The sequence below is a fragment of the Vibrio sp. HM8-C genome, assembly GCF_058630515.1.
Genome location: NZ_JBMMKS010000008.1, coordinates 114,806 through 172,476, shown reverse-complemented (window position 1 = coordinate 172,476; position 57,671 = coordinate 114,806). Strand labels below are relative to the sequence as shown.

Sequence of the window (57,671 nt, the reverse complement as noted above, 5' to 3'; positions counted from 1 at the left end):
TCTTTTAACGCCTGAATAATCCGTCCAAATTGTTGGTCTACACCGCTGACATTAGCAAAGTAATATCGAGCGCTAGCCGCTTTATCCATATCGATATTAGCGTTGTCTCGCACCAGCAACTGCTCGTCGATGAAATTCTCATAGAGCTTTAGGTCTTGTTCACGGCAGTCATCGAGACTTTGATAGGGACTGTGTGGTGGGTTCATGGAGACAAATAAAGCGAAGGGTTTGTCTGACGCTCGTTCTCCATTTTGATTATTCAAATAGGCAATCGCTTTATCGGCTTCGTGTTCAGCAGACCAAGTGCGCGGTTCATGCCTTACACAGTGTGTATCGTAGTAATGGGGATTGCGATGCTCATCAAACGTACCATATCCATACCAATAATGAATTCCGTGTCTGCGATTTGGCTCTGTATAGGAATCCCATGCAGGAGTCGATGGGGATACATATTCACCCGGTCTATCTGGTGCATTTGGTGTGGGTAAATCAAGATGCCATTTGCCAATGTAGCCGACGTGATAACCAGATAGAGCAAGGATATCGGTAAAGCATGTCTCATCTTTCGGTAGGTCGGAAATAATACGGTCAGAATTGCAGTTTAATGGCACACCACTTTTATTTGGATACTGACCGGTAAATAGACTTCCGCGGTGTGGACTACAAACGGGACAATTACTGACAGCATTCGGTAATACGTAAGCTTGTTGGGAAAATTTATCAAGGTTTGGTGTATATACTGGGTCTGATTTACCAGAACAGTACTCCTTAAATAATAATTCATTCCATAAGCTCATTGACATTTGCCTGAACTGGTCTGGGAAAATATATAACAGGTTAGGATTATTCATAATTAATACTTCTGTATGAAAAATACTGGCAATTTTATAACTGTTTAAAATCTCCATTTAATGGTATTTCTTTAACTCGGTCGCAAACAAAAAATTATTTTTTTAATCGAGCGTTTATCCTCAACAGCTTTTATTTATTGCTTTAATATTTTCATTTTAAAAATCCATAGAAGTTATCAATATGTATATCACGACGGTGAAACCTTCCGCTCGCAATCCTTTCCATGTGTTGATTAAACCCATTGGTCCTCTGTGTAATCTTGATTGCGATTACTGTTTTTATCTTGATAAGACAGATCTTTTCCCAAATCAAAATCGTTTCGATATGAGCGACGAAGTATTAGAAGCACACATAAAGGGCTATATCGAAAGCCAACCTCGCGGAACAAGAGAAGTCACCTTCGGCTGGCAGGGCGGAGAGCCGACATTACGGGGTATTGATTTTTACCAAAGAGCACTGGCTTTTCAGAAGCTGCATAAGCGCGAAGAGATGACGGTGGTAAACACATTTCAAACTAATGGCGTTTTAATCGATGAAGAATGGGCGGTGTTTTTTAAAAAGCATCGCTTTTTGGTCGGGATAAGTATTGATGGCGATGAAGAACTTCACAACTACTACCGTAAGCATCGAAATGGCAAAGGCTCCTATCAGCAAGTTTTGAGAGGTCTTAAACTGCTTCAAAAACACCAAGTGGAATATAACGTTCTGACGGTTGTGCAATCACACAACGGCAGCTATGGGAGGCGTGTATATCAACATTTAACGTCATTGGGTGTTCAGTTCATTCAATTTATTCCGGTTGTGGAGGCGGTGAAAGGTTCTGGAGTTTCTGAGCGCAGTGTTGTGGCTGAACAATTTGGTAAATTTATGATAGATGTGTTTGATGCATGGCGTGAAAAGGATATTGGTAAGGTATTTGTCAGCCATTTTGATAATGCATTAGGTATGACTTTAGGAATGCCGTCTTCTATTTGTGTTCATTCACCGAAATGTGGTGATAACTTGGTGATAGAGCACAACGGTGATGTCTACAGTTGTGATCACTTTGTTTTTCCTGAATTTAAACTTGGCAATATCAAGCGCAGTGAATATCCAGACCTAATCGAGACTCCAATTCAGCAGAGCTTTGGGCAAGGAAAACAAGCGGCGAGCGCTCTCCACTGTGTTACTTGCTCCCAGCGTCATTTGTGTCATGGTGCCTGCCCAGCACAGAGGATAAATGCCAATGGTGAGATATCGTTTAAAGAAAAACATTATCTCTGCGAAGGTTACTTCATGTTCTATTCGCATATCCAACCCTATTTAAAAGCGATGAGTGATTGTTTAAGACAGCAATTACCGGTTGTTTATTACTCACATTTTCTTCATAAGTACGAATAAACAACATTCAATCTGGTAATTAATTTCATCCATTATTGCGATGTGTTTAATAAAAATATCACTTCAAATTTTAAATTTATTCGTTCTGTTAAATTTTATTATTTTACTTGTGTGAAATGTTGAATTTAATTTCCGTTAAAAATTGCGATGCAATCGAAAAATAATTGAGGTGAATGGATGGAGTTATGACTCAGATATCGAAAATATAAAAAGTCGTTTTAATATTAATATCCCGTGATATTTAATTATTTACAACAAAACAGCTTATTTAACTGAGTGAATATTTATAATGTCTGTCTGCTGGAAAGATTTAACTGAAAAAGAAAATTTATTTGCCACTCGCCAGAGTGTTGCAGAATTAGCCAAAAACGTGTTGCACAAGCACGTCATGATTATTTCTGATCAAGTTAAATTAGATGTACAAGCGAATAGCGCGGCACATTACACCCGCCAGACGGCGGATATTGAATATGTGTGTCGCTTACTATGGTTAGCGGTTCCTTCTAAACACATACACTCAGAAATCAATCACTTATTGAGCCAGAGAATCATTGATGGTACTACGCCAGAGTCGAGCAATTTCTGGCAGCACGCGAAGGACTACGATCAGCGTGTGGTTGAAATGTCTGCCATTGCGATGGCATTAGTAGAAGCGCCCGAAATTTATTGGCAACCACTAGACGAGGAGCAAAAAGCGAACCTCGCAGAGTGGTTGCTATCGTCAACTTACATCGCCCTTCCACCGAATAACTGGTATTGGTTCCGTGTCCTCATTTTGGAATCGCTTTCTGGTTTGGGTATTGAAATTGATACCCTGAACTTGGAGTTCGACTTGCAGGCTATTGATGAAATGCAGCTGCAGCAAGGCTGGTATCAAGATGGTGCGACAGGGGTAATGGACTATTACAACCCTATGGCGTTTCAGCTCTATGCGTTGATGTATTGCAGATGGAATCCAGAATCACCGCGTAAAGATACGCTGCTTAATAATGCGTTAGAGTTCTCGAAAACCTACAGCACTTGGTTTGATTCCGAAGGTCGACAGCTAGCCTATGGTCGTTCTCTTAATTATCGGTTCGCTTCGTTAGCGTTTTGGGCAGAGCTTGCAAGAGTAAATCCTGAACATGCGGATGTGGCGTTATGGCGCACTTTGTGGACTCAGGGAATGAACTGGTGGGCAAACCAACCGATCACCGACAGTAACGGTATGTTACTTCCAGGTTTCGCTTATCCGAATTTACTGATGAGTGAGTTCTATACCAGCTCTGTCTCTCCACTATTGGCGTTTAAGGCATTCAATGCGCTAGCAATGGAAGAGTCTCATCCATTTTGGCAATCCGATGCACAATTATTGGCGGATATAACTGAACCTAAATGGAATAACGACAGACATCTCCAATGGAGAAATGACGGCAGTTATCTACTGACCAACGCTTCAGGTAGCAATGAACTAAGAGAGTGTGTCGATAAGTACTACAAGTTTGCCTATAGCTCGGCGCATGGGTTTTGTATCGACAGTGTTCGATGGATAAACCAAGGCTGGGCGGGCGATAACATTCTGGCATTTCAGCATCCTGATACGATGCAGTGGTACAGCAGACCTCGTCACATTGAAGCTTTTAGAGAAGGAGACACTTTAGTCTCTATCTGGTCTCCATTTATCGGTTGTAAGGTCACTACCTATCAACGATTAGAGGGTGATCGTGAAGTTCGTCAGCACCTTATTTCTAGCGACCGAGAGCTCTCTTTCCTGATGACAGGATATTGTGTCGATGAATGGCGAAGCTGGTTTAGCCACGCGGCTGCAGCGCCATCTCGTATTGAATCAAAAAAACTATTTAGTGAACTGCGGTTAGTGAAAGGTCAGGGACAAGCTTGTTGTTATCCATGTGCCCCCAACACCAACGTTTTATACCCGCATTCCAGTGTTCCCGCTATTTCTGGCGTTATTCAAGCTGGAGATTCAGACATCGAAGTACATGTACTGGCAGGAAGTTTGTGAGCGTTACGTGCGTAATGCACTAGGTACGTATGCATTAGGTATCTAGGACAATCAAATTGACATTAAAAATCTTAAAAACATAAACCTTGAAACATTAGATCATCTTATGGAGTTAAATATGAAAAAACACAATAAGATACCTCATCTTGGAAAAGCAGCGATTGCCGTTACCGCAGCACTGTCTTTTTCTAGTTGGGCAGGCTCTTATAATGAAGCGCCTCAACTGGCTGAATTGGTGAAATCTGGCAAATTGCCGAAAGTTGAGCAGCGCCTGCCTGAAAACCCATTAATTGTTGAGCCCAATGAGTCAATTGGTCAATATGGCGGTACGTTAAACTTGGTCGGTAAAGTAGTGGATAACGGGCATCGTACTCGTACTATTGCTTACGACAACCTGTTTAACTTCGATACAACGTATTCGAAAGTCATCCCTAACTTAGCGACCAGCTTTACTTCAAACGAAGAAAATACAGAGTTCACCATCCATCTGCGTAAAGGTGTGAAGTGGTCTGATGGTACACCGTTTACTGCTGAAGATATTGCTTTCTATATCAATGATATCGTAGGCGACCCAGAGCATTCTGGTAACCGTCCTCTAGTTCTTCCTAACCATGATTCTGCAAAAGCTGAAGTGGTAGATACACACAGAGTAAAAATCACGTTGGCGCAACCTAATGGTTTGTTCATCCGCAGCCTAGCGACAGTGGACAGTGAAAGCTATACCGCATTCCCTAAACACTACTGTTCTCAATTCTTGCCTAAGTTTAATGATAAAGCGGTAGAGAATGCGAAAGCGGCTGGCTTTGACTCATGGCGCCAATACGCTTCAACTAAGTGTGAAGCGCACTACTTCATTGAACACTACGCAAACGTTGATCGTCCTGTTCTAACAGCGTGGAAAGTGACAACGCCTCCTGGACCAAATGCGAGTTACGCAGTATTTGAACGTAACCCTTACTACTGGCAAGTGGATACTGAAGGCAACCAGCTACCGTACTTAGATGCTGTTCGCTGGCGTTACAGTGAAGACCAAGAAGAGATGGTACTTCGTGCTGCAAATGGTGAAGCAGATTATCAACATCGCCACATTGGACAAACGTCTTACCGTTCTTTGTTGATTGAGAATGAAGAAAAAGGCGGCTACAGCTATGAGTTCCGTCCAAATACGCAAAGCACTGAGCTGGCAATCGCACTGAACCAAACAGTGAAAGACCCACTTAAGCGTGAACTGTTCCAAAACAAAGATTTCCGTATCGCACTTTCACACGCTATTGACCGTGAAGAGATCAGTGAGACAGTTTATTCAGGTGCTGTAGAAGCGTATCAAGCTGCACCACTAAGCATTTCACCGTTCTTCGATGAAGAAATGGCGAAACAATACACTGAGTTTGATCTTAAAAAGGCGAATGAGATTCTTGATTCCCTTGGTCTGACCAAGCGTGACAGCGAAGGTTACCGTTTATTGAAGAATGGTGAGCGTCTGCGTATTGAAGCGTTGTCAAAAGTTTCAAATAAGGGCGTATTAGCTGACTCTCTAGAGCTTGTGAAGAACCAATGGAAAGCGGCTGGCATTTTCTTGGATATTCGTGTGCTTGAAATTAACCATGTGATCAACTTACGTTTGACCAATGATTTCGACCTCATCCCAATTATCGGTGATGGCGGTGTGGGTATCATCGATGAAGCGCGTTTCTACTTACCATTTAGCCCGGAATCAACTTGGGGTCTAGGTTATTACTTATGGGCGAGCGAGCCTGAAAATGAGTATGCAGTAGAGCCGCCAAAGCATATCAAGCATCAAATTGACTTGTGGAACAAACTGAAGCAGACCTCTTCTCAAGAAGATCAGCAGAAGTACATGAAAGAAATTATCCAAATCGCTAAGGACAATTTCTATGTCATGGGTACTGTTGAAGCTATGCCTGCGGGTGTTGTTGTGAACAATAAGCTGCACAACGTTCCTGAAAACATGCCGCAAAACTACAACTTCCCAACTCCGGGACCAATGCGCATGAGTCAGCTTTGGAAAAGCCAATAACGATTAGTATCGCTTAGTTTTTAGCTTTGCATAGATTTTGCCCCACAAGGCAGTGGGGCATTTCTATGGCTTTTCATAGCAATTATTAAATTTGTCAGTGGTGCGTTTTATGAAGCGTTTCCTAAGCACTTATTCGTTTAACGCATCCTTAAACACTATTTAGAGTTTGATGTCATTATCTTTGGTATCAAGATAAGGAACAGTAATGAGCAGTTTTTTTCTGTTTGCAGGTAAGCGGCTGGTGTCGATTCTCGTCACACTGTTAGCTGTATCTATTGTCGTTTTCGCTGTCATTGATCTTCCTCCTGGTGATTTTGCTTCTGCCAAAATTGCTGAGCTTCAGTCTATGGGGCAAACGGTGGATCCACAGATGATATTCACCATGCGCGAAATGTATGGGTTGGATAAACCACTATGGGAGCGTTATCTGAATTGGATTTCCGGACTGTTAGTTGGTGATCTGGGTATCTCATTAACCACAAACCAATCGGTATGGACCACAATTGAACCGCGAATTTGGCCAACGGTGTCGTTAGCAGCAGCTGTCTTCTTCTTTCAATTTTTAGTCGCTATCCCAATTGGTATGTACTCAGCTTTGCGTCAGTACTCCTGGGGCGATTATGTTGCGACGATTTTCGGTTTCATTGGTATGGCGACCCCGAACTTTGTTATCGCGATTGTTGCGTTACTTATCGGGTATTACAGCTTTGATACCGTCGTTTCTGGCTTGTATTCCGATGAATATCTCGACCAGCCAATGTCTTGGGCAAAACTGATGGATGCCGCATCGAGAAGTTGGATTTACATCTTAGTGGTAGGCACTGCGGGTATGGCGGGCATCATCCGCATTATGCGAGCAAACCTGCTTGATGAACTTAAAAAGCCTTATGTGAAAACAGCCCGAGCGAAAGGTCAGACTGAGGCGAAACTAATTCTGAAATATCCAGTGCGTATTGCCGTGCTTCCGATTGTGTCAACGATTGGTTGGATGCTTCCCGCTCTTCTAGGTGCAGACATTATCGTCAGCCAAGTTATGAACATTCCAACTTTAGGTCCATTGATGCTTGCTTCATTGCGTTCTCAAGACATGTATGTAGCAGGGGACGTTCTTTTGATTATGTCCATTCTTACCATTATCGGTACTTTGATTTCTGACCTTTTACTGTACTGGATTGATCCTCGAGTACGTGTTGGCGTTGCGAAGGAGTTTTAATTATGACTACGTCTGCTATTCGAAATCTTGGGCATCTGTTTAAGCGCCGCAAGAAAACTATTGATTTAAGTACTGCAACTCAGTGGCAACTGATTGGTTTGAAAATGCGTCAACACAAACTGGCTTGGTACAGTTTGAAGTTTTTGGTGATTGTTTACGTTATTGCAGCATTCGCTGAGTTCTTTGCTCCTTTCGACCCTAGTGAAAACTGGCGTCGTTATACCTACGCACCACCGCAGTCAGTTAGCTTATTTGAAAACACGAACGAAGGTTGGCGTTGGGCACCACACCTAGAGTTTTACCAAAGTAATACTGACAAACGCACCTTAAAAAGGCATTACGAGTTAGATCCAGATAAAAAAGTGTACTTTTCGTTTTTTGGAAAAACAGAATCGTATGAGCTTATGGGCTTTATTCCTATGAGTTACAAATTCATTGTTCCTCATGACACAAAGCAACCATTCTTTATCTTGGGCTCTGACCGTATGGGTCGAGATATGTTGTCACGCTTAATCTATGGTGCGCGTATTTCTTTGTCTGTAGGTCTGATGGGGGTATTCACCACTTTTGTTTTGGGCATCTTGATTGGTGGCGTGTCTGGTTACTTTGGCGGAACGATAGATAACGTTATCCAACGTATCATTGAATTCATTAAATCTATTCCGACTCTTCCCTTATGGATGGCGCTTTCCGCTTCTTTGCCAGCGGAATGGAGCTCTTTAACGAAATATTTCTTAATCACCATCATTTTGGGGCTTGTTTCATGGCCAGATATGGCGCGAGTAGTGCGAAGCCGCTTTATGTCTTTGCGTGGAGAGGAGTATGTCGCCGCTGCATGGTTGGATGGTAACAGCCCGTTCGAAATTATTCGTCGCTATATGGTGCCGAATTTCATGAGCCACATTATTGCGGTTGTGACTCTTGCCATTCCTATGATGATCCTTGGCGAAACAGCATTAAGTTTCCTCGGTTTAGGTCTGCAAGCGCCAATGGTGAGTTGGGGAGTTCTACTTCAAGAAGCACAAAACATCCGAGCTTTGGCGGAAGCAACGTGGTTGTTGATTCCAGCTGTGGCGGTCATCGTCGTTATTCTGGCAATGAATTTCGTTGGCGATGGCCTGCGTGATGCGTGTGACCCATACCATGATCAAGGTGCGAAATAATGAGCGATAAAATTCTACAAGTAAAAAATCTTCACGTGAGTTTCCCAACCAGCATGGAGCATTTCCATGCAGTTAAGGATGTCTCATTCGATCTTTATCGTGGCGAAACATTGTCTGTCATTGGTGAGTCGGGCTCGGGTAAGTCGGTCACGTCATCGGCAATTATGCAGCTATTGGATAAGCCGGGGCGTATCGACTCTGGCGAAATTCTGTATACCACAGAAACCGGTGATGTCATTGACATCGCGCAGATGGACCCTAGAAGCAAAAGTATGCGTTCTTTACGCTGCTTTAATTTCTCTTTGGTATCACAAGAACCGATGGCTGCATTGAGCCCTGTTCATACTGTAGGTGATCAAATCAAAGAAGTACTTTGTTTAGTGGAACCAAGCATTACTAAGCAAGAAGCACACTTACGTGCGATAGAGCTTCTTGAACAGGTTCAGATGCCAGAACCTGCTAGCTTGATTAACAAGTACTCATTCGAATTGTCTGGTGGACAGAGACAACGTGTGGTGATTGCTATGGCAATTGCCTCTCGCCCAGACATATTAATTGCCGATGAGCCTACAACGGCACTGGACGTGACGACGCAAGCTGAAATTTTGCTGCTGTTTAAAAAACTCCAAGATGAAATTGGCATGGCGATACTGTTCATCACTCATGATCTAGGTGTTGTCGCGCAGATTTCAGACCGAGTAGTGGTGATGGAAAAGGGCGAGTTGGTCGAGTGCGGAAGCGTACGACAAGTATTTGAACGTCCAGAGCATCCATACACTAAGAAGCTCATGGAAGCGACGAGATCGTTAGAAAAGCCTTCAAAAGTTAAGGTTCCGTACCGTTTACAAGAAGCATCTCGTTTGCAAGAAGGTAGGGAAATCCGTCCTATTTTAGATTTGAGTGGAGTTACCAAAGTTTTCCATAAGCCTGCAAAAATGTTTGAGAAAAAAAGCACCATGACCGCGGTCGATAACGCTTGTCTCAAACTGTATCCGGGAGAATCGTTGGGTATTGTGGGTGAATCAGGGTCAGGTAAGAGTACATTGGGACGAGCAATATTGGGTATGTCACCGGCGACATCTGGCACGATTCAATATGTCGATGAAAAAGGCGATGTGGAAATTGAGCTCTCTAATTATAAGCGCGCCGTACGTGACCCGCTGTTTGCCGATCTGCGACTCATTTTCCAAGACCCTTGGTCATCATTAAATCCACGTATGACAGTATTCGATATCATCGAAGAACCGCTTCTAAAGCTTCGCACTGAAATGAACAAAGCAGAACGTGAAGAGCGAGTACGTAACATCATGAAGTGGGTTGGGCTGCCTCCTCAGTTCTCAAGTCGCTACCCTCATGCGTTTTCCGGTGGTCAGAGGCAAAGGATAGTGATTGCACGAGCTTTGGTGACGATCCCTAAAGTTGTGATTGCAGATGAAGCAACAGCTGCACTAGATGTTTCTCTGCGTTCACAAGTGCTCGATTTACTGATTGAGTTCCAAAATGTCTATGGAACAGCATTCATTTTAATCACCCATGATATTGCCACAGTGAAATACTTCTGCGATCGAGTGTTAGTGCTACAACACGGAAAAATCGTTGAGCAAGGCTCAGTCGATCAAGTGATTTATCACCCTGAGCAAGCGTATACACAGCAGCTAATTGCAGCAGTCCCCATAGCTGAATTGGCTCCGGAAATATCAGCAGAGTTAGTTTAATTCTATTAATTGAAGCCTTCTCATTAGGGATATTGAGAAGGCTTGTTTCGTTGGAGGTCTTGCATGAATATTTGGCACAAAATGTCTATCGTTAGTCGCTTCTATTTTGTCACTAGCTTTTTGCTGGTGGTTATCGCAATGATTGGTGGTATCGGTTTTTGGCAAAGTCAAAAATTAACCAATCAATTGGATTACATAGGAAAGTATTCAATGGATGAGCTTGCTCTTTTATCTATAGTCGAAAAAGAGTTGGTTGAGTTGGAATCGGATATTGCTCATTTTAATGCGGAGACTTGGAAGGAAATAAGCGAACACGTCTTAAAACATGTCCATTATTCCAAGCAAGCCATTGCCAAGATAGATAAACAACATGAAGGTACAAGCCTGAAATGGATAGTGGAAGAGAGCTTTGACCAAGATTTTCAACGTTTGACTGATATGATGCAAACGCACGATGAATTGCGTATATCTCAAGAAAAATATACTCGAGAATATCGCTTACTCTCTGCCCAAGTTAAACGTTTTATTTATACCTTGAGCGCAACTGAATCCAACATTAATAACGCAATGTTGGCTGAAAATCTGAGTAGCCGCCTCGACTCTTTAATGTTTAATACAGATAAGGCTCTTGATTCGGTTAAAATTGAGGAAGTCGAAGCCTTTTACGAGAAGAATAAGGCCATTGGTCAAGATATCACTGTCATGGTGTCTGACTTAGCATCGCGCACGAGCAATGTTTCAAAACGTAATATAACTCTGATAGAGGCATTGATTGCGCATAGCGTAAGCGAAGATGGTGTGGCCGGTAACCATTTGCAGATGATTAGATTGTCTCAGCAAGAAAAGAATATGACAGAAGGGATGTCGCACAACGTTAGAGAACAAATAAACGCGTTAGAATCATTTAGGGATTTGGTTATCGTTGAAGCGCAAAACAAGGTGTTGGAAGTAAAAGAGCAACAAAGCCGCTATATATTACAATTAGTTGCTTTCATCATCGCTGTAGGCTTTCTTTCGCTAGGGCTTGTAATTGCAACATCTCGAAATATCCAAACAGGCTTGAAAGCGCTGAGGTTGGTTCTAAATGCGATGGCCAATCGAGATCTTACTCATAAAACAACCTACAGCAAAAGCCGTGAAATGGCTTGGCTGGCGAAGCATGTTGAATCTGTTCGAGAACTACAGTGTGGTTTGCTTGGGCAGTTACAACAATCGTCTCATTCACTTAATGAAGTGGTTGAACACAATAGTGTCCACGCACGCCAAACTCAGCTAGCAGTTCAACAGCAAGTTGAATTGACCGATGAAGTCGCTTCTCTAACGGAAGAGATGGAAGGTGTTATCAAACATGTAGCTCAGCAGGCAAAAGCGACCAATGACAGGATGGCTTTGGCTGTAGAAGAGTCTCAAAAGGGCTATGAGCACATCAAGTTAAACGATAGATGCATCAGCTCGACATCGGCTTTATTAGACCAAGCTGTAGCCACGATTGATCATCTTGTGAAGGATGCGAAGCAAATCGAATCTGCGCTTGCCATGATTGAAGAAATTGCAGATCAAACAAATTTGTTGGCTCTAAATGCAGCAATAGAAGCAGCGAGAGCGGGGCAACACGGTCGAGGTTTTGCTGTTGTAGCGGATGAAGTTCGTCAGCTTGCAACGAACACGACTGAATCGACCAATGGTATTCTTGGTAATATCCAGTCACTACAACAAAGTGTTTCACAATCCGTTAAACTCATACAGCAGTGTAAAACTAGCATGGTAGAGGCGACACACAGTTCACAGATCTCCTACGATGCGGTTAAAGAAGTGAAGTTGTGTATTGATACTGCGGCTGAAATGTCTCATGCAATATCAGTAGCAACCGCGCAACAATTGACGACAAGCCACATAATGGTAGAAAAGTTGTCGGCTATAAAAATCAGTGCACAGAGTAACAGTAAGAGTGTTGAAGCACTGTCCGGCAGTGTCGAAGAGATCAAGCAAGTTTCCACTAAACAGCGAGCTCTAGTGAGTGATTTTGTGATCTAAACAGCATGAAGATAATGTTTATAGATTGATATGTAATTGTTTGACTATTTGCCTTTTTTTGTGTGAAAGGCAATAAAAGTCACTAAATCTGTTAATTTCAGCGATTAATTACGAAAAAAGATAACTGAACCCTATTTTTTTATAGCGCATTATTTTAAATTAACGGGTGGACGTTTGATCGTTTGGAAACGTGTTTTAGTTTTTTTGAATGCTGCTCTGGGCGGCATTCTACTTGAATCGAACTCATGCCAACTGTCTATTGGGCGATATAGAGTGTGTCGATAAAAATGAATATTAAAAATAGGTAAGACAAGATGACAGCTGACAAGCAACCCGAATCGGTTTCATCCGTATTAAAAACATTCGGAATTTTACAGGCGCTTGCTACGCAAAAAGATATTGGCATTAGCGAGTTAGCCCAACGATTAATGATGTCGAAAAGTACGGTATATCGTTTTCTACAAACGATGAAGTCTCTTGGTTATGTCTCTCAAGAAGGCGAAACCGAGAACTATTCGCTAACTCTAAAGCTATTCGAACTGGGTGCTGCTGCACTTGAATACGTTGATTTAGTGGAATTAGCGAATGGCGAAATGCGACGAATCTCTGATTTGACTATGGAAGCACTGCACTTAGGTGCGCTTGATGGCGACAGTATTATTTATGTACACAAGTTGGACTCTAAGTATAACTTGCGTATGCAATCGCGTATCGGCCGTCGAAACCCTCTATATTCAACTGCAATCGGTAAAGTACTGCTTTGTGTTCGTCCAGAACAAGAAGTTCGCGATATTCTTGCTGAAGTTGAATTCGTTCAAACGACAGAGCGTACTCACAAAGATGTAGACTCGCTACTGGTTGAGCTTGCACTAGTGAAAGAGCAAGGTTTTGCGGAAGACGTTGAAGAACAGGAAATCGGTTTAAGATGTATTGCTGTTCCTGTTTACGATCGTTTCAACCAAGTTATTGCAGGTTTAAGTATTTCTCTTCCAACTATTCGTTTTACTGAAGAGAAAAAAGCTGAGTACATTTGTGAGCTTCACGCAGCAGCTCGCCGTATTTCACAAAAATTAGGCTGTACAGATTACCCTTACGCAGACTAATTTTTAGATGCTTTAACAAGAAGCCGTATGTAGTTTAACTATGTACGGCTTTTTTCTTTTATTGGTTGAATTCTAACCAATACTTTTCCCCTTACTGTTCTAAGTCCTTTTTAATGCTTCGAAAGGAGATTTTTTGCAAAAACCTTGGACAGAAACTCACTCAGTACTGACATTTTTCATATAATGATTTGGCATTGTACCCATATAAATGAGTGATGAGTTAAGGGAAGTCGCATGGAGTTTTGCCAAGAGGATCGCAAAGCCTTATATGATGTATGGATGTCGCAAAAAGCGAAAATGCATCTAACCCAAATGGAGATAACTAAACGTCTTGGAGTAAGCCAAGTCGAGTTTTCCAATCTATTACGTGGTACTGAGCCACTATCTATGTCGTTTGTGACGAAATTCTGTAAGCATTTACATGTTGAACCTGAGAATGTTTTACCTACGTTGAAATATCAATATGGGAGAGGGGAGTCAGCGGTCTATTTACAAAATAGAATCAGTGTCGATGGTGAGATTCAGAAAGTACATGTAGAAGGCAACCAAGTTATTATTGAGTACATGCATATCGCCAAATAATTGCTGCTTTGCGAATTGCCAATAGATAACAAAATAGAGGTAATAAAAAACCGAGGTACTAAGCCTCGGTTTTTTCGTCTAAAGCCTAATTTAAGCTTTGAATGACTCTGGTAGGTCTGCAATGTAAACAGCAGGTACGCCTTCGAAGTCACTGGTAAACAGAACGCCATCATCACCAGGAGTGAATGATGGGTGTGGGTGCGTAATCTGACGGTCACCGTTTAGTACATCCCATGATGTGCTGTGTTTACAAAGTTTAGTCGCAGTTTTTGCTTTAGTGTTTAGGACATATAAGAACGGGTCGTTTTCAATGTCGTAGCTTTCTGCATCTGCAACGTCTACTGGAGCATCACAACCATCACCCACCATTAGAGAACCGTCAAAGTTACTCATTAGGTGTGAACATGGTGGCATTACCATGACTTCTTCGTTTTCTAAAGTCTCAGGGTTCGCTTTGTAGATAACGCGATCTGATTGGCCTTTGAAGTAAGATACGTATGCCATTGCACTACCATCTGGGATCCAGAATTCGTGCGTGCAAGACTCGCCAGGAGCATGTTCTTTGATCTTACGAACGTTGCTACCGTCTTCGTTTACTAGCCACATACGAGCGTCAACTAAGTCGTGTGGACCTTCGTGACAGAAGCCAACAGTTGAGTCGTCGAATGGACGGTAGATAGGGTGGCCTAACCATGCTTTATCTTGGTGAACAACTTCTAGCTCGCCAGTCGCGATGTCTACTTTGATTAGACGACACGTTGGGTTTGTATGGTAAAACTCAGCGAATTTTTCCCAAGAAGTGAGGGGAGCCCAATCTGCTCTAAGAATTTCGATACCTACTAGCTTAGTACAGTCAGAGTTTGCAACCCAAGTGCCGTAGCCTTTCCATTCTGGATCAACCGTGTAAACCACGCGCTCTTCAAGGGTCTCAAGATCAACCTGCATTAGGTTGAGTTCGCTTTTCACATAGAAGAATGACTTGTCATCGGTAGAAATGAAACCACCAAATGTGTTGTCGCCTTTACCTTCGGTAAGCTGAGTTGCTTTTTGAGTTTTAAGATCAACAAGGTAATAGTTACGGTTACCGTCAAAATCACCAGCAAGAAGCAGCTTTTCACCGTTGTTAGTGAAACACTTCTGGTAGAAGTAGTTACGATGACAGATTACGTCTTTAGGGGTAATACGCGTTACTTTTACGTTAGTGTCACTATCAGTAAAAGTTTCGAATTCAAGGTTTAGGATGTCACCTTTAGCCACGATAAATCTCCTAATATAAATGAAGTAGGCAGCCAAACGCTGCCTACTTAAGATTGATTAACGAACAGAAATTGTGTTGTTCAAATCGTCAATTTTTGCACTCTTCTTCAGACCGTAGCCAACAGCGAATACTGATGCTGCACATGCCAAGAACAGTAGGCGTCCCCATAGTGGGTTTGGAATCAGAACCATGGTTGTTAGACCTGCCGCCATGTAGATAACTAGAGTACCTAGTTTAGCGCGTTGCATACGGTCAACCACGTCTTGTCCTTCTTCTTCAACACATTCAGTGTCAACGTCTTTGAAGAATTCAACCGCCACTTCTTTATGAGTGTCTTTCTCTTCTTTGTAGAATAGAGTTGTTAGACAGAAGAAACCAGCAGTTAGGAATAGGTGAGCTGCGATTGTGATCATGGTCTTCATTTCGCCAGTCTCACGACGAGTCAGCTCTTCAATACCGAACCAGCTTGCCACGTAGCTAGGAGTAAATACGTTTACTACTAACCAAGATACAAACATACCGAAGATAACAGTTACCCAAGGAGCCCATTTTGGCGTCTTACGGATAAGGATACCTAGGAATAGTGGTACTAGGATTGGCGATTGAAGTAGCGTCGCAACTTGCATCATTAGATCGAATAGGCTTAGGTGTTTCAGTGAGCTGAAGAACTGAGCCATTAGAATTACTAAGATACCGTTGATAGTACAAGCGATTTGACCTGCACGTAGAAGTTCTTTGTCGTTTGCTTTGCCTTTACGCACGATAGTTGCGTAGAAGCTACGTACGAAGATACCTGAGTTACGGTTCAGTGCTGAGTCCATAGAAGACATGGTTGCAGCGAACAGACCAGCCATTAGTAGACCAACAGTACCAAGAGGCATTGTCTCACGAGCAAACACTAGGTAAACCGCATCGCTAGCTTTAGCGCCTAGGTTAGGGTATGCCGCAGCTGCATCAGGATACATGATTGCAGAAGCCCATGGTGGGATGAACCAAATGATTGCACCAAACACCATCATCACTAGAGCCATAAGAGCCGCTTTGCTTGCGTTCTTAGAGTCTTTAGCGTTTAGGAAACGGTAAGATTCCTGCATGTTGTTGATACTTTGAAGCTGCTTCACGATGAAGAAGAAGAAAGAACCAACAAGCAGTAATGGGTAGTTCATGTCTGGACCCATTACGAAACCACCAGGGAAGTTATTGATGATTTCAGAAGGACCGCCAACGAAGTATAAAGCAACAGCCGCACAAGCAATTGAAATAACAGCAACGATCAGAGTTTGAATAAAGTCTGATGCTACAACACCCCAAGCACCACTCAGAAGAGAGATGATTAGAACCGCTGCACCTGTTACATAAATTGTTGTTGTGATGTCTGCATTAAATACTGCTGAAGCAAATACACCTAGACCGTTCAACCAAACACCAGCGTTGATTACGCTAAGTGGAATGATAACCCAAGTGAAGAATTGCTCGTTCGTATCACCGAAACGACGTTTAACAGCTTCAGTAGGAGTGTCAACGCGCATTTGACGGAAACGACGTGCAAAGTAGAAGTATGCAAATACATATGCAACCATGTTACCAACGAACACGGCTAGAATTGCAAAGCCATCACTGAAGGCTTTACCTGCTGCACCTGTAAAGGTCCAAGCAGAGAATTGAGTCATGAATGCTGTTGCACCAACCATCCACCAGAGCATTTTACCGCCCCCACGGAAGTAGTCACTGGTGCTATTGCTAGCCATTTTTTTGAATAGCAGACTGATCGCAACCATCAGTGCGAAGTAGCCAGCTATTACAATGTAATCATATTGCATAGTGATATCTCATAAGTTTTACATCAAAAAAAATTTTCAGGTATTTTCTACCAAAAAATTAGAAAAGTATGTGATTAAAATCAAAACGTCGGTTTATTTTAAATAGATTAGCATTTTCAAAATGTTTATTGCAATCAGAAAACATTACATTTTGTGTGACTTTGTTTGTCTATGAATTCATCTATTTCCTATGCTGCATAAGGCTTAATAGCGTTTTGTCAGAATTGGAATTTATATAAACGTTTGCTTTGTTTCGTGATACTTACCATTACGGGTATCAATGTCTGGGTGTTATTTGTACAGTTTGATTTTAGGCGATAGTCGCCAGTGGCGGGTGTCAGATTTGGATTAATTCTCACTATTAGTTCATTCTAACAGTGAGAATCTGTTGCGGAGTATCTTGTCGTTAACGAATGGATTGGACGCGCAACATGCGATGCATACGGGCTAGAGAATCAAATTTCTCATCAGACTAGGTTGCCAATGTGGGAAAATAGCTTTCATTGTGTATGTACTGAACTGATCTTGGTTCATCTCAAAGTCATTCGGCACTACGTGTGTTGATGTTGCTTGGTTTTTAAATGTATGAAATCTCGAATCTTCGGCATAAAACCAAATTTGCGATCCTTCTTTCGACTTACCATGCATTTTGTCCCAGCCGTGAATATGGTTGTCAAACGTGCACTCTATGTATGCGCAATGTCCAATTGCATTTGGGTTGGCATAGCTGCCATCGGTAAACTCAGTAGTGGGGTGCCATGGTCGGCCAAGTCGATAACTTTTATTAGGAACTCTTTCGTTCTCTTTCATTAAATTGCAGCGATAGAAAACCAACCCATACTCTTGTTCGATTAGCGTACTAGGGGCACTGACGTAACCTAATGGATCGTTTTCAACTGTGTCTTCTCGCCATCGGCATATCAATTCGCAGTGATTAAATACAGCTGTGCCACCTCCGAAAATAAAGTCAACAGTTCCCCAAATATCTGTGGATTCGAAATAGCTTCTTCCAGAACTTACATACAGAGTGTCTTGAAAGCTTTTGAGTGTGCAATCTCTACACTGAACTTGGTCTCCTTTGTGCCCAACCAGCAGTGCGACAGCTTGAGTTGCAGAAATTTTAGATGAGTCGGTGTTGTCTTTTCGTTGGTTACCAATGAAATCGAAAGTGTTTTCAATGGTTAATGATTGGAAAGTGATATCAGTGGCATCGGCATTCACAACATAGCTGTTGTAGGTAGCCCATATCTTGCCATCTTTAGCCAATAATCCGTTAGCATCGGTATAGCTAATGATAGTGCTTGATTTAGATGTTCCGATTAAATGGATGTTGGGACGAGTAATATGCAATTTCTCTTCGTACCGTCCCGGTTTGATGAAAATCGTAAATGGGGTATCGCCATTCGGTGCCAAATTTAATGCTTGCTGAATTGTGGTGACGTCTCCATGTCCAGACGAATCCACAATTATGTCGTGTTCACTATTCATAGCTAAGCCTGTTTAATTAACTTATTGATTTGTTTTGCTTCGTTCTACTACGTTTTAAAACTGCGTTCAAATGAAAAAGGCTCAGATTGACTGAGCCTTTTAATGATGGAAATAATTAGTTCACTAGCGAACGTAGTTTTTCCACTTGCATGCGCATTGACTCTTCGTCAGCAGAAGTGACATCGCTTGCATTCTTAAGTGCACTGACATCTTCCTTCGCGGCTTTTCCGTTTTGGTCAACAGTATGACCGTCTACATAGAACTGGTTGTTAACCAAGGTTTCGCCGTTTACAACATCACTATATTGGCTTTCAACAAAGAAACGGTATGAACGGTTGTCTTCAAAATGACCTTGTTTAACTTGACCTGCGTATGGGCTCTTGCGGAATAAGAAATTGAAACGTTTGTTATCGATAGAAACGTTATTTTCAAGTACAAGAGAACCAGGGTTGAAGTTGTCAGTAAAGCCATCCATGTTGTTTTGGAAAGCTAGGCTGTTTTTCACGACGTGAGCAACAGGTAAACCCTCACCTCCGAGCTTAAATCCGTTACCTCTACTTCCGCCTTTCCCTGCAACTGTTAATGTTTGTCCGTTTCTGTAAGAAACAGAATCAATAATAGTCACAACGCCATTTGCACCGTCTTCTACTTTGTTGAATAAGTCCCAACCGTCATCAATATTATGGTGAGAAACACATCGGATGAATGTATTGCCATCACCAATTCGCATTTTGGCCGCGAAACCATCTGCGTTGATTTGAGAATCATCCATGTTGTTGTAACTTTCGCTGTCGCTGACGATGTTGTGACTCGCCCATAAAGCTCGGCCTAACTTGTCGGGAGAAGTTATCTGGAAGCCAGTATCGGGAGCGCTGTGCGTTACAATATAATCAAAGTTGTTATGGCTACCCCACACAATATAGCGAGCTCCTGAAACTTCAATGTCTGAAACGTTCCAGTAACTAGCATTGTGTTGAATGTCACCAAGGAAGCGAACGTGCTCACCTTTTGCCAAAAGCGTTTTTGGCAATTCAGCCGTACCGCTCGCTGAAACTGGAATGGTGATGCCTTGGTAGTCACCATCTTCTAAAGTGATAATGCCACCTGGCGCAAGAAGTTCGATAGCGGTAGCAAGATCCAAATGCCCATTACTACCATCTGGATTTACAGATATATTCATTGGGTCGACTAAGTTGACCATGTCTACTTTCTGTTCATAAGTCTTAGGTGTGAAATCTGGACCTTCGGTTGGAGTGTATGTAACTGTAAACGCTGTGCTAGGCGAGGTAAGTGTTGCATCAAAACGGAAGAAATCACCCGCTGGAACATCTTGCTTTTCTACAACCACTTTACCTTGTTGGCTAACACTGAAAGTACCAGAGTAGTTTGCTCGTGATTGCAGGCTGTAGTTTTCAACTGCACTTTTATCAGGTGATGCCTGTTGCAAGACAACATCCGTCAATTTCGCTGAATATTTTGGTGCATCAAGGGTATGCGCATCGCTAAGTTCGATTTGAACGTCACTGACTGAAATCTTTGCGTTACGGGATGCAAAGAAACCGACATATTGGTTGTCTGGGTCTTGCATGTTAACGATATTGGCATTTGCACCCTTGATTTCACGTGATTCACTGATTGTGCCATTATCATAGGTAACAACGTAACCTGCATCGCTACGGCTTAGTGACATTTTAAATGGAGTACCATCAGTGAATGGAATACCTTTTAGGAACTCATCACGAGCCATTTTGTTTCCGCCAGTTCCCCAAGGCTGATAAATGCCTTCACGATAGTTCGCATTGACGTCAACCAAACCATTATTTTCTTTTTTGTTCGCTCTTAGCAGGTTCATCACCATGTTTGAAGCTGCTGGGAATTCTTCTAATCCTTCAGGTTGCGGATCTAGTCGAGGTTCGCCAATGATGTCGCGAACCATAATACCTGCGCCTTCCTGACGGTTAGGCGTAGAACCAGTTTCTGGGCCTAATTGCTCTAGGACGATAGAAGCTGATAGGGTGAAGTTCTTATTGGTAGGAATCTTAGTGTAATAAAACGTAACGCCTTCGTGGGAATTGGCCAATTTTCCGCCACGGCTTTCAATAGTGAACGTTTCTGCAAGTTTGCCTGCTTTAACTGGTTTGCCATTTACTAATACTTCATTGGTTCCCACTTTTTCTGGCAGTATTGTGGAACCAAAGTTCAAATCTGTAGATTGACCGAACGTAATAGCTTGCCAGGTTAAACTCTCTGGTGTGACTTCGGTTTGCATCATAGAGCAGGCACTAAGTGCCAAAGCACCACTAATCGCTAGGGTAATTCTTGATAGTTTCATAGCTCACCTTATTAAAGCATTAAAAAAGGCTGACTTAGTGGATGTTAAGTCAGCCTTGAAAAGACAGTTAGGATTTACTTTCAGGTCAAATTAGAAGCTGTACTTCACACCAACACGGAAACGTGGCTCGTAGCTATCTTTACCCACAGCATTTTCAGAAGTATCTGTATTTTGTGCAACCATACCGAACTCACCAAACGGGCGCCAACCACTTTCAAAACCAGAGTATTCTGCAGATAGGTTTACTAAGCTTAGGTATTGGTTATCACCTTTGTAGCCAGCTTCAGCAGACTGATCAAATTTGTACTCGATATCAAGTCCATACTTGAAGTCACCCATTTTGTAACCACTGGTTAGGTTTAATTGGTTGTAGTGGCTGTCTACGCTTGTAGAAGCATTGTTTTTGTAACCGTAACGGTAACGTAGATCAACGCTCCAATCGTCAGAAAGCTTTTGAGTTGCTTTTAGATCAAGCTTATGCGTGACAGCTGTAGAGCTTGAATCTAGAGCATAAGCTGGTTGTAGAGTGAAAGTGTCAGTCAACTTGTAGTTGTAACTAACTTTAGTTTCATGGCCACTACTCTTCATGTTGTCAAAGTCTAGACCATCACTGTTATAGCCCCATTTTACTTCGGCACTGATACCAATACCGTTAGCGAAGCGGTGATCCAGCAGTAAGCGGTCTTTATGAGCGCTCTTCATATCACCAGCTTCAGGTACAAACTCGTGACGTACGTTAAGAGAAGCAGCGTTAGCAGCAGTAGCAGTAAGAGCCAGTAGAATGGCAGAAGTAAGTACTTTTTTCATATTAAAACACCGTTTTTGTAATTGTGGTTCGGTGTTTAATTTAACTAAAAAAACTTTTTTTAAAATGTGAATATCTAAAATGTGTGATCATTGAAACAGTGTTTTATATATAAACTCATTTTATGCGTGATCAAGTTGGCATTATTAGTTGGCTTGAAATTCATTCTGGTCAGATGAGGTGATTTTATTTATTCAAAAAAATAATAATTGCCAATTATTTATTATCACTATTTAAGTGTTTCCTTAAATAAAGGTCAATTATGAAAGGGGGAGGCGTCTTTGTCGTACGCATTACCTCGATTTTTCTGCCGTGTGAACTCTAGTGATATAAATAGTCTTTTCTGAGATTTTGCGAATGATGTTCACTTAAGTTGCTGAAATAATGTAGTTATTAATGGTTAAGGCTAAAGCCCTCTGTGTCTGGAACAGGGGGGGAGTTAAAATCGTTACCGGTTGGCCATGAGAACTGTAGTTGGAAGTAATGTGTGCACATCCAGTTATGACTTTGGCTATGTTAAGTTACGAAGAACCTTTCATTACCTAATTTATATACTCAAATACTTAGCTATATAAAATAAGGTTGACCATTTTGTGCGAATTTTCTTAGCGATTAATTGGATTGCAAATCTAACGTAAATATAAGAAACGGTGTTGAACATCAGTTTTGGTTATTGAACATTCTATTAACCAAAAATTAATCTATTGAATACACAAACTTTTAAGGTGATATTGTTTTCTTATCGTAATTGATAGCTAACTAATTGAACAAAATGCAATTGTCTTGGTTGTTTCATACTTTAGTTTATTTATAGAGCTCCTCATTTCGAACGATAAACGTGTTTTTAATATATTTTTCATCGTGAAATAAATATTTATTGACCAAGATCAAGTAACCATTTTGAGGTATGTAATAGCACGGAGATTTTGTGTCAGATTGGCCCTACAGGCTAGTTATGTATTGTTGATTGCTTTACTAACTATCTAATTATTATGGATATATTTTTTAATTTGTTCTGGTATGACCTGTAAATAAAAAACGTCAAATTTCAAGTTAAATCTACTTTTAGAAACACGCAACCTTCAAAATAGGAACTGTGTTTCACTTTTTTATAATTTCCCATCAAAAATAATATCCAAGATCACAAATTATAAGTTTCCGCATGGTAATCGTTATAAATTCGCGTTTAATAGATAACAGAAGTCGATGGGTGTCTTAGGAAAGAACTTATCTAACCCACCGGCAGTTAAACTTAACGAGGACGAGAAAATGTATGAAAATCGTAAGCTAGGATTAGCGTACCTATCTCCCTACATTATAGGGTTGATAGTGTTTACCGCTTTTCCATTCATTTCATCATTCGTGATGAGCTTTACCGATTATGACATGATGACTTCACCAGAATTCATCGGTATTGAAAACTATCGGTATATGCTCACTGAAGATGATACTTTTTGGAAATCAATGAGCGTTACATTCTTGTACGTTTTCTTGACCATTCCAGTAAAACTAGCGTTTGCACTTGGTATCGCGTTTATCCTTAACTTCAAGCTAAAAGGTATTGGCTTCTTCCGTACTGCTTACTACATCCCTTCTATTCTAGGTAGTAGTATTGCAATCGCGGTTCTTTGGCGTGCTCTTTTTGCTATCGATGGTGTACTTAACGGTGCTTTAGGTTTCATCGGCGTCGATCCAATCAACTGGTTGGGTGAACCGGCTTTCGCGCTATTCTCTATTACATTATTGCGTGCGTGGCAATTCGGTTCTGCTATGGTTATCTTCCTTGCAGCCCTACAAAACGTTCCACAATCTCAGTATGAAGCTGCGATGATCGACGGTGCGAGTAAATGGCAGATGTTTCTTAAAGTAACTGTGCCACTGATTACTCCAGTTATCTTCTTCAACTTCATCATGCAAACAACGCAAGCGTTCCAAGAATTTACGGCTCCTTACGTTATCACTGGCGGCGGCCCAATGAAGTCAACTTACCTGATCTCTCTATACATCTATGAGACAGCGTTTAAGTTCTTTGATATGGGTTACGGTTCTGCATTGGCATGGGCACTGTTCATCGTAGTTGCAATCTTTACGTCAATCACATTCCGTTCGTCGAAGTACTGGGTGTTCTACTCAGGTGATAAGGGAGGCAGATCATAATGACTACTGCAATTTCAGACACTGCTGTTTCTAACGTAGAAAATGAGCGCACGATTCGTCGTGAAAAGATTAACGCAGCAATCCGTTACATCGTATTGATTGCTGTTGGTTTCCTGATGCTTTACCCACTATTGTGGATGTTTACTGCAGCAATGAAACCAAACCATGAAATCTTCTCTTCAATGAGCTTGATCCCAAGCGAATGGAGTATGGAAGGCTTCATCAACGGTTGGAAAACCGGTACTGAATTTACATTTGGTCACTACATCCTGAATACATTCTACTATGTATTACCAAAAGTATTCTTTACTGTTGTTTCTTCAACAATCGTAGCTTACGCGTTCGCGCGTTTTGAAATCCCGTTTAAGAAGTTCTGGTTTGCTACGCTAATCGCAAGCATCCTGCTTCCACAATCTGTACTACTTATTCCGCAATACATCATGTTCCGCGAAATGGGTTTACTTGATAGCTATCTACCTTTGTACTTGCCACTGGCATTTGCAACACAAGGCTTCTTCGTATTCATGCTGGTTCAGTTCCTACGTGGCGTACCAACAGACATGGAAGAAGCAGCAATGATTGATGGTTGTAACTCGTTCCAAGTGCTATGGCACGTAGTGGTTCCAGTTATCCGCCCAGCAATTATCTCTGTTGCACTGTTCCAGTTCATGTGGTCAGTAAACGATTTCTTAGGTCCACTTATCTACGTATCGAGTGTAGAGAAGTACCCAATTGCACTTGCTCTAAAAATGTCTATCGACGTTACAGAAGGCGCGAAGTGGAATGAAATCCTAGCAATGGCATCTATCGCTATCATCCCGTCAATCGTCGTGTTCTTCATGTCTCAGAAGTACTTTATTGAAGGCGCAGCTAGCAGCGGTATTAAAGGTTAATTTTTTGGAGTAAGTAAAATGGCAGAAGTTAAATTTAATAAACTAGAGAAAGTTTATTCAAACGGTTTCAAAGCAGTACACGGTATCGACCTAACAATTAAAGATGGTGAGTTCCTAGTAATCGTAGGTCCATCGGGTTGTGCAAAATCAACTACGCTACGCATGCTAGCGGGTCTAGAAACAATCAGCGGTGGTGAAATCACTATCGGCGGTACAGTAGTAAACAACCTAGCACCAAAAGATCGCGGTATTGCGATGGTGTTCCAGAACTATGCTCTATACCCACACATGACTGTAGAAGAGAACCTAGGTTTTGGTTTGAAACTACAAAAGCTACCAAAAGAAGAGATTGAAGCACGCGTTAAAGAAGCTGCTGAAATTCTTGAAATTGAAGAGCTATTAGATCGTCTACCACGTCAGCTTTCTGGTGGTCAGGCTCAACGTGTAGCAGTAGGTCGTGCAATCGTTAAGAAACCAGAAGTGTTCTTATTCGATGAACCACTATCTAACCTAGATGCAAAACTACGTGCTTCGATGCGTGTTCGTATCTCTGACTTACACCGTCACCTGAAAGAGTCAGGTAATCCAGCAACTGCGGTTTACGTAACGCACGACCAAACAGAAGCGATGACCATGGGTGACCGTATCTGTGTAATGAAACTTGGCGAAATCATGCAGGTTGATACTCCTACTGAGTTATACAACAACCCTGTAAACATGTTCGTAGCAGGTTTCATCGGTGCGCCAGAAATGAACCTCCTTGATGCAAACATCATTGATGAAGATAACCAAATGTTTGTCACTCTTGGTGAACAACGTTTGGCTTTACCAGAAGTTAAATCACAGGCGGTTCGTGCAAGTGGTTACGACAAAACTGTGTTTGGTATCCGTCCAGATAACATCACTCTTTCACTAGCTGATGATGAAAGTGTTCAAACTATTGTTGGTGATGTAGTTCGCATGGAGAACATGGGTCACGAAGTATTTGTTTACTTCCGCGTTGGTGACAAAGAGCTAACAGCTCGCGTTCCAGTGGACGATGTTCGCGCGAAACTAGATATGAAATTACAGAAAGGTGTGAAGTTTGCTGTTGATATGAGCAAGGTACACATTTTCGATAAGAAAACTGAGAAAAACATTTCTCTACTAAAATAAAACTGGAGATATATCCATGAATCAAAAGGTATTGACTACACTTATCGCTGCTGCAATCGGTGCAACTTCTGCTTCAGCTTTTGCTGACGTTGAGTTGCGTATGTCATGGTGGGGTGGTAACGACCGTCACCAATCAACACTGCAAGCGTTGAAAAAGTTTGAAGAGAAAAACCCAGGTATCACAGTGAAAGCTGAATACACTGGCTGGGATGGTCACACTTCACGTATGACTACTCAGGTTGCAGGTAATACTGAACCAGATGTAATGCAAACTAACTACAACTGGCTACCTCTATTCTCTAAAAATGGTGACGGCTTCTACGATATGAACCAGCAGAAAGATGCTCTTCATATGGCTGTGTTCCCTAAATCTGCACTAGATATGACTACTATCGGTGGCAGAGTTAACGGTCTTCCAGTAAGTATGACATCTCGTGTGTTCTACTTTAACAAGACTATGTTTGAGAAAGCAGGCGTAGAATACCCAACTAACTGGGATGAGCTAATGGCTGCTGGTAAAGCATTCGAGAAGAATCTTGGTGCAGATTACTACCCACTAGTTGTTGAATCACGTGACGTGTTTGCTATGAACCGTTCATATATGATCCAAACAATGGGCAAAGACGTTATCGATGCAGAAAAAGTTGTTCTGAACTATGACCAAAAAGAGATGGAATCATTCTTCCAACTTTACGTTGATCAAGTTAAGAACCACGTATTCCCATCAACTAAAGAGTTCGCTTCTTACGGTAAAGGTAACCTTTACGAAATGCGTCCTTGGATTGATGGTCGCTTCGGTGGTCTATACATGTGGGATACAGCAATCAGCAAATACGCAGCTAACCTAGATCCTTCAATGTCTCTAGAACTAGCTCCATACCCAATGGCACCAGGCGCAACTGACTCAGGTCTACTAGCTCGTCCATCAATGATGTTCTCTATGGGTCGTAACACTAAGCACCCAGAAGAAGCAGCTAAGTTAATCAACTTCCTGTTGAATGATGCAGATGGCGTTCAAATTCTAGGTCTGTCTCGTGGTATCCCACTAAGCTCAGAAGGTCTTGAAGCTCTACATACAGCAAACAAGATCGACCAAAACAGCTTGGGTTACCTAGGTTACCTACAAGGTCAATCACTACCTAAAGTGATTCTTCCAACAACTTACACTGATAACGCACAGCTAATGGAGCTATTCGGTGAAGTAATGGAAAAACTAGACTACGGTCAAACAGATGTTAAATCTGCAGCGTCTGACTTCATTCGTCGCGGTAACCGTATCCTAAAACGCATTAACTAATCATGCGTTGGTTTAGTCTCCCTTCGGGGAGATTAAATACCCAAGTGGCGTAATGTCACTTGGGTTTATTTGTTTATATATTTTTGCTTGTACCAAGTTGTGTAGCCAAGTCTGAAATTGTAACTTACAGGTTGTTAACTGACGGATTTTAGCTCACAGATCTATCGCTGATAGGTTCATAGCAAACAGAAAAATATTCTTATCCCGTTAATGTCTTTTTAGTAAAACCTAGCGGCGTGTGTTTTTCTTTTTGTTATTAACACATGTAGCCATAAGCACATGTAGCTATCTACGCTTGCCTTATATTTGGAGAAAGTATTATGTCTGAGTCTCGTGTTTCTCTGCTTCCCATTATTAATCGCTTCTATCAGCAATCTTTAGAGCTTGGTAAATCTTCCAATAGCCCGTTAATGGCAGACGGTATCAATGTTAAAACCTTAAAACCGGTTGAATGGATTTATCCTGATGGTCATCACGTACCAATGAGCAACTTTGCTAGTCAGCAAAACTTAATGCGTGGCTATTTGGCATTGAGCATGTTGACGGGTAATAACCTTTATCTTCATGAAGCGCAAAACATCACAGAATATTTCCTAGAACACTACGCAGATAAAACAAGTGGTTTGCTTCAATGGGGCGGTCACCGTTTTGTTAACTTAGAGAATGGCGACATTGAAGGCCCAGCAAGTAAAGAATGTGTACACGAACTCAAGCATCATTTCCCTTTTTATGACTTGCTATTTCAAATGCAGCCTGAGGCAACAGAGAACTTTTTGAAAGGCTTCTGGGCCGCCCATGTAACGGATTGGGAAAAGCTCGATTTAACGCGTCATGGGGAATACGGTAAATCGTTCCCAGCAGATTTGTTTAAAGTTCATCAACCAAAAGACGTCGTTGATCCTGCTAAATGGCCAGAGCTGCCAGAAACTGTTGGACTCACATTTGTTAACGCATCTACAGACTTAATTTATGCTGCATGTCATTACTACCGCTATACCGGTGATGAAGATGCGCTCAAATGGGCGAAACATCTCTATCGTCAGTTTGTAGCGGCTCGTCATCCTGAAACACATATGCCGGTTTATCAATTCTCTTCTCCGAAACAGCGTGAGCCTATCCCTGAAGATGATCGTCTGACCTATTCTTGGTTTGGTGACCGAGCTAAGCGTCAATTTGGTCCAGAGTTTGGCGCTATTGCACGCGAGGCGAATGTGTTGTTCCGTGATTGTTGGGCTGTGGTCGTCGACAATCCTTTAGCCATGTTGTCGTGTGTACAAAACCTGAATGACGAAGAATGGCTCAACTGGGTTATCGAAGGCATTGTGGGGTACTTTTCACATGCTTGGGATGCTGAAACCAATGAAGTATTGCCAATGTGGACCGATGGCACAGACTTAACCGGTTTTTCATTCAAACGTCATGGCTATTACGGAGAGATGGGAACAACTCTGGCACGTCGCCCAGCCGATCCCGCTTATCTTCTGACGTTGATTCGTGCGTCTCGTGCAAGCAGCAATCCTGAAGTGAAAGAACTTACTGCGAAGATGTTCGAGCGTTTTGGTCTTGGTTCTTTAGATGTAAACTCTTTAGTACCAACATCGGTTGCTACTGAAACGGATATTGCATCAACGTATCTACTATTTGCGCTGTTGGAACTGTATCAACATAGTGAAGATACTCGCCTTCTTACTCTGGCAGATTGTGTTGCACAGAACTTGATTGCAAAGCACTACCACGAAGAGAGCGGGTTGTTTGTTGAAGATCTTACTCAAGAGCATGCACGTTTAGACGACCCAATCGCTTATGCACTAGTGGCTTTAGAAGCTGCGTATGCGGGCGTATATGATGACATCCCACAGATGATTTCTACGGGTGGATATTTGCACGGTGACCGTAATGTAAACGGCGAAATAAAAGTGGTATATGACCGTGATGTAATATATGGTCAGCCTCACAATGAAATGGCTATGGTTGCGCGTTAAGTAGGAGTCGCCATGTCAAACTCTTCTTCGGAACCTGGACCCATAGGGAATAAACCTCATGGGCCTTTGTTTCCAAAATTATCTTTAAAAGTTCGTTATCGCCATAAAGTTTTATTAATACGCCATGTTTGGCCATTTACTTGGCCAATCATTCTAGAGCTTTCTTGCGTCGTGCTAATGGGAATCATCAGTACGGTACTTGTTGCTCGACTTGGTGCAGATAAGACTGCCGCAGTGGGTTTCACCGACGGTATAACTTGGATCATTATTTCGGTAATGACGGCTGTTGCACTCGGTGGTTCTGTTGTTGTCGCCCAGTCATTCGGGCGAGGGGATAGGGCTTCTGCATTATCTGCTGCGGGGCAGGTTATGGTGCTTGGGATGTTCGTTGCCCTTGTATCTATGCTCTCAATCTTCCTGTTTTCCGATTCCATGCTCTATATCGTTGCTTATGGTGCGGAAGATGAGGTTATTGCGCTCAGTGATAAGTATTTAAATCTGGTTGCTTTAAGTTATCCGGCGTTGGCGATAACGCTCGTGGGTAGCGGTATATTACGCGCAGTCGGTAACTCTCGATTACCCGCAATGTCCAACATTGCTATGAACGTGCTAAACATACTTTTCAGCTATCCGTTGATATATGGATTGCATGGTTTGCTAGGCATCGAATGGCAAGGTTTTGGAATGCTCGGGGCTGCACTAGGTATTACTTTAGCTCGTTGGGCTGGCGCCGTAATAATCCTAGTCTGCTTAACTCGCAACAGTACTTTTATCGTCACTCTCCGTCAGTATTTTACTGGGTTTGATAAGAAGATCCTATTCGACATTTTGGGCGTTGGTGTTCCAGCCAGTGTTGAATCCCTCATGTTTAATTTGGGTAAACTTATTACGCAAATCATGGTTGCAGGCCTTGGCACTGTTGCAATGGCAGGGAACGTTATTACCTTCTCATTGTTGTTACTGCTGAACATCCCTGGAAATGCATTAGCGATGACATCAACGGTATTAGTAGGGAAAAGGCTGGGACAAAACAAACCTAAAGTTGCCTTTCAGGAAATGCAGCTTATTTTCTGGACGGCGACGATAGTACTATGTTTGTTCTCCGCGGTGTTCGTTCCGCTGTCTCCTTATATGGCAGCTTGGTATACAGATGAAGCTGAAGTTGTCGAAGTAATACTCAATCTGGTATTTATCAACGCGATAATGATGCCTGTTTGGGCCGCTTCTTGGGTACTACCAGCTGCGTTTAAAGGAGCAAAAGACGCCAAGTTTGCCATGTACATTTCCATTGCCAGCATGTGGGGTGGACGCATTATTCTTGGTTATATACTGGGGATTCATTTCTCATTTGGCATTTATGGTATTTGGGTTGGTATGTTCGCAGACTGGTGGATTCGTGGATCAATCTTCTATTTGAGGATGATGAGGCTCGGATGGCTTAAGAGTTACCTAAAAGTGAAAGCCATTTCTGCATTAACGAAATAAACCCAAATGGCCCCTGAAGTCTAGAAATATCATGGGCCATTTTGTTGTTAGCAAATTGATATTTGAATATGGCTAGCCCCTAAAACATGGCTAATCCAGTTATGAAATAGAGTAGGCCACTGGTGGGCAGGCATATCTTTTACTTTTTCAATTCCGAACCCATGACCGCCTTCGTTGAACAAATGCATTTCTACAGGGACTTGATGTTCCCTTAAGGCTTGCCAGAGCAGCAGGCTATTTTCGACAGGTACTGATTCATCATCGCTTGAATGCACTACAAAACATGCAGGCATTTCGCTATGTACACATTTCTCAATCGAATAACGCTGTAAAGTCTCTTCTGTGATATCTGAACCTAGTAACTCAATCGCTGAACCTTTGTGACCAAACTTTGTATCCATAGTGATAACGGGATACATCAGCCCGCAAAAATCAGGTTTGGCCGATAGGTTGTCTATTTCATCTAAAGCGTCATAGGTAGGAGTGTCGAATCGAGTAGCAAGTTGTCCAGTAAGATGACCTCCGGCAGAGAAGCCGAGTACGCCTATTTTTTCAATGTTCCATTTTTGACGGTTGCCTCGTACCCAACGTATAGCTCTTTGTGCATCTGCCAGTGAAGTTTCCGCTCCAAGAGGGTGTCCTTCTCCCGGCATACGATAGGTGGCAACAAACACAGTGTAACCAAGTTTTATAAGGGTGTTTCCGACATCACGGCCTTCATTATCAATCGATATTCTTTGATAGCTACCACCGGGAAACACAACAATACCAATGCCGTTGGACTGTGCAGGGGCATATACCATGATTTCAGGAGCGGATACACCTGCGATGAGTCTATTCGATGAAAGGTCTAATGGGTCTCTATGCCAAACGGATGCTTGAGTATTTTCAGCACACGCAGATTTAGGCCAATATTGGTAAACATGTTGGGTTTCGTTGAGCTGTAATAACGAAGAAAACTGTTGGCTAGAATCCATCTTAATCTCTCTAAACACAATTCTATGAGCGGGTCACTATAACAACTAAACAGCACTGAAAAATGGATAAAGCTATTGTTTTCCAGAGATAAAAAAAGCCAGTCTATAAGACTGGCAAGGAGATCCATTAGTCCCTATGCGTCGGGAACAGGAATATCGTTGTTATAAGAAACTTTTTAATTAAGCGATGAAGTCTTTACGCATTGGCGTAAAGTTATCAAGTAGAACGCCTTTTTCTAAACATACACAGCCATGCATAACGTTTGGCTCTTTGTACAGTGCGTCACCAGCTTTTACGATTTTCTTCTCATCACCGATAGTGAATTCAAATTCGCCAGAAAGAACGTAAGTTAGCTGCTCGTGTGGGTGGTTGTGTAGAGTACCAACAGCACCTTTTTCGAAGTAAACTTCTACGCTCATGATGTTTTCGCTGTATGCAAGGATTTTGCGAGAAATACCATTGCCTAGATCTTCTAATTTCACGTCTTTGTTGTATACGAACATAGCTTGCCCTTACTTATATTGCTTCTGATGGAATTGCAGTTTTCTTTTTATCGCTAACTAAGCGATAAATGGTCAGCAAGTTAACGCAAATTAACGTTGCTTCCAGCATAGTCCCGCCAATCGATCCGACTATAATGTTGTTGATTAACCAACAAATGCCTCCGGTTAAGAAGGCGATACGCATGGTAATGCCTTTAAGCATAAATACCGCGTATGTACCGATAACTGTTCCAAGGATAGGCCACATGTCCCACCAATGGTTGGTAATACTTAGACCTAATCCAAGGCCCAAGACTACAAATATAGCAGCGACATATTTTGAAGACGTATAGATAGACGTCCCCGTTCTTGCTGCCGATAACGCCGCGCTCAATGTCGACGTCATAGATCCGAGTAAAAAGAAATGAATCAAGTGATTAATGTTAAAAATCAACATGATGATTTTCAATTTACGATCATCTTTCTGATAAAAGGTAGAAATACCTAAAGCAAAACTGACAAAACCTAAAGCCTGAGCAAACGAAAATTCCATCAAACTCTCACACCCAAAAGGTTACAAACCACTGAGTAAGATAAAAATCTACTCAGAACCGTTTTTGACTGTACTTCGCTAGTCGGTTCCCCGTCTTGTAGCGAGCCATTCAGGTAATCTCACTTTTGCCACTAATGCTAACTTGCCGCTTAACGCTAAACTTGAGGAGTCTGGCACTAGTATCAGAGTGTTCTATGAATCGTACAGTACACAAAAATTTATTTTTTATCAATTATTTTTAAAACCGCTTTTCATTTTAGTGATTTGTGACACTTTTCTTGTTCAAAGATACAAGTAAACAATGAATAGGAGTTCTAATTGGGTGTGGTTAAATTTACATTTGAAAACATGAAGATAACTAGTTTTTAATGGTCGATTTTTACACGCCAACCGCTGTCCACCAATAGAAGTTTGCTAATTTTTTTGCATAGCAAAGCAGCAATTAGTTACTATACAATGATGGTATTAAAACAGCGTTTCAGTATTATAGTGTTTATCTAGCTAAACTGAAATACATCGGACACGAATTAATCGTCTTCAATGGCAAATAGTTCAGTTCATCATTAATAATGAAGATAGGTAATTATGGGTACTTCAATTACTCCCAACATCCAAAGTTTTTTGGTCAAAATAGATCCTTTTGACCGACTACCTTCCTCAGTAGTGGCAACGATCGCTAACTCGATCAAAATAAAATACTTGGTTGAGGGGGAGGTGATTGGTTTTAGCGCTTTGTGTGAACAGCGCTACCTCTACATTATTAGAACAGGTGCGATTGAACAGAGAACTCCGCTCGGTGAGCTACGCTCGCGTTTAGGTGAAGAAGACCAATTCGGATTTACTTTCTTGCAACCACTAGCGCATTCTGAAGATGGTTATCAGGCGGAAGCGATTGAAGATTCGTTACTGTATTTGATTCCCCATCAAGTGCTAAAAGATGTGTGCGAAAGTCACCCAGAGTTCGAAGATTACTTCGCAGCGAAAGCCAATATTCGTCTGAGTTCGGCGATTAAACAGGTGGCTCGTAAAGAAGACAAGGGCTTATTCTTCAGAACCGTTGGTGAAATAGCCAGTGAAAACATCACCATCGTTGATGTTGAGGATTCAATCAAAGACGTTGCCCGAGAGATGTGTGGCAGACAACGCAGTTCGTGTGCGGTCGTTATGAAGAATAACGAGATTGCTGGTTTGGTTACTGACCGAGATATGACTCGCTCAGTGGTTGCAACCAGTATCGACACTGATATGCCTATCTCTATGGTTATGACTCCAAATCCAGTTTTGGTAGAAAGCAGCTCAAAAGTCATCGAAGCAATCTCGTTGATGTTGCAATACAACATTCGTTGCTTACCTGTAGTGAACGACAGGAAGGTAGTTGGTTTATTAACGACAACGCACCTTGTCCACAACCATAGAACTCAGTCACTGTTCCTAATTCAGAAAATCAAATACACCAGTTCTATTAGTGCATTGGCTGTGTTGAAAGAAGAACGTGAGACCATCTTCCAAGCCTTGGTTGAAAGTGGTGTAAGTGCTGAAATTCAGGGTCGAGTCATGTCGACTATTATGGATGCCTTTACACGTCGCATTATTCAATTGAGCGAAGATCTGCTTGGTCCTGCGCCATGCGACTACGCTTGGATTGTTGCGGGTTCACATGCGCGTAATGAAGTGCATATGCTTTCGGATCAGGATAGCGCTTTGGTTTTATCTGACGATGTGACAGATGACCAAAAAGCGTACTTCACTCACTTAGCTATGAAAGTGTGTAACGGCCTAGCGGCATGCGGTTATCCGTTATGTGATGGCAAATATATGGCTGCATCACCGAAATGGTGCCAACCAATTTCGGTGTGGAAAGACTATTACAGTAAGTGGGTCTCTAGCCCTGAATACAACAAGCTACTAAGTATCAGTGTGTTCCTCGAAGTGCGTTCTATCTATGGTAACCGCGACTATGCAGAACAAATCCAGCAGCATCTGCATGACTGTATTCAAAAGAGTGGTAAGTTTATTCCAGCTCTAGTGCGTGATGCTATAGATACTCAGCCGCCACTAAGCATCTTCAACAGTTTAGTTTTGGAAAAAGGCGGCGAGAATAGCAACACGCTGAATATCAAAAAGTACGCGTTAAATCTGATCATCGACTTAGCTCGCATATTTAGCTTGGCTGCCGGAGGGTCTCTAACCGGGACTGAAGAACGTTTTCGATATGCGGCTGAACACGGCACTTTATCGGAAGATAGTTGCCAGAACATTATTGGTGCATATCGATTTTTAACTCAGGTTCGCTTTCGTCATCAGCTCAATGCTGTATTGTCTGGTCGTGTGCCGAACAACAATATTTCACCGGATGAGTTCAGTAGTTTTGAAAGAAAGCACCTGAAAGATGCATTTAAAATTATCAGTGAATTACAGGATGTGGCAAAACTGAAGTTCCTAGTGGGGTAAAACATGATTCGTCGTATGTTTAAAGGGACTGAGTCTCATTCGGCGTCAGAAGAGTTAAGAAGGTCTGCAGCGGTCAATGAACATTGGTCCAAGGCATTTAAAGATTATATGTCACAACCTCTGGCTGATTTAGACACATCACTCGACCAGCTTGAGTATTTAGCTATCGACTTTGAAACGTCGGGATTGAATGTTCAAAAGGACAAAATTCTGTCGATTGGCATGGTTGAGTTCACGTTGGATCAGATTGAACTGTCCAGTTCTGAAGAGCTGTTGATTGATAATGGTGAATACATCAAAGCGGAATCTGCTGAGATCAATGGCTTAACACCACAAGCATTAGCTGATGGTGTTTCCTTAGAACAGGGCATGGAGCGTTTGCTTGAAAGGGCAAAAGGAAAAGTGATTCTTGCGCATAGCTGTAATATCGAAAAAAGCTTTATTGAGGCGTTTTTAGAACAAAACTTTCAGATAGATGTGTTTCCTGCGTATTTCATCGATACGATTCACATCGAAAAACGCTTCAGTTACGCGGGTAAAACGGGTTCACATAAAAGTTACCAACTTAATGACATGCGGCGTCATTACAAGTTGCCGAACTATCTTGAGCATTCAGCAGCAAGCGATGCGCTATCTTGTGCTGAACTGTTTCTTGTTCAATACAAAAAACTTAAGCTCGAACATATCAAGGGAATGAGTCTCAAGAAGATTCAGTCTTAGTTAAGATTGCAGGTAACCAGTTTTTCAGATCAAACTAAAATAAAACCGCCTATTTGGCGGCTTTATTTTCAGCAACTATCTTCTCGGGTAACTCACGATATTCTGAAATATCGTCTTCTCAGCAACTGCTTGATAGCCGTGTGGTTGGTCGGCCATAAAACGTATACTCTCTCCTTGAACCACATTGTGCCATTCTCCTTCGAAATAAAGCATAAGGTCACCGTCGAGTACGTGAACATGCTCTATAACGCCCACATCGTGAGCTTCTGACATCTGTAGATGTTTATCAGTCAACGTGATTTCAAACATCTCAAAACCAGCATCTTCACGAAACGGAAAGAGTGTATTCACTTTCATCTTAGGGTCGTCTGGAAAGGTTAGTTCGCTGCTGCGAAGTTCTGGCTCATCAGCAAAAAACGCAGAGAATGAAGTTTCCAAACCGCTGGCGATTTTCCATAAGGTTGAAATTGTTGGGCTTGATTCACCTCGCTCTATTTGTCCCAGCATTGCTTTGGAAACCCCGGTTAGCTTGGATGCTGCATCGAGACTTAACCCTTTCTCTGTACGAAGTGAGCGTAAATAATTGGCAATCTGAGTTTTGAAAATAGTGTCGTCCACAATTGATTTCCTTGTTGTGCGCTATAGCGCACAGTGATATTCTCAGCTGCGTACGTTATAGCGCACAATGGAATGAATTTCTAGAAATAGGGAAGAGAATGCATAAGGGATTATTTAACCTAAGCCATGTATCGGCTGGATTTACTGCGGTATTAGTCGGCTATACCAGCTCGGTTGTCATCATCATTCAAGCAGCAACGGCTGCTGGTGCAACATCTACTCAAATAGAAAGCTGGTTGTTAGCACTTGGTTTAGTAATGGGTGTTTCTTCCATCTCGTTCTCTTGGTTTTTTAAAAAACCAGTCTTAACCGCGTGGTCAACTCCGGGGGCAGCAATGCTTGTTGCCGCGGTTGGGCAATACGAGATGTCTGTAGTGATAGGGGCCTTTGTTATTTCAGGCTTATTGATATTGCTGACTGGATTGATATCGCCATTAAGCAAAGCGCTGGCGAACATTCCCCCTCAGTTAGCAACGGCTATGTTGGGCGCTATTCTACTTTCGTTCTGTGTAAAAACCTTTAGTCCAGTGATGACAAATCCGAATATTTTCTTTGTCATGTTTGCAGCGTTCTTAATCGGTAAACGTTTTTTACCGCAATACACGATGGCAATCTTACTGGCTGTTGGAATAGCTTGCTCTATAGTAAGTGGTGCTTTCGATAATCAAAACATCACTCTAAATTTTGCTAAGCCAGAATGGGTCTCTCCGAATTTTGAACTATCAGCGATGATTAACTTAAGCCTTCCGCTTTATATCATTACTATGCTGTCTCAGAATTTACCCGGTATTGCCATGATGAGATCGCATGCTTATGAAGTGCCGGTAAAACCGCTACTGTTAGGTACAGGTGCTGCGAATATCTTGTTCGCACCTTTTGGTGGTTTTAGCGTGAACTTGGCTGCTATCTCTGCAGCAATTTGCATGAATAAAGATGTCGATGAAGACCCAGCGCAGAGATACAAAGCAGTCATCTGGGCAGGGGTGTTTTATCTCATTGCTGGCATATGGGCCACGACCGTTGTAGCAATTTTCCTTGCTCTACCTAAAGAAGTGACACACATTCTGGCGGGCTTGGCGCTGTTGGGAACCTTGCTAATGTGTTTCCAGACAGCATTTAAGGATGAAAGTATACGAGAATCTGCCTTATATACATTCTTGATTACAATGTCTGGAATTACATTTCTTGGTATCAGCTCTGTTGTATGGGGATTAGTCGCTGGTCTTTTGCATATTCGCTTTGTAGTAAAAAAGGCTTGATACAGGATTTATAGGAATTTATTACGGTGTAGATACTGAAAAATAAAGCGTGTATCTGCACCTCTCAATTTCATACGTAACTCGATCTGCCTTAATTTTTTAATCATATCCAACTCTTCGTTAGATTCTTTCTTGCATTGTTCTAATAAGTCACATAGCTGAAGTGCGAGCTTTCTGTCTTCAAGCTCCGGCGGAATATAACCTGCATTCTTTAGAATACGATAGCCAACGCGAAGATGTTCTGGAACCATTCTGTCATCGTCTAGTTCAAGCGGTTTTCCATTTCCTGCGAGGTCTTGTAACTGACCATCTTCAATCGCTTTCATGATTCTTTGCTCGGCAATACGATCAATTAATAAACTCATAATCTCTCCTTGTTACCTAAAAGGTTAAACCTATGAGAGGCAAAATCAATACAAGCTGCGGAATGACAAAATTGGAAAAGATTAGATGAGGCTTCCAATATCGTTTGCAAAGGTACACGTCTGCTCGAATATTTGCCTATGATTAAGTAGTTGCTAATGAACTGTTATAGGTACAAAAATGAACAGACATATTGTTACATTAGTTGCCCTTACCATTGTCCTACCTTTCAATGTGATGGCAGCAGAAGAAGCCGAAGCTCCAAAGTTTATTCCTCCTACGTTTGCAGATGTTGATACCAATAAAGATGGTTCTGTGAGTCTAGAAGAGCTAGATGCATATCGTGAAACTATGCGTGCAGAAATGGGTAATGAAGACGGAAAACAGATGAATCGCAGAGATTCCGTCAGTGCTTTTGCTTCTTTTGATAAAAATAAAGACGGTATTATTACTGAAGCTGAGTTTGCAGCACATGCAAAATATTCAAACCCAGGCAATGGAACTGGAGAACTTAAAGCGTACAAAAATAACAACAGCAATAAAGAAAAGAATGAGAACAAAGGCAACGGAAAGTCTAACGGTAAAGGCAATTCAAATTAATCGCTGAGTTAAAAGTAAGAATTGGATTAAATAGCGTAAAAGTAGTGGTTATTAACATTTTGATTCTATGAGTTTTCATTGAGTTTAGTACTATACTGATGAAACTTAATGCATTGTATTTCATCCATAGAGAGTAAAAATGGCTATTACGCTGAAGCCCCAGAAAGTGCTGCAGTTCTTTCTGATGATTATCGGTCTTTTACTATTGGCGAATATCGCTGGGATTGTCGCTAAGTTCTATATGAATTTCCCGCATATTAAGAGCTTTATTCGCCTTGTTGATTTCGATACAGAAATGAACGTACCGACTTTGTATTCATCGTTCGCTATGTTTGTTGCTAGTGCATTATTAGCTCTTGTTGGATATATCCACAGAACGAGAAAAGAACCGTCTTTAGCTTGGTTTGGTCTTGCTTTTATCTTTACCTTTTTGTCGATTGATGAATCTTCAGAATTTCACGAAATGCTGGTGGGTCCTGTGCGCGAAACGCTTCATACATCTGGAGTGTTTTATTTCGCTTGGGTTATTCCATATGGAATTTTAGCTATCGTATTGGGAATTGCTTATTTTAAGTTTCTATTCAATCTTCCGAGAAACATTCTGGGTTTATTTGTGCTGTCCGGTTTGGTTTTCTTATCTGGCGCTCTGGGGTTAGAGTTGGTTGGTGGTGTCATCGCTCAAAGTTCAGGTACCGACTCATTGATATATGCCATAAGCTACACTTTCGAAGAGTTGTTAGAAATGATAGGTATTGCATTGTTGATTTATACAACGGCGCGCTACATCGCTCAGCTTTTTCCCAACCTGCAAATCAGATTTTCTGAACTCACAGAATAGCTCAAAAAGAAAATGCCCCGAACAACGGGGCATTTTCATTAAAACGAAATTAAGCTAGTGCTTCTTCAATTGCTTTAGAAAGAATTTCATGGTCTGGTGCCATATCTGGTGCGAAATGACCAATGACTTCACCTTCCTTACTCACTAGGAACTTTTCAAAGTTCCATAGGATATCGCCTTCTTTTGCTTCAATACCGTAACCTTTTAGTTTTGCAACAAAACCGCTGTCAGGTGCAGTTGTGCGCTCTGGCTGCGCAGAGAAAAGTTGTTGATACAGAGGGTGACGGCCTTGTCCATTCACTTCGATCTTGCTGAAGAGAGGGAATGTAACGCCAAAACGCATAGTACAGAAAGATTGGATGTCTGCTTCTTGCCCAGGCTCTTGAGCGCCAAATTGGTTACATGGGAAGCCTAGAATTTCTAAGCCATTATCTTTTTGAGCTTGATAAAGTTTCTCTAAGCCTTCGTATTGAGGTGTTAGACCACACTCAGATGCGGTATTCACAATAAGCAATACTTTGCCTTTAAAGTCAGCCAGCTTTTGTTGTTTGCCTTCAATTGTTACCAATTCGATATCGTAAATTGAGCTCATTATTCTGTCCTTGTATTTAGGTTGAAGTATTTTCTTTCTACATTTCTTAATGAAGTTGTAGCGGTTAATGCCAAAACTTCAAGATGGTTAAATTTAGTGGTATTAAAGTAACGCACAATTATATTGTGTGCAATCATATTCTTAGTAATACTTCAGTGCTGGCTTAGCAAAGTAATAACCGTGTATTCAGTGGTTATTGCGAGGGCTAAAGTCAAGGAACTTCACATATTTAGTCGGCTCAACAGCCTGTGTCGAATTTTCTTGTAATAAGACCCCCATGTTAATCAGCCTTCATTTGCCTAGCAGATTTATAAATGTCTCTTTCAGACTAGGTAAGTGATCCTATCGATGAACGATAAATTAGAAAACTTTTCAAACTCATCTAAAGTTTTATAAGTACTAAAGTAACAAATCGTTTACAAAGAGAGATAGGTTATGAAAATCAGTACCAAGCTCTATTTATGTATTGCAGTTCTGGCGTCACTTATCGCAATTAATGCATGGTTCAGTCATCTAAGTTCTTCAAAACTAATCGGTGCAATTGAGTATATTACTGGTCCTGCGTGGTCAACTGCTGATGGGGCGATGGAAGGTACCATTGGTATTCAGGCTGAGGTCATTGTGCTGCAGCGTTATGCTTTGAGCGCATTAACTAAAGAGCAAGCGAAAGCCGAATTGATTGAACTTGATAAAATGGTCAATGAGTCGTTTTCGCGTCTAAAAGAGGCAAGTTTAATTGAGTTCAAGAAGACTCAAGAGCTCGATCAACAATTAGCTCAGTTCAATCAATATAAGGTGATGTTATTAGAATCAAACCAAGACGATATTTCAAAAAAACTATCTCAGTTGATGGCTCATCTTGAGGGGATGAATGTATTTATTGGTGACCTTGAAGAACAAGGTGATGCGAAGGTTGAACTCACAGCGAAAACTTTAGAAGAAACGGTAGCAAGCATTAAATTTTCTGAACGGGTAGTGCTCGTAATTGCGTGTTTAATTGCGCTGTTTGTTGTGATTTTTATCAAGTCAGGTGTGATTAGTCCAATACAAACAATCATCAATAAAATCGCAGACTTATCGCAAGGTTCGGGTAATCTCAATTCTCGTCTAAATGTGAAAACGAACGATGAAATGGGACAATTATCAACCAACATCAACAATTTTATCGAAGTCGTCTTCAATGTGGTTTCTCAGGTCACGCATACCATCCACAATACCACTAATTTAGCCAATACCATCGGAACTAATCTGCAAGATATCGACCACACGGCGAGACAACAGAGCAAAGAGACAGAACAAGTATCATCTACAATCAGCCAAATGTCTTCGTCATTGGCAGATGTGGCTTCTTCATCCGCACACACCCAAACACGATCGGAACAAGTTCAAGAGAAATCGTTATCAGGGCAACAAACGTTAAATAGTACGATGACTTCGCTAGATAGTGTTGTTTCTGCAATGGCTCAAGCTTCAGATGTGATTAGTACTCTTGAACAGGATGGTCAAAACATCGGTACTGTTCTAGAGGTAATTCGCAGTATTGCTGAGCAAACCAATTTGTTGGCTCTTAATGCGGCAATCGAAGCGGCACGAGCAGGTGAATCTGGACGAGGGTTCGCTGTGGTCGCAGATGAAGTGCGTAATCTCGCGAATCGAACACATCAATCGACCATCGAAATTCAAACTGTAGTAGAACGAATTCAGAACGGTTCAGCCAATGCGGCTAAAGTGATGAGAGAATCTCAAGAGTTGACTCATAGAGTATCGGAGCAAGCGAAAACAGCAATCGTCATTTTCGACGAAATTATCACTTCCATTGAGGACTTCAGTTCTCAAAATCAGCAAATAACAGTCAATACTAACGAACAAAGTACCGTTGCAGAGCTACTTCAACATCGCATTGCGACCATTTCAGATAATGCTCGCACAAATGCTGATTTAACCGAATCGAGTGTCAACGTGAAAGATGATTTACTAGCGCAACTCTCATCTTTGAAAGAACAAATTAAACGTTTTGGTATTTAGATATTTGGTTATATGTTAATTGATGAGTTAAGTTTTTAAGTGTCTGAAGCTTATGACTTAACAAGTTTATGGCTTAATTTAAGTCCAATTTGTGGAATTTTGTTGCACAGATAAAAAAGGCGAACCACTCAGTTCGCCTTTACTATTCATTACTCGTAACTGTCTATGCTTGGGCAAGAACAGATTAGGTTACGGTCACCATACACGTTGTCGACGCGGTTAACTGTTGGCCAGTATTTCGAGTCTTTCGTTTGTTTGCTTGGGAAGCAAGCAACTTCACGTGAATATGGGTGATCCCATTCTGTGCTTGATAGATCAACTTGAGTGTGCGGAGCATTTACCAATGGGTTGTTTTCCAATGGCCAAGCACCAGCATGTACTTGGTTGATCTCTTCACGAATAGCGATCATTGCATCACAGAAACGGTCTAATTCAGCTAAATCTTCAGATTCAGTTGGCTCAACCATCAAGGTACCAGCAACTGGGAATGACATTGTTGGCGCATGGAAACCGTAGTCCATTAAACGCTTCGCGATGTCTTCTTCGCTAATGCCTGTCTCTTCTTTTAGCGGACGAATATCGATAATACATTCATGCGCTACACGACCATTTGTACCACGGTACAGAACAGGGTAGTGAGGACGTAGACGTTCCATCACATAGTTAGCGTTTAGAATCGCTACTTTTGTTGCTTCTGTTAAACCTTCTGTACCCATCATAGCAATGTATGCCCATGAGATAGGAAGAATAGATGCACTTCCGATATCTGCTGCAGAAACCGCGTAATCTGTACCTTCAACGCCACCTTCAATATGACCAGGTAGGAATGGTGCTAAGTGAGACTTAACGCCAATTGGTCCCATACCTGGACCACCGCCGCCATGTGGAATACAGAACGTCTTGTGAAGGTTTAGGTGTGACACGTCAGAACCGATGAAGCCAGGTGAAGTCAAACCAACTTGAGCATTCATGTTTGCGCCATCTAGGTAAACTTGACCGCCTGCTGCGTGCACCATATCGCAGACTTCACGCACTTGCTCTTCATAAACACCGTGTGTAGAAGGGTAAGTGATCATGATGCTAGATAGATTGTCTTTGTGTTTTTCAATCTTATCTGCAAGGTCTACTAAATCGATGTTTCCGTTATCATCACATTTAACCACAACAACTTTCAAAGAAACCATTGAAGCCGTTGCTGGGTTAGTACCGTGTGCTGAGCTTGGAATCAAACATACGTTGCGATGACCTTCACCACGGCTTTGGTGGTAACGTTGAATCGCTAGTAAGCCTGCATATTCGCCAGAAGCACCTGAGTTCGGCTGTAGAGAAAACGCATCGTAGCCTGTGATTTCACATAGCTTCTCTTTTAGGTCATTAGCTAGAGCTGTGTAACCAGCTGCCTGTGCTTTCGGAGCAAATGGGTGAAGAGCCCCAAACTCTGGCCAAGTTACCGGAATCATTTCTGCTGCAGCGTTCAATTTCATTGTACAGCTGCCAAGCGGAATCATACCGTGGGTTAGAGAGAAGTCTTTATTTTCAAGCTTCTTCAAATAACGCATCATCTGAGTTTCACTGTGGTGAGTGTTAAACACTGGGTGAGTCAGATATTTAGAAGTACGACGACAGTTCTCTGGGATTGCCGCGAATTCATTGCTTGCAACAGTGTTTGAAATCGTAGCGATGTCTTCTTTTACATCAAAGATAGCAAACAGTGCTTCAATATCGGCTAGCGTGGTTGTCTCGTCTAAGCTAATACCAAGCTGTGTTGGCAATTTGCGTAAGTTGATATCAGCTTGTTGAGATTTCTGATAAAGCGCTTCAGTATTGCTAGCAGTGTTGATAGTGATGGTATCGAAAAAGCTATTGTGTGCTAACTCATAACCAGATTTTGTTAAACCTGCAGCTAAGATAGCGGTCAGGTGATGAGTACGACGAGCAATCTTCAATAGACCTTCTGCGCCATGATATACAGCGTAGAAAGAAGCCATGTTTGCTAATAGGGCCTGAGCAGTACAAATGTTCGATGTCGCTTTCTCGCGGCGAATGTGCTGTTCACGAGTTTGCATCGCCATGCGAAGAGCTTGATTGCCTTTGCTATCGATAGATACACCGATTACGCGACCTGGCATTGTGCGCTTATAAGCTTCGCGAGTAGCCATGAATGCTGCGTGTGGACCACCGTAACCCATAGGCACACCAAAGCGCTGAGCAGAACCAATCACAACGTCAGCACCCATCTCACCCGCAGGTTTCAGTAGTGTGCTTGCAAGTAGATCTGTTGCTACAGTAACTAGCGTTTTGTTTGCGTGAGCTTTCTCGATGATATCGGTTAAGTCACGAACTTCACCTGTCGTGCTTGGGTACTGAAGCAGGGCACCGAATACATCTTGCTCAGAAAGGCAATCGATTGCGCCGATAATAACTTCAAAACCAAAGAATTCTGCGCGAGTTTTCACCACTTCGATAGTTTGCGGATGTACATCATCTGCTACGAAGAAACGGTTGCTCTTACTTTTACCTGCGCGTTGACATAGTGTCATTGCTTCTGCTGCCGCTGTTGCTTCGTCAAGTAGAGAAGCGTTCGCGATGTCCATACCCGTTAGGTCCATGACCATTTGTTGATAGTTCAACAAAGACTCAAGACGACCTTGGGAAATTTCTGGTTGGTATGGTGTGTAAGCTGTGTACCAGCCCGGATTTTCAAGCACGTTACGTAGGATTACGTTTGGGGTGAACGTGTTGTAATAACCCTGACCGATGAATGTTCTTTTAACTTGGTTTTGCTCTGCGAAAACACGCATTGCAGTAAGCATGTCCGCTTCGCTTTTGGCTGGAGCAAGCTTAATTGGAGATTCAAGACGAATGCTTGCTGGAACAGTTTCTGCGATAAGTGCGTTTAAGCTTTCTGCTTTAATGGTCGCAAGCATTTTTGCTTGATCATTAAGATTAGGACCATTGTGTCGAGCAACAAATTCATTTTGTGTGCTTAGGCTATGAAGTAATTCAGTCATTTTCCCTTTACCTTCTAAAACCACGAGACAACTCGCTTACGTGGCTTTGAAAAAAAGCTGCCCAAAATGGACAGCTTTCCTGTTGTATAAATTAGTCTTCTTCGATTGAGTTCAGATACTCTTCGGCATCTTTAAGGTCATCAAGCTCTGCTGGATCAGACATTTTCACTTTAACAATCCAGCCGCCTTCATAAGATTCTTCGTTGATAAGCTCAGGGCTGTCTTGTAGTTCTTCGTTCACTTCTACGATAACGCCTGAAACTGGTGCGTAGATGTCAGAAGCTGCTTTTACTGACTCAACAAGAGAAAAGCTGTCACCAGCATCAATCTCAGTATCTACTTCTGGTAATTCAACGAAAACGACATCACCCAACATTTCTTGAGCATGTTCAGAAATGCCGATAGTTACAGTGCCATCACCGTTGTCACGAACCCATTCATGGCTTTCTGTAAACTTAAGTGTATTGTCCATTGCTAATTCTCCAAAAAAATATCCAAACTGTTGCTGTTGATTGAATGTGTACTTGCGATTTAGCGTTTAATCCAATCTCACAGCTTCATCAAATGTTTTGTTGCTGACAGACTTTTTAGATAGACCTAATCAACAACGATTTCAAATTCTAAACAGCTACCTATTTATTCCGTCTGATGTGTAATGTCCACATCAAAAGTAATGATAGGCATCTCTGGTGCAAAAAGAGATGATTTATTTACATATCCAACGAAAGACAATTTGTGGATAACTACCCTTTAGTTAGTCATTTTATTGGGTGTTCTATTTTCAATTTGATCTTGGCTATGTACATTTTGTTAGCTGAAAAATGTTAAAAACATCGCTTTGATTCTCAGCGCCTAAACTGGCTTGGCTAACAAGCCAGTAACATACTCTTTGGAGTGACAACAATCAACGAAAAATTTCCTATAGGAAACATAGGTAATGTTTTTGTTACCTAAAGCACGCTTTATTTCTGTGCATGCTCTTTAAGGGAACGATATCTTTGTGCAACAATGATTTTCAAATACAGGAATGCTATTCATTAGAGGGAAAGCATGTCAGAAGACATTTATGATGAGTACCCATCAATGATACTTGCCAAAGAAGCAAGTGAACAAAATATAGAGCCGTTAAAGCTTGGGCAACGCATTAAAGATATTCGCACTAAGTTAGCAATAACCTTAGAGGAAGCGAGTAACCGAACGGGTCTTGCACGCTCTACACTAAGCAAAATTGAAAACGAACAGATTTCACCTACGTTTCAGGCAATGCAAAAATTGGCGCATGGTCTGCAAATAGATATGCCACAACTATTTGAACCACCTAAGAAAATTCTAGCAACTGGGCGTAGAGATATTACTAAAAACTCCGCTGGTAAGCCGCATCCAACGCAAACATACGAACATGAGCTCTTAGCTACTCAGCTATCCAATAAAAAAATGATGCCTTTTAAAAGTCGCGTTCGAGCTCGCGCTTTTGATGAGTACGGAGACTGGGTTCGTCACGATGGCGAAGAGTTTCTACTGATCCTTGAAGGCGTTGTTATGTTCTACAGTGAGTTTTATGAGCCTGTTCGTTTGGAAGAAGGGGACAGTGTTTATTACGATGCCAATATGGGACACATGTTAGTATCACTGAGTGAAGAAGATGCACATATCCTGTGGGTGACATCGAAATAGTAAAGTTTCCAATAGTGAAGGCAAACGATTGCATTTTGTTTTAATTTGAAGAAAAATACGCCGCATTGATGTTTTAAGACACAATGCGGCTTTTTGTTGGGCGTAACTAATGTGATTGAGTTGTTAACTTAGACTTTGGTCACTGTTTGAAACTTGTTAAACAGCTAAAACAGGCGCATTCTTGTTTACTATTGGAAACATGGTTTCCGCTCGATGGAAATCTTGCTTTAGAGATGGCTAACTCTGGATTTAAGAGCTTGGCAAAATGGAGAATAAAATGACTCAAGAACATGCGACTCAGGAACTTTTGGTAACTCCTCTACACGCTTTACACATTGAAGTGGGTGCTAAGATGGTTCCTTTCGCGGGCTACGATATGCCTGTTCAATATTCGCTAGGCGTAAAAAAAGAGCACTTACATACTCGTGAAGCTGCGGGACTGTTCGATGTTTCTCACATGGGGCAGCTTCGCTTACATGGTGAAGGCGCAGCAGAAGCTTTGGAAACTTTGGTTCCTGTAGATGTCGTTGATTTGGCTGAAGGTAAACAGCGCTATGCATTCTTTACTAACGAGCAGGGTGGGATTTTAGATGACCTAATGGTTGCAAACTTAGGTGATCATTTGTTCGTTGTGGTTAACGCAGCGTGTAAAGAGCAAGATATTGACCATTTGCAAGCGCACTTGCCAGCAGGCGTAGAGCTTGAAGTTATTGAAGATAGAGCACTTTTGGCACTACAAGGGCCTAAAACTGCTGAGGTACTTGCTCGTTTGCAACCAGCTGTTGCAGATATGCTTTTTATGGATATCCAACAACTTAGCATTGATGGAATTGAATGTATCGTTAGTCGCAGTGGCTACACAGGTGAAGATGGTTACGAAATTTCTGTTCCAGCTGAAAAGGCGCAAGAACTTGCTCGTAAGTTAACTTCGTTTGACGAAGTGGAATGGATCGGTCTAGGTGCCCGTGATTCACTCCGTTTAGAGTGTGGTTTATGTTTGTATGGCCATGATTTAGACACGACAACGACACCGGTAGAAGCAAGCTTATTGTGGGCAATTCAGCCAGTTCGCAGAATGGGTGGCGCTCGTGAGGGTGGTTTCCCAGGCGCAGACATTATTCTTAACCAAATTGCGACAAAAGATGTAGCTCGTAAACGTGTTGGTCTAGTTGGTCAAACCAAAGCTCCAGTGCGTGAAGGCACGGAATTGTTTGATGCAGACGGGCAACAAATCGGCGTAGTTACGAGTGGTACTGCTGGTCCAACAGCTGATAAACCCGTTTCTATGGCTTATGTTCGCTCGGATTTCTCTGCCATAGGCACAGAAGTGTATGCAGAAGTTCGCGGTAAGATGTTGCCAATGCTGGTAGAGAAAATGCCTTTCGTACCACAAAGATACTACCGCGGTTAAGTAACTATAAGTAAATATGTTAGTCCAAAGAGCAGTAAGTCTAGTCTTGCTGCTTTTTTATTTGTATCAACCTTCTAAAATTATTAGAAGCAGACGTAAGTAACGGATTATCACTATGAAGAAAAAGGCTGCAATAGTATCAACCCTAATAGGTGTGTGTAGTTATGCATCAGCGGCTGAAGACTATACCGCGTACATAGTGAATGGCTCCCGCGCAGAGATTACTACTTTTTCCTCTTACGTTGCACTGTTTGTCGATTTGATTGAGTACAAAAACACTTATTATGCTGGCAGTTATTGTGGGGGAACAATCTTAGATTCCACTCATATTCTCACCGCTGCTCACTGTGTTTACAGTACAGATCCAGATAACAGCCTTTACTCATTATTTACGGTTGTCGTTCCAAATCTACAGTACGAAAATTTTTACCCTTATAGCATCAACGAAAAAAAACGCGTTTCAAAAATCTATTACCCAGATAACTACAATAATTCAACATTAAATAATGATTTGGCGATTCTAGTGCTTGAATCTGAGCTAACTACCATCGATTCAAGCTACTATTTAGACTTTTCGGATAACGATTCTGATTACAGATATTCATCTATGGAATTCTATGCGGTAGGACATGGGAATACTAAAACAGGAATCGATGATACAACTACTTTGCAATATGCCTCATTAAACTATGTAGAAAACAGTGTGTGTAACGTTACCTATGGTAATGTCACTTATACAAAGTTGTGTATGGAAGGTGATGTAAATAGTTCGAATGGTCTGGAAGCAAGTACATGCCAAGGTGACTCAGGTGGTCCACTATATTGGTATTATGGCGGGGCTTATAAACAAGTTGGCATAACTAGTTATGGACCAGCTACTTTTTGCGGTGACCCAGTTAAAAGTGCTACTTCTGTATTTACCGAAGTCTATGATTACAAGTCTTGGATTGACAGTGTGCTAGCGGGTACTGAAACAGCAAAATATGTAGCTACTGATGCTAAAAGGCAATCTTACGTTGATAGCATAGATTCTGATTCCACATCCAGTTCTGGTGATTCTGGTGGTGGCTCACTTGGTCTGTTAACACTTATTATCGCCAGTTTAGCCGTTATCGTAAGGAGCAAACGCTATTAAGTTCAGTTGCTTTTATCGCATTATTACAATTGTCGTTGCAGTTGGGAAAGTTCATCTTTTCATCGAGTGACGACATTTTTTTCACATCTTATGCAACATAATTCTCTAACGTTTTCATTATTGGGATCTACCTCTATAGTTTATTAGCTATGGCTTGTTTACATGTTGTTTACATGCAAAATCGCTAATAACTTATTGATATCGTTATCTGTAAGTAATTTTAACTATAAAAGAGAATTATCTTGAATAAACTCAAATCGTTTTTGGGGCCAATTTACCCTTTAGCAGCTGCTTCAGTTGCCATGATTGTGCTTTTTACTCTTTCGCGTATTGGGCTCTCCATTTGGCACTTTGACCGTGTTTCAGATGCTAATGGTTGGGCAGAGATACTGCTGAGTGGATTGAGAGTTGATATCGCCTCCATTTCTTACTTGTTTATTCTTCCTGCGTTATTAGCATCCCTTGTATCAGGTGAACATCTTATCGGTCGCATCTGGAGCTGGATTCTGAGAATCTGGATTACCGCTGGCCTTTGGCTCGTTGTTTACATGGAAGCCGCAACACCTCCATTTATTATTGAATATGATTTACGCCCGAATCGCCTATTCGTTGAATACTTAATTTATCCTAAAGAAGTGTTCGGTATGCTGTGGTCTGGCTATAAGTTGGAACTGTTTTTGGGACTAGCTGTTAGTGTTGTTACTTTAGTTGTTGGCTGGAAGTGGTCTGCTTCTTTGGTAAGTTCATTGCGTTATCCTCGTTGGTATTGGCGCCCGTTTATTGCTGTGACTGTTGTTGCGGTTTGTATGATGGGAGCTCGTTCTTCTCTAGGTCATCGTCCTTTAAACCCTGCGATGGTGGCTTTTGCAGCCGATCCTTTGGTAAATGATTTAACATTGAACTCTTCATATTCTGTAATATTTGCTGCTAAGCAAATGGGTTCGGAAGCAAGCGCGTTTGAATTCTATCCTAAGATGGATAAGCAATTGATCGTCGAACAAGTTAAAGACTCAATGAACTTGCCAGAAAGTGCTTTCGTTGATAGTGAAAAACCGACATTAGCTAATCATGTAGCGTCTTATAATGGTCCAAGAAAGAACATCGTAATTTTACTGCTCGAAAGTCACGGGGCTCGTTATGTTAAAAGCTTAGGTGGCATCGATGCTTCACCCAATCTCGATAATCTTATTCAAGAGGGTTGGGCTTTTACACGAATGTATGCCACAGGAACTCGCTCTGTTCGCGGTATTGAAGCTGTTACTACTGGATTTTCACCAACACCTGCACGCGCCGTCGTCAAGCTTGGTAAGAGCCAAACAAATTTCTTTAGCATCGCTAATCTGTTGAAGGCGAATCAGTACCACACACAATTTATTTATGGTGGGGAAAGTCATTTTGACAATATGAAGAGCTTCTTCTTAGGCAATGGCTTTGTTGATATGCAGGATTTCCCGACCTTTGTATCTCCAACATTTGTTGGTTCTTGGGGAGCATCTGATCAAGATCTTTTTAACAAGGCAGATGAGCAGTTCAGTCAACTTGTGGATGCAGATAAACCATTTTTCAGTTTAGTGTTTACATCTTCTAACCACAGTCCATTTGAATACCCTGATGGTGTTATTGAACCGTATAACGAACCGAAGCAGACCGTCGAGAATGCAGTTAAGTATGCTGATTTTGCATTGGGTGAGTTTGTCGAAAAGGCCAAGAAATCTAAATACTGGGATAATACCGTTTTTGCTGTAATTGCAGACCATGATGCTCGTGCAACAGGTACATTGCCAGTACCTATCGGTCACTTCAAGATTCCTGCTGTTATATTTGGTGGTGGTATTGAGCCTCAACTTGATGATCGTTTAGTGAGTCAAATTGACCTTGTTCCTACCTTGTTATCATTGGCTGGTATTAGTAGTCAAAACCCTATGATTGGGCATGATCTAACAATGGACGTTCCTGCTGAAAAGCAACGTGCGATGATGCAACGTGATAAGAACTTCGCTTGGATGACGGAGAGCAATGAAGTAGTGGTCATACAGCCAGAAAAAGGAATATCTACCTACAGCTATAATCCGGATGAAGACTCACTGACAGCTGTGAAGCTTGATGACGAGATAGTTACAAAAGCGTATGCCAATGCGATGTGGGGTAACTTAGCATTTGATAACAACTACTATACAGCTCAAAAAAGTTACGCGGTAAGTAATTAAGAAACAACTATCCTCAAGTAGATGTTTTTGACGCTGCTTGAGGAATAACATCACTTCTAAGAAGTGTATATCGACTCGCACTAGCTAACGTTAATGGTTTAGAGAACCAATATCCTTGAAAATAGGATGCACCCATGTCTTTGTATTTTTGGAACATGGCTTGGTCTTCAATCCCCTCAAAAACAATATCAATACCCTTTGAGCGGCATAACTGAGTGATAAACTGCAGGTATTGCTCATAAGCAGCATTAGTCATTGATTTTGTTGTCATTACTCGGTCCACCTTGATTTGTTTTAAAGGTAGACCCAAGAAACTGTGAATTGAACTAAAGCCGGAACCAAAATCATCCAAAGATAGTGAAAAACCCATGCTGCTTAAAATGTAAATTTGGTTTAACGCATTTTTATTACCGTCGAGCATTACCGTTTCGGTTAATTCCAAAACGATAGACTTAGGAGCAACACCTGAACTGACGGCAAGAGTGTATAGGTTCGATGGGAAGTTTGTATCTAGAAGTTGTAATACGGAGACGTTAACGTTGACTCGTATGTTGGCATTGTTCAGTTGGTTATAGCGGCTGATGAATTCACAAGCTTTGCCGAAAACCAAATACCCCAGTTCGTTAATTAAGCCTTTTTTTTCTGCAATAGGGATGAACTCGTCGGGGTATATTTCGCCATAGCTTTTTGAGCGCCATCTAACTAGTGCTTCAAAGCTAGCTACTTTGCCGTTAGTGGCATTGATTATTGGCTGGAACTTCACACTCAGAGAGCGTGAGTGAATCGCTTCTTTGAGTTCTTTTTCAATAAAGAAGAATCTATCGACGCTATTTTGTGTCCTACCGGTATAAACCTCTACACGCGAGCGATTATTTTCTCCGGCGAATTGACATGTTCGAGAAGCAATACTTAAACACTCTGCTGGAGTCAAACTGGTATCAATATATGGGTAGACGCCAATGCTAATTTTATCCCCATAAAGTTTTCCATACTCTAAGGTCGATTCTGCGTAATGTTTGAGTATCTTTTGACATAGACGTTGGAGTTCGCCAGTTGTGTAATCGCCGTATAACAAAACGGCAAAATCATCTGACCTCACTCTATAATGTTCGCAAGCGTCATCAGGGAGAACACGCAGAGCACTGGTTAAATGCTCAATAATATGCTGTAAGACGTCAGTACCGTATTGGTTTAGATATGACTTGATGTCATCAATCTGGATGTAGATTAGGGTAGCGTTAATCTGACGTTTCTTGTCTAGAGCTTCGATGTCATGTAAAAGTTTGGTTCGATTTGAAAGCCCAGTTGCGTTGTCAAAAAAGGCAGCTTGATGAAGATAAGACTCCATTAGCTTTTGATCGGACACATCTCTGTGGCATCCAATCATAAAGGTTTGCCCGCATATGGTTTTGGTTGTAGCGACACCTTCAACCCATATGTATTGTCCATTCGCTTTACGTAAACGATATTGGGTGACAACGTTTCCACCTTCATCAATATGTTGTCCGATTCGGCTATCTAGGAGCGCAGCATCGAGAGGGTGCACGATTTCAAACCAGTCTGCCAGCTCAATGGTTTTCGATTCGAAACCAAATTGGTGGTAAAACTCTGGGTTGTAGAAGGTCATTACACCTTGTTCATCCATATAGAAAACGCCGTGATTGAACACGTCGAAAATGTGGATTAACCGTTTTAAATACGTGTCATCCAGAACGTTTTCTATAACAGATAACTTATCTTGTGTTAACGACATAACCGCATACCAACTCTAACAACTGCTAGCAACATAATCCGAAACGTGGATGAAGGAAATATTAAACCAAAACATTTACAAATGATTGAGCGTTAGAGCAATAAACCTAAACAATGTTTTAATCTAATGCCAAATGAATATTGATTCAATTATTGATAATAATGATTACTGTTAATCGTGCTATAGCGCATGTTTTGACGACAAAATTGTCCATCGAATATGGAAATTAAAAAGTGAGGAACAAAAAAAAGCGGCATCGTCACGCCGCTTTCTCTCTTATTTATTAGGGTGTTAACGTTCCCAGTATGCCTCTTCCAAACTGTCTTCTCTTTCGGGTAGTGCTCTTGAAAGACGTGGAGAGTGTTGAGTCAGAACTTCATAGCTTACTCGGTTCGCATATTTACAAACTTGAGAAAGTGAAGAGTACGTCAAATAAGGTTGATCGTGCTTGATGGAATTTGGCACATTCACAAGATGGAAAGCATTTGCTGCCATATCATGTAAAAGTGCAGAAAGCGCACCATCACCAGCTCCATTCGTATTTTTAATTTCTAATGGTCCACCTAGATAAGGACCAATATGCGAATAAACCTTCACTGGATTCGAACAATCTTGCTTGCGCATTGCACGGCTAAATTCATATTTATTGAATTCAGGAATATTACCTGGAAGCAATGGTAACTCAGTCTCTCGCTTGCTTGAATTATCAGTGTAGCCAGCCATGAATAAACCAATCGGCCCTGCGGTGCAAAGCACAAGATCAACCCATTCCAAGGCTTTGTCTGAAGCAAGTAGCGGGTCTTTTTCACCTGTAAGAGCTTCACCTTCTTCTTCATTCATAGCAACAACGGTGACGTTTTCCTTAAGAAACTTTTGCCACCATTTTTCATTGCCTTCAATCACATATTTGGTGCCAAGAGTTAACACCACTGGAATGTTGTTCGCCTTCGCGAGCTCTATAGCACGTTGAACAGCTTGTGGCATTGGATCTTCAGGTTTACCACGCATTAGGTATGACGAAACCACTAACGCGGACGCTTTTTCAAATACTTGCTCTGGAATACTATCTGGGCGCAGTTTGTTCATATGCCCTTCATTGATCGCAAACGTACGCTCACCGTCTTCAGTGATCAAGGTATAGCAGCGACCGATCGGACCATCGACGGTTTGCAGATGGTTTAAGTTCATGCGCGATGAAGTTCGACATAAGTAACGGTACGCAAAAGAACCAACTTCAATGTTCTTCGACATAACACCTAGAAGCACTGATTTGCTGTCCGCAAGTACAGAGTAGTTATGCAGTGTGTTGCCTATTGTGTCGCCAGGGTGCTGATGGGTGATCAGATCAAGGTCAACCAGTTCTTTATACAGAGCGTCAGCTATCCTCTCTTCAAGAACAAGCGAGTGCCCTTTACTCAGATCGTATTTAGCTAGGAAGTCATTATCTACTCGAGCTTCAATATCAACAATTGTCTGGCCTACGCCAACGATAGTCGGTCGGTGTAGTTTAGGCGCCTGTTGTATGTGATTGAGCAGTGGATCTCGAGCATGTGTCGGAAAGTAGTGCTTAGATTTACGCTGTCCGGGAAACTTCATCTTTAGTGTTAGTAGATAGAAATATTTCGTGCATATTATCACAAAATAAATTTTTTATTTTCATTTTATTGCAGTAGAAATGGTTTTAATTCAGAGACCATTTCTACTGCCATTTCTAATCTACTGAGTAGTCGTTTGGTTGGCAGGAAAAGCATTGTATGCTTTCGTTCCCCAAAGAGGTACTGTCGATAAACTGTGTTTAAAGCTACCGTCAGTTTCTTTCGTCGTGTATGACAAATAGAGAAGGGTTTGATTTTCAGGATCAAAAATTCTTCTGACTTTCATCGTTTTAAAAAAGATACTTTTTGATTGTTTGAAGACGACTTCGCCAGACTTGGACTTATCAATAGATGCAATCATCTCAGGCGTAATATCGCCTGTCTGTCTGCATGAGATAGAGCTGTCACTTGGATCTGATAAACTCAAATTCGCTTCGATAGAGGCAATATGGCAGGTAACACCTTGTATTTTGTCGTCGTGAAGGGAGGCTATTTTAATGTCTTTTAGGGTGAATACACCTAATGATACGTCACCGACTTCGTTGTCTGAACAGCCGAGTAGCAGGCTAGAAATACCTACCGCTAACAGTAATTTTTTCATTTGTTGTCCTTTGGCACTTCGTACAAAATTGTGTCCATGATATACCAACTTGCTGGCATATGCCGAAGCAAATCTATGAGAGTAAACGAAGAAATATCTGTAGTTGAGATATGAAGACTTGTTAGTTTGAAGCTAGCTAAGTATTCTTCGCTTATTCATTACGCCTAAAAGAAATACTAGCGTAAGCACTTCAACAGAAGAAAAATGCATGACAGATTCCTATCCAAACGTCTTTAAAGTGAAAAATCAGTGGCTGTTCGATCAAGTTGAAGTCGAATTTCCTACACCAGAAAGTTTAAAAGGTCGATCTATCTATCAGGCGATCTGCGAAGGAAAACATGTCACATCAATGCCTAAGGCTAATGAAACAACAGGTATCAATTTGGAAGAGATATTTCTGGTTGATTTCCATCGTTTAACCGTCATGTTCTCATTGCTACAAGCGTCCCGTGGTCGAGACGAACAAGAACAAAATTATCTGCTAGAGTTTTTTACTCAAATTATCTTTTCCGAACCTTGCTACTTATATGTCGGATTTAAACAATCTGAGCCAGTTGCCGCTGCACTTATAACTTATTCAGACAACGAACTATTGGTTTCTGATGTTGTTGTGAAAGACACCAGTTATGCGAGTTGCGATAAGTTTGCTCAAGCAGTCATCGATAAGTGGTTAATCAGTAATGAATTCTCCGGCCTGTTCTATATTGAGCAGTAATTCTAAACAGGCTTAAATGTCAGAAATTTCTGCATTGTTTTAAACAGTGACAATGCTACAAATTATGAACATTGCCCCATAAGCTCACTTCAAATTGTTAACTGAATCATTTTTCCTATTTATTTTGTATTTAAACTGCAAAGAAAGGAGAAATATTATGGTTGGCAAAAAGACGAGCTGCGTTATTTTCGATTGTGAAGGGACATTAGTCGATAGCGAACGTTTGTGTTGTGAAGCCCTTGTTCAAGTATTCAATGAAATTGGGGCTGAGCTGTCTATCGAAGATATTATTGATAACTTTGAAGGTGGTAAAATAGCCGACATTATGCACTCAACTCTACAACTTGCTGAAAAAACGGCGGATGTTGATGTGCTCGAACAAAGATATCGCGAAGTTCTAGAGCCTTTATTTTTGCAGAAACTGACTCCAATGAGGGGAGCCATTGCATTATTAGATTGGTTACGTGAAACAGAAACAGAGTTCTGTGTTACGTCAAACGCACCTAAAGAGCGTATTGAAGCTATTCTAAAATCTGCGGGTTTATACAGCTATTTCCAAGGCAAAATTTTCTCAGCATTCGAAGCGAATAGTTGGAAGCCTGAACCGGATTTAATTCGCTATTGCGCGATGAACATGGGTTTTATGCTTGATGAATGTGTGTATATCGATGATACACAAAAGGGTATAAAAGCAGGTCTAAATGCCGGAGTAACAACTTTTCAAATTACGCCGTTGACTTGGCAAAACAGAGTATCCCACCCAAACGTTACCGTACTCGATAGTTTAGAGCAGTTAACTCTGTATTTAGCCTAATTCAGCCTCTTAAAGGCTTTTTAGTGTATGGTATTCTCCGATACATGGATGTATGCAGCTGACTCGGCGCTAATGGGCAATATTGTTGGAACCACATTGCTCAACTCTTGTGTTTGAAATCCGCATCTCCCACAAACAAATTTTTCCCCACTTTCAGATATTAAATATTCCTCGCTTTGACACAGCGGGCAACACTCGATCATTTTCATCACACATTCTCTTTGAATAGATTTTTATTATTTTGAATTAGCTATTGCTTCATTTATGTTCAGAATAAACGGAATGTCAGTCGGTGATTGTTATAATTACATTATTCTTTCATTTTTTGAGATTCAATTCATAAATCTATGAATTGAGTTTATTGATATCTAAACCGTTATTAACACAGATGGTGATTTTGATAGAAACTTATCAAAGCGGCAGGCGAAAATATTTAGGTGGAGTCGAATAAATGGATGATAAATTCTGTATCGTTTTAACCACAACAAACAGTCAAGAGGTTACGCAGCAGTTGATTCGCTA

45 protein-coding genes (2 of these 45 running past the window's edge) are annotated in these 57,671 nt (G+C 41.5%); 28 read left to right on the top strand and 17 right to left on the bottom strand.

Features of this window, described 5'->3' with window-relative positions:
* Window positions 1–851, bottom strand: the 5' portion of a protein-coding gene (locus ACOSVQ_RS11495) for a sulfatase family protein (RefSeq protein ID WP_491982701.1). 625 nt of this gene lie to the left of the window's left edge; only the first 851 of its 1,476 coding nucleotides appear in the window; it begins with the start codon at window positions 849–851; its stop codon lies beyond the left edge, outside the window.
* Between the two features lie 181 nt (window positions 852–1,032).
* On the opposite strand from ACOSVQ_RS11495, the gene ACOSVQ_RS11490 reads away from it, so the two are divergent.
* From ACOSVQ_RS11490 to ACOSVQ_RS11450, 9 genes are all read left to right on the top strand, one after another.
* Window positions 1,033–2,232 (top strand): anaerobic sulfatase maturase, encoded by a 1,200-nt coding sequence (locus ACOSVQ_RS11490; protein ID WP_491982700.1) that lies wholly within the window; start codon window positions 1,033–1,035, stop codon window positions 2,230–2,232.
* Window positions 2,233–2,521: 289 nt separating this feature from the next.
* Window positions 2,522–4,234: a DUF2264 domain-containing protein gene (locus ACOSVQ_RS11485; RefSeq protein ID WP_491982699.1), complete on the top strand. Its 1,713-nt coding sequence runs from the start codon at window positions 2,522–2,524 to the stop codon at window positions 4,232–4,234.
* Between the two features lie 118 nt (window positions 4,235–4,352).
* Window positions 4,353–6,272 carry an ABC transporter substrate-binding protein gene (locus tag ACOSVQ_RS11480; RefSeq protein WP_491982698.1) on the top strand — a complete coding sequence of 640 codons (1,920 nt, stop codon included), beginning with the start codon at window positions 4,353–4,355 and terminating at the stop codon, window positions 6,270–6,272.
* A 205-nt stretch (window positions 6,273–6,477) separates the two neighbouring features.
* Window positions 6,478–7,485, top strand: a complete 1,008-nt coding sequence (locus ACOSVQ_RS11475) for an ABC transporter permease (protein WP_491982697.1) — start codon at window positions 6,478–6,480, stop codon at window positions 7,483–7,485.
* A gap of 2 nt (window positions 7,486–7,487) precedes the next feature.
* The gene (locus tag ACOSVQ_RS11470) at window positions 7,488–8,648 is read left to right on the top strand and encodes an ABC transporter permease (protein WP_491982696.1); all 1,161 of its coding nucleotides are present in this window, start codon (window positions 7,488–7,490) and stop codon (window positions 8,646–8,648) included.
* Complete coding sequence (locus ACOSVQ_RS11465; RefSeq protein WP_491982695.1) at window positions 8,648–10,363, top strand: dipeptide ABC transporter ATP-binding protein; 1,716 nt, start codon at window positions 8,648–8,650, stop codon at window positions 10,361–10,363. The genes ACOSVQ_RS11470 and ACOSVQ_RS11465 overlap by 1 nt, the downstream gene beginning before the upstream one ends.
* Window positions 10,364–10,426: 63 nt before the next feature.
* Window positions 10,427–12,397 carry a methyl-accepting chemotaxis protein gene (locus tag ACOSVQ_RS11460; RefSeq protein ID WP_491982694.1) on the top strand — a complete coding sequence of 657 codons (1,971 nt, stop codon included), beginning with the start codon at window positions 10,427–10,429 and terminating at the stop codon, window positions 12,395–12,397.
* A 314-nt stretch (window positions 12,398–12,711) separates the two neighbouring features.
* Window positions 12,712–13,500 (top strand): DNA-binding transcriptional regulator KdgR, encoded by a 789-nt coding sequence (gene kdgR / locus ACOSVQ_RS11455; RefSeq protein WP_491982693.1) that lies wholly within the window; start codon window positions 12,712–12,714, stop codon window positions 13,498–13,500.
* Window positions 13,501–13,734: 234 nt separating this feature from the next.
* On the top strand, window positions 13,735–14,082 hold the full coding sequence (locus tag ACOSVQ_RS11450; RefSeq protein ID WP_491982692.1) for a helix-turn-helix domain-containing protein: 348 nt from the start codon (window positions 13,735–13,737) through the stop codon (window positions 14,080–14,082).
* Window positions 14,083–14,172: 90 nt separating this feature from the next.
* On the opposite strand, the gene ACOSVQ_RS11445 is transcribed toward ACOSVQ_RS11450, so the two are convergent.
* The 5 genes from ACOSVQ_RS11445 to ACOSVQ_RS11425 form a co-directional block, all read right to left on the bottom strand.
* Window positions 14,173–15,339, bottom strand: coding sequence for an oligogalacturonate lyase family protein (locus ACOSVQ_RS11445; RefSeq protein ID WP_491982691.1), 1,167 nt, complete (start codon window positions 15,337–15,339; stop codon window positions 14,173–14,175).
* A gap of 57 nt (window positions 15,340–15,396) precedes the next feature.
* Window positions 15,397–17,160: a sodium:solute symporter family protein gene (locus ACOSVQ_RS11440; protein ID WP_491982690.1), complete on the bottom strand. Its 1,764-nt coding sequence runs from the start codon at window positions 17,158–17,160 to the stop codon at window positions 15,397–15,399.
* Between the two features lie 447 nt (window positions 17,161–17,607).
* The gene (locus tag ACOSVQ_RS11435; RefSeq protein WP_491982689.1) at window positions 17,608–18,648 is read right to left on the bottom strand and encodes a pectinesterase family protein; all 1,041 of its coding nucleotides are present in this window, start codon (window positions 18,646–18,648) and stop codon (window positions 17,608–17,610) included.
* A gap of 115 nt (window positions 18,649–18,763) precedes the next feature.
* Window positions 18,764–20,980 (bottom strand): right-handed parallel beta-helix repeat-containing protein, encoded by a 2,217-nt coding sequence (locus tag ACOSVQ_RS11430; RefSeq protein ID WP_491982688.1) that lies wholly within the window; start codon window positions 20,978–20,980, stop codon window positions 18,764–18,766.
* A gap of 90 nt (window positions 20,981–21,070) precedes the next feature.
* Entirely contained in the window at window positions 21,071–21,787 is a 717-nt protein-coding gene (locus tag ACOSVQ_RS11425; RefSeq protein ID WP_491982687.1) for an oligogalacturonate-specific porin KdgM family protein, read from the bottom strand.
* Between the two features lie 1,267 nt (window positions 21,788–23,054).
* On the opposite strand from ACOSVQ_RS11425, the gene ACOSVQ_RS11420 reads away from it, so the two are divergent.
* The 6 genes from ACOSVQ_RS11420 (at window position 23,055) to ACOSVQ_RS11395 (ending at window position 30,754) form a co-directional block, all read left to right on the top strand.
* The gene (locus ACOSVQ_RS11420; protein ID WP_491982686.1) at window positions 23,055–23,942 is read left to right on the top strand and encodes a carbohydrate ABC transporter permease; all 888 of its coding nucleotides are present in this window, start codon (window positions 23,055–23,057) and stop codon (window positions 23,940–23,942) included.
* Window positions 23,942–24,835, top strand: a complete 894-nt coding sequence (locus tag ACOSVQ_RS11415) for a carbohydrate ABC transporter permease (RefSeq protein ID WP_491982685.1) — start codon at window positions 23,942–23,944, stop codon at window positions 24,833–24,835. Before ACOSVQ_RS11420 ends, ACOSVQ_RS11415 begins: the two co-directional genes overlap by 1 nt.
* An 18-nt stretch (window positions 24,836–24,853) precedes the next feature.
* Window positions 24,854–25,990, top strand: a complete 1,137-nt coding sequence (locus ACOSVQ_RS11410) for an ABC transporter ATP-binding protein (protein ID WP_491982684.1) — start codon at window positions 24,854–24,856, stop codon at window positions 25,988–25,990.
* A gap of 16 nt (window positions 25,991–26,006) precedes the next feature.
* On the top strand, window positions 26,007–27,287 hold the full coding sequence (locus ACOSVQ_RS11405; protein ID WP_491982683.1) for an ABC transporter substrate-binding protein: 1,281 nt from the start codon (window positions 26,007–26,009) through the stop codon (window positions 27,285–27,287).
* 320 nt (window positions 27,288–27,607) lie between these two features.
* A complete protein-coding gene (locus tag ACOSVQ_RS11400; protein WP_491982682.1) occupies window positions 27,608–29,269 on the top strand; it encodes a pectate lyase in 1,662 nt (553 codons plus the stop codon).
* Between the two features lie 12 nt (window positions 29,270–29,281).
* Window positions 29,282–30,754, top strand: coding sequence for an EmmdR/YeeO family multidrug/toxin efflux MATE transporter (locus tag ACOSVQ_RS11395; RefSeq protein WP_491982681.1), 1,473 nt, complete (start codon window positions 29,282–29,284; stop codon window positions 30,752–30,754).
* Window positions 30,755–30,801: 47 nt separating this feature from the next.
* On the opposite strand, the gene ACOSVQ_RS11390 is transcribed toward ACOSVQ_RS11395, so the two are convergent.
* From ACOSVQ_RS11390 to ACOSVQ_RS11380, 3 genes are all read right to left on the bottom strand, one after another.
* Window positions 30,802–31,731, bottom strand: a complete 930-nt coding sequence (locus tag ACOSVQ_RS11390; RefSeq protein ID WP_491982680.1) for an alpha/beta hydrolase — start codon at window positions 31,729–31,731, stop codon at window positions 30,802–30,804.
* 180 nt (window positions 31,732–31,911) lie between these two features.
* Entirely contained in the window at window positions 31,912–32,235 is a 324-nt protein-coding gene (locus ACOSVQ_RS11385; RefSeq protein WP_042481078.1) for a cupin domain-containing protein, read from the bottom strand.
* Window positions 32,236–32,248: 13 nt separating this feature from the next.
* Window positions 32,249–32,767 carry a YgjV family protein gene (locus ACOSVQ_RS11380; protein ID WP_491982679.1) on the bottom strand — a complete coding sequence of 173 codons (519 nt, stop codon included), beginning with the start codon at window positions 32,765–32,767 and terminating at the stop codon, window positions 32,249–32,251.
* A 585-nt stretch (window positions 32,768–33,352) separates the two neighbouring features.
* Between ACOSVQ_RS11380 and ACOSVQ_RS11375 the strand changes: the two genes are divergently transcribed.
* On the top strand, window positions 33,353–35,218 hold the full coding sequence (locus ACOSVQ_RS11375) for a DUF294 nucleotidyltransferase-like domain-containing protein (RefSeq protein ID WP_491982678.1): 1,866 nt from the start codon (window positions 33,353–33,355) through the stop codon (window positions 35,216–35,218).
* 3 nt (window positions 35,219–35,221) lie between these two features.
* Complete coding sequence (locus ACOSVQ_RS11370) at window positions 35,222–35,938, top strand: 3'-5' exonuclease (protein WP_491982677.1); 717 nt, start codon at window positions 35,222–35,224, stop codon at window positions 35,936–35,938.
* 75 nt (window positions 35,939–36,013) lie between these two features.
* On the opposite strand, the gene ACOSVQ_RS11365 is transcribed toward ACOSVQ_RS11370, so the two are convergent.
* Complete coding sequence (locus tag ACOSVQ_RS11365) at window positions 36,014–36,556, bottom strand: helix-turn-helix domain-containing protein (RefSeq protein ID WP_491982676.1); 543 nt, start codon at window positions 36,554–36,556, stop codon at window positions 36,014–36,016.
* A gap of 98 nt (window positions 36,557–36,654) precedes the next feature.
* Between ACOSVQ_RS11365 and ACOSVQ_RS11360 the strand changes: the two genes are divergently transcribed.
* Window positions 36,655–37,815 carry a benzoate/H(+) symporter BenE family transporter gene (locus ACOSVQ_RS11360; protein ID WP_491982675.1) on the top strand — a complete coding sequence of 387 codons (1,161 nt, stop codon included), beginning with the start codon at window positions 36,655–36,657 and terminating at the stop codon, window positions 37,813–37,815.
* Window positions 37,816–37,823: 8 nt separating this feature from the next.
* Here the strand turns inward: ACOSVQ_RS11360 and ACOSVQ_RS11355 are convergent, their stop codons facing one another.
* On the bottom strand, window positions 37,824–38,180 hold the full coding sequence (locus ACOSVQ_RS11355) for a DnaJ family domain-containing protein (RefSeq protein WP_491982674.1): 357 nt from the start codon (window positions 38,178–38,180) through the stop codon (window positions 37,824–37,826).
* Between the two features lie 178 nt (window positions 38,181–38,358).
* On the opposite strand from ACOSVQ_RS11355, the gene ACOSVQ_RS11350 reads away from it, so the two are divergent.
* Window positions 38,359–38,778 (top strand): EF-hand domain-containing protein, encoded by a 420-nt coding sequence (locus ACOSVQ_RS11350; protein ID WP_491982673.1) that lies wholly within the window; start codon window positions 38,359–38,361, stop codon window positions 38,776–38,778.
* A 139-nt stretch (window positions 38,779–38,917) separates the two neighbouring features.
* A complete protein-coding gene (locus ACOSVQ_RS11345) occupies window positions 38,918–39,616 on the top strand; it encodes a DUF8692 domain-containing protein (protein ID WP_491982672.1) in 699 nt (232 codons plus the stop codon).
* Window positions 39,617–39,665: 49 nt separating this feature from the next.
* Here the strand turns inward: ACOSVQ_RS11345 and ACOSVQ_RS11340 are convergent, their stop codons facing one another.
* Window positions 39,666–40,208, bottom strand: coding sequence for a glutathione peroxidase (locus ACOSVQ_RS11340; protein ID WP_491982671.1), 543 nt, complete (start codon window positions 40,206–40,208; stop codon window positions 39,666–39,668).
* A gap of 435 nt (window positions 40,209–40,643) precedes the next feature.
* Between ACOSVQ_RS11340 and ACOSVQ_RS11335 the strand changes: the two genes are divergently transcribed.
* The gene (locus ACOSVQ_RS11335; protein WP_491982670.1) at window positions 40,644–42,233 is read left to right on the top strand and encodes a methyl-accepting chemotaxis protein; all 1,590 of its coding nucleotides are present in this window, start codon (window positions 40,644–40,646) and stop codon (window positions 42,231–42,233) included.
* A 149-nt stretch (window positions 42,234–42,382) separates the two neighbouring features.
* Here the strand turns inward: ACOSVQ_RS11335 and gcvP are convergent, their stop codons facing one another.
* Window positions 42,383–45,244: an aminomethyl-transferring glycine dehydrogenase gene (gcvP, locus tag ACOSVQ_RS11330; RefSeq protein ID WP_491982669.1), complete on the bottom strand. Its 2,862-nt coding sequence runs from the start codon at window positions 45,242–45,244 to the stop codon at window positions 42,383–42,385.
* A 91-nt stretch (window positions 45,245–45,335) separates the two neighbouring features.
* Window positions 45,336–45,716 (bottom strand): glycine cleavage system protein GcvH, encoded by a 381-nt coding sequence (gene gcvH, locus ACOSVQ_RS11325; protein ID WP_165313785.1) that lies wholly within the window; start codon window positions 45,714–45,716, stop codon window positions 45,336–45,338.
* 578 nt (window positions 45,717–46,294) lie between these two features.
* On the opposite strand from gcvH, the gene ACOSVQ_RS11320 reads away from it, so the two are divergent.
* The 4 genes from ACOSVQ_RS11320 (at window position 46,295) to ACOSVQ_RS11305 (ending at window position 51,671) form a co-directional block, all read left to right on the top strand.
* Entirely contained in the window at window positions 46,295–46,918 is a 624-nt protein-coding gene (locus ACOSVQ_RS11320; RefSeq protein WP_491982668.1) for a helix-turn-helix domain-containing protein, read from the top strand.
* A gap of 277 nt (window positions 46,919–47,195) precedes the next feature.
* Window positions 47,196–48,329 carry a glycine cleavage system aminomethyltransferase GcvT gene (gcvT, locus tag ACOSVQ_RS11315; RefSeq protein WP_491982667.1) on the top strand — a complete coding sequence of 378 codons (1,134 nt, stop codon included), beginning with the start codon at window positions 47,196–47,198 and terminating at the stop codon, window positions 48,327–48,329.
* 115 nt (window positions 48,330–48,444) lie between these two features.
* Entirely contained in the window at window positions 48,445–49,464 is a 1,020-nt protein-coding gene (locus ACOSVQ_RS11310; protein ID WP_491982666.1) for a S1 family peptidase, read from the top strand.
* 242 nt (window positions 49,465–49,706) lie between these two features.
* The gene (locus tag ACOSVQ_RS11305; protein ID WP_491982665.1) at window positions 49,707–51,671 is read left to right on the top strand and encodes an LTA synthase family protein; all 1,965 of its coding nucleotides are present in this window, start codon (window positions 49,707–49,709) and stop codon (window positions 51,669–51,671) included.
* 13 nt (window positions 51,672–51,684) lie between these two features.
* Here ACOSVQ_RS11305 and ACOSVQ_RS11300 read toward each other — a convergent pair whose 3' ends face one another.
* The 3 genes from ACOSVQ_RS11300 to ACOSVQ_RS11290 form a co-directional block, all read right to left on the bottom strand.
* Window positions 51,685–53,424, bottom strand: a complete 1,740-nt coding sequence (locus ACOSVQ_RS11300; protein WP_491982664.1) for an EAL domain-containing protein — start codon at window positions 53,422–53,424, stop codon at window positions 51,685–51,687.
* 291 nt (window positions 53,425–53,715) lie between these two features.
* Complete coding sequence (locus tag ACOSVQ_RS11295) at window positions 53,716–55,020, bottom strand: inosine/guanosine kinase (protein ID WP_491982663.1); 1,305 nt, start codon at window positions 55,018–55,020, stop codon at window positions 53,716–53,718.
* 120 nt (window positions 55,021–55,140) lie between these two features.
* Window positions 55,141–55,620 carry a CreA family protein gene (locus ACOSVQ_RS11290; RefSeq protein ID WP_491982662.1) on the bottom strand — a complete coding sequence of 160 codons (480 nt, stop codon included), beginning with the start codon at window positions 55,618–55,620 and terminating at the stop codon, window positions 55,141–55,143.
* 208 nt (window positions 55,621–55,828) lie between these two features.
* Between ACOSVQ_RS11290 and ACOSVQ_RS11285 the strand changes: the two genes are divergently transcribed.
* The 3 genes from ACOSVQ_RS11285 to cutA all read left to right on the top strand — a co-directional run.
* Window positions 55,829–56,335: a hypothetical protein gene (locus tag ACOSVQ_RS11285; RefSeq protein WP_491982661.1), complete on the top strand. Its 507-nt coding sequence runs from the start codon at window positions 55,829–55,831 to the stop codon at window positions 56,333–56,335.
* 157 nt (window positions 56,336–56,492) lie between these two features.
* Entirely contained in the window at window positions 56,493–57,149 is a 657-nt protein-coding gene (locus tag ACOSVQ_RS11280) for an HAD family hydrolase (protein ID WP_491982660.1), read from the top strand.
* Window positions 57,150–57,600: 451 nt separating this feature from the next.
* Window positions 57,601–57,671 carry the 5' portion of a divalent-cation tolerance protein CutA gene (gene cutA, locus ACOSVQ_RS11275; RefSeq protein WP_491982659.1) on the top strand. Its footprint extends 247 nt past the window's final position, so 71 of the gene's 318 nt are visible here — the first part of the coding sequence; it begins with the start codon at window positions 57,601–57,603; the stop codon falls past the right edge of the window.

Bases quoted from the DNA above. Each gene is read 5' to 3' on its own strand.
- ACOSVQ_RS11490 (WP_491982700.1), top strand. From the start codon at position 1,033: ATGTATATCACGACGGTGAAACCTTCCGCTCGCAATCCTTTCCATGTG.
- ACOSVQ_RS11485 (WP_491982699.1), top strand. From the start codon at position 2,522: ATGTCTGTCTGCTGGAAAGATTTAACTGAAAAAGAAAATTTATTTGCC.
- ACOSVQ_RS11480 (WP_491982698.1), top strand. From the start codon at position 4,353: ATGAAAAAACACAATAAGATACCTCATCTTGGAAAAGCAGCGATTGCC.
- ACOSVQ_RS11475 (WP_491982697.1), top strand. From the start codon at position 6,478: ATGAGCAGTTTTTTTCTGTTTGCAGGTAAGCGGCTGGTGTCGATTCTC.
- ACOSVQ_RS11470 (WP_491982696.1), top strand. From the start codon at position 7,488: ATGACTACGTCTGCTATTCGAAATCTTGGGCATCTGTTTAAGCGCCGC.
- ACOSVQ_RS11465 (WP_491982695.1), top strand. From the start codon at position 8,648: ATGAGCGATAAAATTCTACAAGTAAAAAATCTTCACGTGAGTTTCCCA.
- ACOSVQ_RS11460 (WP_491982694.1), top strand. From the start codon at position 10,427: ATGAATATTTGGCACAAAATGTCTATCGTTAGTCGCTTCTATTTTGTC.
- kdgR (WP_491982693.1), top strand. From the start codon at position 12,712: ATGACAGCTGACAAGCAACCCGAATCGGTTTCATCCGTATTAAAAACA.
- ACOSVQ_RS11450 (WP_491982692.1), top strand. From the start codon at position 13,735: ATGGAGTTTTGCCAAGAGGATCGCAAAGCCTTATATGATGTATGGATG.
- ACOSVQ_RS11440 (WP_491982690.1), bottom strand. From the start codon at position 17,160: ATGCAATATGATTACATTGTAATAGCTGGCTACTTCGCACTGATGGTT.
- ACOSVQ_RS11435 (WP_491982689.1), bottom strand. From the start codon at position 18,648: ATGAATAGTGAACACGACATAATTGTGGATTCGTCTGGACATGGAGAC.
- ACOSVQ_RS11430 (WP_491982688.1), bottom strand. From the start codon at position 20,980: ATGAAACTATCAAGAATTACCCTAGCGATTAGTGGTGCTTTGGCACTT.
- ACOSVQ_RS11425 (WP_491982687.1), bottom strand. From the start codon at position 21,787: ATGAAAAAAGTACTTACTTCTGCCATTCTACTGGCTCTTACTGCTACT.
- ACOSVQ_RS11420 (WP_491982686.1), top strand. From the start codon at position 23,055: ATGTATGAAAATCGTAAGCTAGGATTAGCGTACCTATCTCCCTACATT.
- ACOSVQ_RS11415 (WP_491982685.1), top strand. From the start codon at position 23,942: ATGACTACTGCAATTTCAGACACTGCTGTTTCTAACGTAGAAAATGAG.
- ACOSVQ_RS11410 (WP_491982684.1), top strand. From the start codon at position 24,854: ATGGCAGAAGTTAAATTTAATAAACTAGAGAAAGTTTATTCAAACGGT.
- ACOSVQ_RS11405 (WP_491982683.1), top strand. From the start codon at position 26,007: ATGAATCAAAAGGTATTGACTACACTTATCGCTGCTGCAATCGGTGCA.
- ACOSVQ_RS11400 (WP_491982682.1), top strand. From the start codon at position 27,608: ATGTCTGAGTCTCGTGTTTCTCTGCTTCCCATTATTAATCGCTTCTAT.
- ACOSVQ_RS11395 (WP_491982681.1), top strand. From the start codon at position 29,282: ATGTCAAACTCTTCTTCGGAACCTGGACCCATAGGGAATAAACCTCAT.
- ACOSVQ_RS11390 (WP_491982680.1), bottom strand. From the start codon at position 31,731: ATGGATTCTAGCCAACAGTTTTCTTCGTTATTACAGCTCAACGAAACC.
- ACOSVQ_RS11385 (WP_042481078.1), bottom strand. From the start codon at position 32,235: ATGTTCGTATACAACAAAGACGTGAAATTAGAAGATCTAGGCAATGGT.
- ACOSVQ_RS11380 (WP_491982679.1), bottom strand. From the start codon at position 32,767: ATGGAATTTTCGTTTGCTCAGGCTTTAGGTTTTGTCAGTTTTGCTTTA.
- ACOSVQ_RS11375 (WP_491982678.1), top strand. From the start codon at position 33,353: ATGGGTACTTCAATTACTCCCAACATCCAAAGTTTTTTGGTCAAAATA.
- ACOSVQ_RS11370 (WP_491982677.1), top strand. From the start codon at position 35,222: ATGATTCGTCGTATGTTTAAAGGGACTGAGTCTCATTCGGCGTCAGAA.
- ACOSVQ_RS11360 (WP_491982675.1), top strand. From the start codon at position 36,655: ATGCATAAGGGATTATTTAACCTAAGCCATGTATCGGCTGGATTTACT.
- ACOSVQ_RS11355 (WP_491982674.1), bottom strand. From the start codon at position 38,180: ATGAGTTTATTAATTGATCGTATTGCCGAGCAAAGAATCATGAAAGCG.
- ACOSVQ_RS11350 (WP_491982673.1), top strand. From the start codon at position 38,359: ATGAACAGACATATTGTTACATTAGTTGCCCTTACCATTGTCCTACCT.
- ACOSVQ_RS11345 (WP_491982672.1), top strand. From the start codon at position 38,918: ATGGCTATTACGCTGAAGCCCCAGAAAGTGCTGCAGTTCTTTCTGATG.
- ACOSVQ_RS11340 (WP_491982671.1), bottom strand. From the start codon at position 40,208: ATGAGCTCAATTTACGATATCGAATTGGTAACAATTGAAGGCAAACAA.
- ACOSVQ_RS11335 (WP_491982670.1), top strand. From the start codon at position 40,644: ATGAAAATCAGTACCAAGCTCTATTTATGTATTGCAGTTCTGGCGTCA.
- gcvP (WP_491982669.1), bottom strand. From the start codon at position 45,244: ATGACTGAATTACTTCATAGCCTAAGCACACAAAATGAATTTGTTGCT.
- gcvH (WP_165313785.1), bottom strand. From the start codon at position 45,716: ATGGACAATACACTTAAGTTTACAGAAAGCCATGAATGGGTTCGTGAC.
- ACOSVQ_RS11320 (WP_491982668.1), top strand. From the start codon at position 46,295: ATGTCAGAAGACATTTATGATGAGTACCCATCAATGATACTTGCCAAA.
- gcvT (WP_491982667.1), top strand. From the start codon at position 47,196: ATGACTCAAGAACATGCGACTCAGGAACTTTTGGTAACTCCTCTACAC.
- ACOSVQ_RS11310 (WP_491982666.1), top strand. From the start codon at position 48,445: ATGAAGAAAAAGGCTGCAATAGTATCAACCCTAATAGGTGTGTGTAGT.
- ACOSVQ_RS11300 (WP_491982664.1), bottom strand. From the start codon at position 53,424: ATGTCGTTAACACAAGATAAGTTATCTGTTATAGAAAACGTTCTGGAT.
- ACOSVQ_RS11295 (WP_491982663.1), bottom strand. From the start codon at position 55,020: ATGAAGTTTCCCGGACAGCGTAAATCTAAGCACTACTTTCCGACACAT.
- ACOSVQ_RS11290 (WP_491982662.1), bottom strand. From the start codon at position 55,620: ATGAAAAAATTACTGTTAGCGGTAGGTATTTCTAGCCTGCTACTCGGC.
- ACOSVQ_RS11285 (WP_491982661.1), top strand. From the start codon at position 55,829: ATGACAGATTCCTATCCAAACGTCTTTAAAGTGAAAAATCAGTGGCTG.
- ACOSVQ_RS11280 (WP_491982660.1), top strand. From the start codon at position 56,493: ATGGTTGGCAAAAAGACGAGCTGCGTTATTTTCGATTGTGAAGGGACA.